Here is a 57,671-nt window from a genome sequence, read left to right on the forward strand (position 1 = left end):
CCAACCCGCCGTTCAAGGGCAGCCTGGATGAGACCAACACCAACCCGAATGTACTAAGTCTGGTAAAAACCAAGAAGACCGAACTGCTGTTTGTTGCCCACATTCTGCGTTCACTCAAGTTGGGTGGCCGTGCGGCTGTGATTGTGCCAGATGGGGTATTGTTCGGTTCTTCCAAAGCACACCAACAGTTGCGACAGGAGCTTATCGAGAACAACCAGCTGGAAGGTGTCGTCAGCCTGCCCAGTGGTGTGTTTAAACCCTATGCTGGAGTTAGCACTGCAATCCTGATCTTTACCAAAGGTGGTGCCACTGAGCGGGTCTGGTTCTATGACCTGCACGCTGATGGACTCAGCTTGGATGACAAACGCACGCCACTAAAAGGTGAGGGCAGCAACGACCTACCGGATGCCATCGCCCAGTGGAAGCAATACCGCCAACTGGTGGAAGCTAACGCCAGTGCGGAAGACTTTGAACAAGTCTTTGGCGACAAAATCCAAAAGGCTTTTGTGGTAAACGCCTCCGACATTGTTAGCAACAAATACGACCTCTCGATCAACCGTTACAAGGAAGTGGTGTATGAGGAGGAGAAATACGAAGATCCGAAGGCGATTCTGAAGCGGCTTAAAGGGTTGGAGCAGGAGATTCTGGCTGATCTAAATAAGCTGGAGGGTATGCTGTGATGAATAACAGGGTTAAGTTGGGTGAACTTTGTCATTTGGTTACCAAAGGCACTACACCTACGTCGTTAGGCTATGACTTCTCCTCTAAGGGGATACCGTTTCTGCGCATTCAGAATTTGGGCAATAATACAGTCACGCTAAATGATGTTCTGTATATTGATAATAAAACACATAAAGCTTTAAAGCGTTCAAATATCAAGCCAGGTGACTTGTTGATAACTATTGCAGGAACAATTGGTAGAGTGGCAATCGTTCCTGAAAATTTTCCTGAATGTAACTGCAATCAAGCAGTAGCGATACTTCGATTTGATCATCAAAAGCTTCTTCCTAATTATTTATTATATTGGCTTTTGACAAATGATGCATTTAGACAAATTTCTGGAAAAAAAGTAACGGCAACTATTTCGAATTTGAGTTTAGGGCAGATTAAGGAGCTTGAAATCCCTCTCCTGCCTTTAGCCGAGCAAGAACGCATCGCCGCCATTCTCAATAAAGCTGAAGCCATCTGCCGCAAACGTAAGCAATCCATTCAATTTTTCGATGAACTCCTTCGGGCTGTGTTTTTGGAAATGTTCGGTGATCCAGTGACTAATCCGATGGGGTGGGATGAGTCAGTTCTGCAAGATGTCGCCCATGTCCGCTCCGGTGTGACAAAGGGTAAGAAGATAGACCCATCAAAGGCAGTGACCTTGCCGTATATGCGAGTAGCTAATGTTCAGGATGGTTACCTTTTGCTGGGTGATATTCAGGAAATAACTGTATCACCCTCGGATGCGGAGAAGTGTAAGTTAATGGCCGGTGATATTCTTCTTACCGAGGGTGGTGACCCAGATAAACTGGGGCGCGGTCACGTTTGGAATAATGAAATTAAAAATTGCATTCATCAAAACCACATTTTTTCGGTGAGAATCAAAGACCAGAGATTGATTCGTCCCGAGTTTTTAAGTGCCCAGATTGCATCTCAAAGAGGAAAGCGTTATTTCCTCAGAGTTGGAAAGCAAACGACCGGAATAGCCACCATAAATAAAACGGCACTAATTGGGTTTGAGCCCTTAGTTCCGCCTATTGAATTGCAAGATAGATACATTGAAATATCAAAAGCTGTTAGTTATTTAAAAGAAAAAGCACACGTAGGAAATGCTGACTTATTTTCCTCATTAAGCCAGAAAGCCTTTAACGGCGCACGCTAAGGAGGGGATATGATCGGCGAAATCAAAATAAACCCACCGGTAGCGACTTATTCGCATCCGGCAACGCTCGGCGACCTTCGGCGCATCAATTTTATCTTTGGGGCCAATGGCACCGGAAAAACCACTATCAGCCGTGTAATTGTACAATCAGACGGACACAGCCATTGCCAGCTTATATGGCAGGGCGGCGCCCCCCTGAATGTGATGGTGTACAACCGCGATTTCGTTGACAGAAACTTCAATCAGGATAGTCCGCTACAAGGCGTCTTTACCCTTGGCGAAAACCAGGTGGAGGCTGAGCGTGAAATTGCGCGCTTGCAGCCAGAAGTCGAGAAAGTTGATGCCCAAATAGCCAGCCTAAAAAATCAACTTGATGGTGACGGTGATCAGCCTGGTAAACGAAAAGAGGTTGCCGATCTCGAGCCTGAGTTCCGTGAAAAGTGCTTTGCGCAGAAGACACTTCATGATGACTATTTTGAAGAAGCGTATAGAGGTGTTCGCAACAATAAAGAAAAATTCAAAGAGAAGGTTTTGAGTGAAAGGTACTCGAACAATGCAGAACTGCTTTCATTGGACGAGTTGAAAGAAAAGGCCAGAACAGTTTTTTCAAAGGGGCTTGAAAAAGTATCGCCTCTTGTAGATCTGTCAGCCGACAATCTTATACGACTGGAGTCCCATCGGCTACTGCAAAAGGTCATTATAGGTAATCAGGACGTCGATATTGCTTTTTTAATTGATCGCCTTGGGAATAGCGATTGGGTGAAACAAGGTCTTAAGTACCATGAGCAAGACCCTGAAACCTGCCCGTTTTGCCAACAGTTAACGGATGATCAATTTGCCAATAGCCTGAACTCGTTTTTCAGCGACGCTTATGATGATGACATTCAAGCATTAAAGGCTCTTCAAAGTAATTACCAAAGAGCGGGCGAACAGTTACTGGCTACCATTCAGCGCAATGTTGAGCTAGACAACCCTTTCTTGGATTTGGAATTGTTCAATGCTGAAGCCCAGACTCTATCTGAACGGCTCAAGGGAAATCGGGCTCTGTTGGACAACAAGCTGGCCGAACCAAGCCGAAAAGTCTTACTTGAGCCTGTCGAGCCGTTGCTAGTGCGATTGCAAAAGATAGCGTGTGTTGCAAATGACGCGACGACTAGCCATAGCCAAACGGTGGCGAATATAGCGGCTGAGAAACAGACGTTGACTTCCCAAGTCTGGCGCTATGTTCTAAATGAGTTATCTGACGACTTGTCGCAATATCAGGAAAAAAAGGATCTGTTGAACCAGACAATTCAAGGGATGGATGGCAGCCTACTAGACAAACGGCAGAGGCATAGAGAACTGGAGGAGCAGATTGCAGAGCTGGAAAAACAAACTACGTCAATTCAGCCAACGATCACGGCGATCAATGAGTTATTGCAGAGGTTTGGTTTTCACTCGTTTCATCTTGGCGAGGCTGGTGGTGGCAGCCACTATCGAATTGTCCGCGATAATGGTGACGATGCCAGCCACTCGCTGAGTGAGGGTGAAAGGACCTTCATAACCTTCTTGTATTTCTATTACCTCATCAAAGGTGCTCAGTCCCCCTCAGGGATAACGACCAATCGGGTCGTGGTATTCGATGATCCTATATCCTCACTTGACAGCGATATCCTGTATATCGTCAGTAGCCTTATTAAGGGAGTTATGGGTGAAGTCAGGAGTCAGGCTGGCCAGATCAAACAGGTCTTTTTGCTCACGCACAACGTCTATTTTCACAAAGAGATTACTTTTCATACAAATAGGACGGCCGGTCACGTGTTTAATGATGAGAGTTTCTGGCTGGTAAAGAAGCTTGAGCATGGGTCGGTTGTTGAACGTTGTGAAACGAATCCAATTCGTTCTGCCTATGAGTTGCTGTGGGAAGACGTAAGATCCGCCAATCTATCAAGCATAACCCTTCAGAATACACTGCGCAGGATACTGGAGAATTATTTCACCATGTGGGGTGGGATGGGGAAAGACAAAATCTGTGCGCTTTTTGAGGGGCGAGACAAATTGATTTGTCAGTCCCTATTTTCTTGGGTCAATGATGGCTCCCACTCGATTCATGATGACCTTTATATCAATCATGGCGATCAAGCCAACAAATTTTATCTGCGCGTATTTCGGGATATTTTTGACAAAGCTGACCAGCTGGGTCACTACGAGATGATGGTAGGCGAACAGGCCGAGGAAGCGTAGATGGCAGTCCAACACGGCATCTGGAAGATCGGGGAAAAACCTCAAACGCTTCCAACGGTGAAGCTTGAGAGTGAGTCTCTACTTGAAGAGCAAATCACCAAGGACATCTCAATCCTTAGCGACCATTGGTTGTTAATCGGCCGCCAAGTGTATACCGACTTCGGAAAGTACATTGACCTGATGGCTATTGATGCCACTGGCTCCATCATTATTATCGAACTGAAGAAGCATAAAACGCCTCGGGATGTAGTTGCGCAAACGATTGATTACGCAGCCTGGGTCGAGAATCTGACTTCTGAAAAGTTCGTTCAGATATATACAGACTTTGCTGCGAAACATAGCCTGCCAGAAAAAACCTTCGACCAAGCGTTCAAATCAAAATTTGGCATGGCGCCTGTGGAAGAAGAAGTTAATAGTTCCCACCAGATGGTGATCGTTGCTGCAGAGCTTGATGCCAGCACCGAGCGGATTATCAATTACCTCAACGATAAAGCCAGTGTGGCGGTCAACGCCGTTTTCTTTTCTGTGTTTCGGGATGGCGAGAATCTTTATCTCAGTCGCTCCTGGATGATTGACCCGGTGGAAACCGAAGAACGTGCTGCTAACACTGGGCAACGAGGTGAGTGGAACGGCGAGTTCTATGCCAGCTTTGGAACCTCCCCAAGTGGGCGAAGTTGGCAGGATGCCATGGAGTGCGGATTTATCTCGGCAGGCGGTGGGCGTTGGTACAGTAAAACGCTGTTCATGCTGAAGCCGGGCGATCGTGTCTGGGTGAATATTCCAGGCACGGGTTACGTAGGTGTGGCAGAGGTAACTGGCTATCCGGTAATAGCCGACGAGTTCCTCACGGCTGATATGTTGACTGAGGGTCAGTACAACACCGCTGCAGAACATGGGGAAGATGAAGCCGAGTATTTTGTAGCGGTGAACTGGCTTCACAAAGTGCCAGCTTCAAAAGCAGTTAATGAGGTAGGGCTATTCGGTAACCAGAATTCAGTAGCTAGGCCACGGGCGCCGAAATGGGAGCACACAGTCGCTCGGCTGAAGGAGCTTTGGCACATCTTAGAATAACCATTTAGACAAAGAATATGCTGGTTATCCGCGAGTAAACTTTGTGGGTACGTTGACGACAGTTAAAGAATATGAGGGTGTATGAATCGCCCCAGGTTTCGTAGACACCTCCAAGCCTTATACTAAAGGTACCTAGGAGGATCCATGAGCCGTCCCCGTTACACTGAAGAATTCAAAATCGAAGCCGTTAAACAGGTGGTAGAGCGTGGCCATCGAGTTGCCGAGGTCGCTGAGCGTTTGGGCGTGTCAGGCCACAGCTTGTACCACTGGATCAAGCGCTACGATAAGCCGGTAGAACAACGGCAAGAAGACGATGATCTCCAAGCTGAAAACCGTCGTTTAAAGGCTGAATTAAAACGCGTGTCAGAAGAGCGAGATATATTAAAAAACCGTTATGGGTTGGCACCCGCTTGTAGGTACAGAAACCCGGCGGCGCCCTATACTCAGCTTGGGTGCCAGGGGCGCAGCCGTTGGCTTTTTGGTGGTCGACCCCGTTAAAAAACGTGGCTCGGGTGGCGTTCTGGACTTGAAAGTGGTGACACCGTTTGAGGTGATCCCGGTTAGGAAGGTAGATGTCATCAACGCCACCTCCTCTGGCCCTTCCGTCATTTACGGTTGCTGAGGAGATGTTGTCATGGCTCGTCAATCCTCCCGTTCCACGCGTCAACGGGACAAGCTACAAGTCGTCCACCCTAATGCCGCAGCGATAGATATTGGTTCACGTTTTCATGTTGTAGCGATTCCCCCTGATCGAGATCCGCAACCGGTACGACGTTTTGATACCTTTACGGGCGATTTGCGTCGCCTAGCTGATTGGTTAGCGGAAAAGAACATCGTGACCATCGCAATGGAATCGACAGGGGTGTACTGGATCCCCGTTTACGAACTCTTGGAAGAACGCGGTTTTGACGTGACTCTGGTCAATGCCCGTGAGGCCAAGAATGTCCCAGGGCGCAAGACGGATATCAACGATGCTCAGTGGCTGCAACGCTTGCATTCCTATGGCCTGCTGCGTGGCAGCTTTCGTCCGACTCAAGAGCTTGCCAGTCTACGAGCGTTACTACGCCAGCGGGAACGGTTACTGGAATATTGTGCCTCTCATATTCAGCATATGCAGAAAGCATTGATGGAGATGAACTTGCAACTTCATCACGTTGTGTCTGATATCACCGGTAAAACAGGGATGCGGATTCTGCGCGCTATTGCCCAGGGGCAGCATGACTCCGTTGTGCTAGCCTCCTTTCGTGATCCGCGCTGTAAAGCCAGCGAGGAAACAATTCGTCAAAGCTTGGAGGGCCACTACCGCGAGGAACATCTACTCGCACTGCGTCAGTCTCTCTCCTTGTACGACACCTACCATGAGCATGTCGCCGAATGCGATCAGTTTATTGAAGCGACTCTCAAACGGCTTTCACTTGCAACGCCAATGCCGGAAAGCTCGCTGCCTGCCGCTCGGCATCGGGATGCCAACCCTAATGCACCAGCATTCGATGTACGCAGTGCTCTATTTCAGGTGCTGGGCATTGACCTAACCCAGATTCATGGTCTTGGACCCTACTTGGTACTCAAGCTAATTAGCGAGTGTGGCACCGATATGAGTCGCTGGCCCACGGTCAAGCACTTTACCTCTTGGCTAGCGTTGTCACCGGGAAGCAAGATTTCTGGTGGCAAAGTGCTATCGTCAAGAACCCGACGAACCAAGAATCGAGCAGCTGCCTTGCTGCGTCTGGCGGCTACCACGATTGGGCGCTCTCAAACAGGCCTTGGTGCTTTTTACCGCCGATTGGCGAGTCGCCTAGGCAAGGCCAAAGCTGTCACTGCGACAGCAAGGAAAATTGCCGTTTTATTCTACAACGTCCTGCGCTACGGCTGGGTTTATCAAGACCCTGGTGCTGACTACTATGAGGAACGCTACCATCAACGTATTGTTCGCAACTTACAACGCCGTGCGCAATCATTAGGCTTTGAATTGTCCCCAATATCAGACCCCGGTCAACGGGTTTCTTAGGAAGGCCACCGCGTACTTCGCCAGAGAGTCCGACTGAGGTACGCGTTTATTCAAAAGCATGCGAGTCAATATCCGGTACGGCGCTTGTGCCGCATGATGGCCGTGCATCCTAGTGGCTACTATGCATGGTGTAAAAAAGCACTGTCTAATCGAGACCGGGATGATCAGCGTCTATTGGGATTGATCAAGCATGCGTGGCTTGAAAGTGGCGGTGTATATGGCTATCGCAAGGTCTATCAGGATTTGCGTGAGGCTGGCGAAGCCTGCGGTAAGCACCGAGTGGCCCGCCTGATGCGTAGGGAAGGTTTACGCTCTCAGACGGGCTATCGACGACGCCCTGGCTGCTATGGCGGCGGAAAACCGGCTGTTGTATCACCCAACCATTTAGACCGTCAGTTTGAAGTAACAGCGCCCAATGTTGCTTGGGTGACAGATATTACGTACATCCGAACGTACGAAGGCTGGCTTTACTTAGCGGTGGTGATCGACCTGTTTTCCCGTCAAGTGGTTGGCTGGTCGATGAAGTCTCGTATGACGACGGAGTTAGTGCTGGATGCTTTGTTATCGGCAGTCTGGCGACGCAAGCCACAAGAAACTGTGATGGTGCATTCAGATAGGAAGCCAATTCAGCAGCGGAGATTGGCAAAGCTTTCTGAAAGCCAATCACTTGGTGGGCAGCATGAGTCGGCGTGGTAACTGTCATGATAACGCCGTTGCTGAGAGCTTTTTTCAACTCCTCAAGCGAGAGCGGATCAAGCGACAGATTTATTCGACACGGGAAGCGGCTAGACGCGACGTGTTCAATTATATCGAAATGTTTTACAACCCAAAGCGCCGACACGGCACAAGTGATAACTTGTCACCGGTTGAGTATGAAAGGCGTTACTTTAAGAGCCTAACGGGTGTCTAGAATATCCGGGGCGATTCAGTAATAAAAATTATTTTCGCGTAAATAATTTTATCTTTAGCCTCATGTCATTTATGTTTATTTTTCTCAAAATATTGAAATATAAAGATTTTAATTTTCTGGCATGTTTATCGCTATATAAGGTTAGAAGCAGTTATTAATTATTCAAGGAGAGTAACAGATGTCAGAGCTCAAAAAATTCCAGGTACAAACCGCTCGTCCCCTTCCAGTAATCGTGTTGGCGGATACCAGCGGCAGTATGTCGGTTGATGGAAAAATTGAGGCATTGAATCGAGGCCTGAAAGATATGGTCGCGAGCTTTGCTACTGAAAGTCGTCTAAGAGCAGAGATAGAAATATCTGTCATAGCATTCGGTGGTGATAGCGCTGAGATGATTCTACCGCTCACCCCTGCTCATCAAATAGGTGGCATTACCCAGCTTGAAGCCACTGGTATGACGCCTCTCGGTGGTGCGCTTACGATTGCGAATGCATTGATCGAAAATAAAGAAAGCATACCCTCGCGAGCGTATAAGCCGGTTGTAGTTCTCGTCTCTGATGGCTATCCGAATGATGATTGGGCAGGGCCCTTCGGACGCTTTGTTAATGGTGAACGAACGGCCAAGGCAACCCGGTTTGCCATGGCGATTGGGTCAGATGCCGATGAAACCATGTTGAGTGATTTTGCCAATGACCCTGAAGCGCCGCTGTTCCGTGCTGAGAACGCCCGTGACATTCATCGTTTTTTCCGAGCGGTCACTATGAGCGTCAATGCCCGAAGCCAGTCTGCCAAGCCCAATCAGGCAACGCCATTGCAGATTCCCGCTGACAGTGATGAGGACTGGGAATTTTGATGAGGCTGTTAGCTGCCGGTGCTTCGGTAAGGGGGCCAGCCCATGAACAGGACGACACTCCGAATCAAGACGCCATCACTGTACGAAGTTCAGGTAAAGGCTGCTTTGCATCTATCGCTGATGGACTAGGTAGCCGACGTTACAGCCATATTGGTTCACGAAGGGCAGTCGAGCTTGCACATCAGGTCGTTATTGGTGGGAGTTCGGTTGCAAGTGCCGATGTACCCGCTCTTTTGGGTCGAGCTTGGCGGACTGCATTCGCTGATCAATATGATCAATACGAGACCACCTGCCTCTGGGCATGGATTGATGGCGATGGGGAGGGGGGCGTTGGGCAGGTTGGGGATGGGCTGGTGTTAATCCGAAGCCAGGGCAGGTTTCGAATTTTAACAGAACAGAACTACGGATTTGGAAATCAGACAATAACTTTAGCTCAGGCGGAGTCCATGGGTGCCAGTAGTTCAGATATTTTGCTGACATCTCCCGGAGATGGAGTGCTGCTAATGACAGACGGTATTTCGGATGACTTGATCCCGGAGCAGTTGGAGCCTTTTTTTGACGCGATTTATCGGCGTCAACAACGCTGTAGCAAGCGGCGATTGAAACGCTGGCTTGAGGCTGAGTTACAGCAGTGGTCCACGCCACGTCACGGCGATGACAAAACCATCGCAAGCATTTTCAGAATGGATTAAGCATATGAGTACGGCAGCCAAACAAAAAGCGTCTCGCGTTGTTCAGGATACTAAGGGAGCTAGTTATCAGCTGGTTCAGAAAATGAGCCAGGGCGGGCAGGGCGTTGTCTATCGCACCAACCATCCTCAGGTTCTGGTGAAAGGCTTCACCAATAAAGATGAACGGGTAATTGAACAATGGCGCAGGCACATCGAGTGGTTGGTTCGACAAGATCTTGGCGTGCTCAAACTTTCCAAGCCGCTCGTCTTACTGGCACCGCCTCGGAATGGCTACGTTATGGAGCTTATGGATGGTTTGGTGCCGTTGCAGAGTCTACTGGACAGCTTCATTGAGGCTGGAGAAGAAGCTTCTGAGGATTATCTCAAGCAGGGAGGGCTTCGCAGACGCGTGCGTATTCTTTGCCAGCTGGCGAGAACACTAAATCAAATCCATTCCAGAGGCATGCTTTACGGTGACCTATCTCCTTCCAATATTTTTGTTTCTGACGATCCCGAGCACGCCGAAACCTGGCTGATCGACTGTGACAATATCAGTTTGGAATCGCACAGCGGTCTGACGCTGCACACAGTCGATTACGGCGCTCCCGAGGTGGTTCGGGGTGAGTCATTGCTATCTAGTCTCACGGATTGCTGGAGTTTTGCAGTTATTGCCTATCAGTTGTTGACGCACAACCACCCGTTCAAGGGCGACATGATTAGTGATGGCGAACCCGAAGATGAAGAAGCTGCGATGCGCGGTGAGCATCCCTGGATAAACGATTCCGAGGATTTCGACAACGAGTGTTTAGCTAACCTTCCCATACAGCTTGTCGACCATAGCCGATTGCCAAATTTGTTCCGTCGTTGCTTTGAAAGTGGCCTTAACAATTCGGTGGAACGCCCCTCTATGGCGGAGTGGCTAGAAGCCTTGAGTGAGTGCGATGAGCGAATGATTCGTTGCCAGGGCTGTGGCGGCCATAACCTGTTGCCTGTCGAATTCTGTGTGGAAGCTGCCGCAGAGTGTTTCTTTTGCCCATCGGCAATTGATAAAGACTTGGTGTTGTTCGAGGAATTCATTGTTCCTGAAAATGAAGAGGACATGGCTCCAGCTATGGAAGATTGGCTAGCTACCGGTCGAACGGTTGTTCTGCAGTTTGGCGATAAACGCGAGCTCAAACGGCTGATGCCAACGTTCAGTTATGACCGCTGGCCTGAAGACCATTTGAACGTTGAATACACGAAGCATGGGCTTGGGATTCACCCACTATCTGAAGGAGTATTAAACCTACAACGGCAAGGTAAAACCAAGCTGTTAGACCGCTATCAGGGACTTAAAGAAGAGCTACGTGGTAAACACGATGCCCCCTACCGAATCCATGTCGGCGAGATGGATGAACAACATATTGTTTGGCAGTTCAGGTGGTGATGGTCCATGAATTTTAAAGATTTTCCTCTGTTTTCAGAAGATCTGCTCACGTTAACTAGCAAAGAAGACATGAGCCGTTTTCGACCTGGACACAAAATTCAGTTTCAGCCATACAGCGATAACTGGATGGCGGTTCAGGGAGATGCACGTGTAATTGTTAACTGCAGCCCAGTTGACCGGATTCTATTTGAACGACTTGCTCAGCGATATCAAGTGCATTGGTTGTTAACGACAACGCGTAAAGGGCAATTGCTAGTTCAGTATTGCGCTCCAGTAGAAGTCTCACCAATGGAGCTGGAACTTGGCCTTGATGAGTTAATCGTTGAAGACCTGTATGGCAAGCGGGAGATTGGTGGCAACAATATTGAGCTCGCACGTCGTTGGTTTGAATCCCAGTTTGTGGTGGATGCGGAAGGCGAGCACTGGCTTACCATTGCGAAGTTTTCGAATCGAACTGCTAAAGGTCGTTTTCAGCTGTTGGGAAAAGGTTGGCGAGCAGATGTTGAGCGCAGAGATGACGGTGCCTTGCTGGTCAAGAAAGTTACTCGACACATCAAGAAAGACAGTGCGTTCTCCTTACTGGTTGGAGGCTTCAATTTTGTTGATGTATCTGTAGCAGCTGTGTTGAAAAGTGGCTCACAGAGAGCAATTCTGGATGCGGCCTTGCGCGATAACGAAAGTTACCTGGAGTTGTGGAATTTATACAACGACAAAGAGTGGCAGAACGCTCTGAAACAGGCGGAGACATTGCGATCCCTAAGATTTGTAGACTGGGAGGCCTTTGAAGATGGGCGCGAGAATGCCTGGCGTTTGATCCCTCGCACACCTGATGATTATCAAGAGTTTCGTGATCGTTGGTCTGGCCTTGATCTGCCATCGAACACCCAAGTGGATATCGGGCTTAACCCACCGGATTGGACAGAAGAGTTAACCACCGATGAAATCCAGGGCGCGAATGCAAATACGCCGCGAGGGACGATTGTGTTCAAACCTGACCATGTGGTTTTCAGGCCGGCCTCCAATCGAAAGGCCGTTCGGCCCCGGGAAAAGGAGGGGTGGCTGTATCTATCTTTGGCTGGTTACCGAACAGCAGGTAAGCGTCGACTAGCTGCCAAGCAATCAATTGATTCAGGGAAGCGCCTCCCACAGTTGAAGTGGCTTCTCGAAGGTGTCGCTGTGCCGGCCGCTCGCCGCAGAACAATTGAGGGGCTCACACCCTACGCCAAAGAGACATTTAAGGGTGGAAAGCCGACAGAGAGGCAGATCCAGGCTTTGCGTGCTGCATTGAACACTCCTGATTTGGCAATCGTTATTGGCCCTCCTGGTACTGGAAAAACCCAGGTGATTGCTGCCTTGCAAAGGCGTCTGGCAGAGGAATCCCAGGATCAGAATCTCTCAGGACAGGTTTTGATAAGCAGTTTTCAGCATGATGCTGTTGATAACGCTTTGGACCGAAGTGATGTCTTAGGGCTGCCCGCCACCAGGGTTGGGGGGAAGCGTGGTTCCGGTGAAGACGAAGCTTTGATTGACCCTTGGTTGGAGAGGCAAACGAGCTATCTCCAGGAGAAAGTTGCAGCGGAGTACGAAAAGTACCCTGAGCTTAAAAAGCTCAAAGAAATATCCGAGGCCCTGGCCTTCATCCGCGTGGCTGGATATGAGCCTTATCGCCTTGCTGAGGAGCTTGAGAAAATTCTGACTGGGGTGAAGGCACTTGAGGTCCACGGACTCATCATTCCCCCCAGCATAGCAGCGCAACTGGAAGACTATATAAATGAATTATGCGGCAGTCATCACAGTACACAGAACAAGGTAGAGCTGCCCCACTCTGTGCTACGTAAAATCAGGGCTCTGAGGGAGACTGAAACGTCGTTTCTGGACGATGGTCCAGACCGAGCCTGGGATTTGTTGAGCTGGCTGAAACGAAATGCTCCACGAGCTGACGGTGAACTTCTCTCATTTCTGGAGCAGATTGCTGACGCAGAGCAGGCGGATAAGTCAGTCTTGAAGCAATTGGTTGGTTGGAAGAATCAACTATTGGACCTTTACTTGCCGGACTACCGCCCGCCAGAGCTGAGATTCCGAATCAATGATAAAGGACTTGAGTTGCTGAATGATTTAGAGAGGCTTATTGAGAGTAAGGTCCAGAAGCGTAAGCAAGGTGTTGCCTGGGTGCTTGAGCAGCTCTCGGATAGTCTCAGCTTTGACCGACAGGCGGCTCAATCCGTTGTTGATGAGTATTCTATGGTGGTGGGTGCCACCTGTCAGCAGTCTGCTGGCCAGCAAATGGCTAATCTGAAAGCAGTGGCTGGGTTTGATAGTTCTGAAATCGAGTTTGAAACGGTGGTAGTAGATGAGGCAGCGCGTGCTAACCCCTTGGACTTGTTTGTCCCGATGGCGATGGCTAAGCGGCGAATTGTTTTGGTGGGCGATGATCGTCAGTTACCACATATGCTCGAGCCTAACATAGAGGGGCAGTTGCAGGAGGAGCATGACCTTACGGAACAACAGCTCGCAGCATTTCGATCAAGTTTGTTTGAGCGACTGAGAGTCAAACTTCAGGATCTTGAACAGCAGGACACTATACCGCGAGTTGTGATGCTTGATACCCAGTTTCGTATGCATCCTGTTCTGGGGGATTTCGTGAGCAAACATTTTTACGAGGCGGCAGGGCTTGGAAAGTTGCAGTCTGGCCGTAGTGCGGAAGATTTTGCTTTTTCGGAAACGTTCCTGAATGGCATGAAAGAGCTGCGCCAGCATTATCAGGGTCACGTATGCCAGTGGATTAACGTTCCACTGGCTGAGGGCAAAGCTGTCAAGAAAGGAACCAGTCGCGTTAGGGAAGTAGAGGCTGAGCATGTCGTGGAAGAAGTTCGGCGGGTAATGGAGGTCGGAGGAGAATCTGTTTCTGTTGGTGTTATTACGTTCTATGCCGCTCAGCGGGATTTCATCATGGAAAAAATGGCGCAAACGAAAATTGACGGAAAACCTCTTATGGTTAAGCAAGAGAGCGGGTACGAACCTCACGATGACTTCAAGTGGACGAAGAAACAGAACGCAGATGGCTCTTACAGTCAGGAAGAGCGGCTGAGGGTGGGATCAGTGGATGCCTTTCAGGGGAAAGAGTTTGATGTGGTGCTATTGTCCTGCGTTAGAACCTACCAACCAACGCAGCCTGCAAAGATTCCGTGGGATGATGACGCTGCCAGGGAAGAGCAACTGAACCGTCAGTTTGGATTTTTACGGTTACCAAATCGAATGAACGTGGCAATGAGTCGTCAGCGACAAATGTTGGTTTGCGTTGGTGATGCCAACCTCGCTACTAATCCTGTTGCCAAAGAAGCTGTTCCCGCGCTGGCCGCCTTCTACGAGCTTTGCGGAGGTGATCATGGCAGCCTTCGTTGAAACGGGGACCTACCTAAAATTCAGTGACCGACCCAGGTCAAAATCAAGGCCGGTTCTTTGGCCGGTCTTGGTTCATCGTGTTCTTTATCCTGAGCCAAGACAGCCCGAGTTGAACTTGTTTCAGCGAGCGGTTCTGGGGTTAGTCAGGGCCAAGCGCGTCAAACAGGATGATATTGCTGTTTTGACCGGCTTACACCCTGAACTGATCGCTCTGATCGTTGCACAAGGGGTCAGTAATGGTTGGCTAACCTCTGACGCAAATGGCCTGACTGAAAAAGGACATAGGTTGCTGGATGATGAAGAGGACGAGTCGACGAGTCTCAAGGCTGGTTTCCTCATTCAGGATGCGATAACCGGCTATTTCTGGCCACGAATGGTGACCAAGCTTGAACAGATTGAGCCTGTGGATCCGCAAGCCAAGTTTCCGGAGTTTTCTGTCAATAGGCGGACAGGTCATACCTTCCGGCCTTATCTAGCTAGAGCCAAGAAGCAAAGTCTTCCTGACTTGGACAACGAGTTGCTGGCCCGAGCCTACCGTGACTATCGGAAAGATTATCGAGCAAGTCAGCAACTAGGGGGAGTGCATTCATCATCTGAGTTTTTTCGTTTGCAAGGCGTACAGCGTCTGGATGCTTCTCCTGAGGCTGCCAGGATCGTTGTTTGGGTGACGGGTGATGACGAAGGAGATGAACTCTGGTCGGTCAAGGATCCACTCGGGCTTAGGGCGGGCGCATGGTGGCTTGAGGAGCCTGTCAAACAGTTGCTGGGCTCTGACACAAAACTTCGGAATTTCTTAGCACCGCTGATTGGTATTCCTGATGCAGGGGTGCTGACAAATGATGAGTGGCTGAGAGAGCTTCAAAAGAGAACCGAGCTGGATATTTTGATTGAGTTCCCTTGGATAGAGGCTCAGCCTGATATCAGGCGGTATTTCGCAAGGTTATTGAAGTGGCGACGCAAAATTGAATCGGGTTCGACTTGGGATTCTGACTTGGAGGCCGCCCTGGGGGACTGTCAGAAGCTCCTAGAGGTTGTTATGCAGTGGATGATCAAAACGTATCCGGCAAATGGTGGGCAGATACCTCCAGCTAAAAAACTGGATTGGAAGTTGAATGAGCGGCTGCTTGGTGCACTTGGTATTCCATCTTTTACTGAAGATGTCGTTCGAACACTGGCGCGGCAGGATTTGCGCCAGGTTATACGTGCATGCCAGAACCCTTCAAGCTCTCTCAAAGCACTGCTTTTCGCGGCGGGAATGGGGGCACTCACTGACGATCAGCACCCGCTAAAAGTTTTGCAGGATGAGAACTTACAAATATTGCAGTTGTTAGATCTGGCAGACCTTCGCAACCAAAGTAGCCACGGCCAAAGTAGCTTTAAAAAAGGCAAGGTCGAAAAGATCACTCAGGATGTCGTGTTAGAACACATTGAGTATGCACTGAGCTTCACGGAATGTTTTAAGGACTGGATGTAATGGCTAAAAAGAACGGAAACAAGCGTAATCCCTCACAGGTGGCACCGGGAGCTCCGGCCGCAATTTCTCGTCAGGCCGCGTCACTGGAAAAGCTTGGGCCGATCTGGTCAGCTTCGTTTGAGAATGCATCAAAAATTTATCAAGCCACTGGTTCAAACATTGATATTGACGTTGATAAAGAGTCGGTCGATAAGGTCCTTGATTCGCTTCGGAAGATTGAAGAGTCAGACACTGTCGCGCGATGGATTGAGCGATTCGCAGAGGTGTGCAAAGAGCTCAGCAAGTACCAGGACAAGCTCAATGAGGAATATCTCCAACGCTGGGATCAGGCCAGTAAGCTCGGTGAAGAAAATGATGCTGAAAACAAACGACTGCAAGACGAAGCTGAACGCATCGAAGCGGACAGGGCTGCCCTGGAGCAACGAATCAATGATGTAGACAATGTGGCGCTTGAGCTAGCCAACAAGAAAAATGAGTTGCTGATCATGGAACGGTCCCTCAAGCAGAGAGAGGCGAATGCTGAGGCAGGGTTTGCAGAGGAGAATGAGAAAGCACTGAGGCAATTGGAAGGGCAACAGCGGCAACTGACTATCCAGAGAGAATCTGATCTTGAGGATTTGCAGAATCGGAAGAAAGCTTTAGCGGAAGAAATCAGGCAGGCCGAGCGGCAGCTAAACGGAATCAAGCATAGCTGCTCTGAAGCAGAGGCCGAACGGATTAAGTTACTTGATGAGAAAGAGGGCGAACTCCGACAAGAGAAGGCAAGGCTCAGTCGCGATAGAACCAGGCTAGATCGGGGGTGGTCAGAACTAAAAACAGAGCAAGCCGAGCTAGAAGAGCGCGTAACTGAGGAAGTGGAAGCCGAGCGCAGCGGATTTGCTCTTGAGTTGGCGAAGGTATCTGGACAAAGGGAGAAAGCGTGGGAAAAAGTTCAGGAACTACAAGAACGGCTGTATGAGCTTCAGGAGTTGGGTGCCGCACTGGGCAATCGTTCTCCAGTAGAACTACTTGAAAATTTAGAGAAATTTTCGGCTGAAAATCGCGATCTAAAAAGACAGTTGGAAGTTTCAGACACAGCTGAGTTGCAGCGAGTCAATCAATATTTACGAGACAAAGCCTCAGACCTGGAGCGAGACATTGCCGCTCTGCGCCCGGAACTTGACGAGGCGCGCAGGGAGTTGAGTGTGAAGCGCGTAGCTGCAACGGAGCTTGAGGCTATCGCTCGTGAGAAACGGGTTCTCGAGTCTCACAAAAACACGCTGACTGTCCACATTGATGATCTCGAAACTCGCATTGATCAGTTGACGAATGCACAGAAGGCCAAGACGTCGTTCCCAGCAATGTCGAATATGGATACTGACAAAGATTTCCAGGCGAGCATTGAACTGGAACATGTACCTGATTTGAAGGTCTTTGCGGAAGAGCTTCAGCACCGCATTGCGCAAGCTGAGAAAAATGTGGAGTTGTTTTATCCCATTGAGGATATCCGGCTTCTTCTCGGTGGATTGGCAATGAGTCAATTGCATGTCTTCCAAGGCATCAGTGGTACGGGTAAAACTAGCCTTGCGAAGGCTTTTGCTAAGGCAATGGGAGGGTTTTGTCAAGACATAGCTGTGCAAGCGGGCTGGAGAGATCGAGATGATTTGCTGGGCCATTTCAATGCATTTGAGCGTCGTTTCTACGAGAAAGACTGCTTGCAGGCCCTGTACAAAGCACAGACACCTCACTGGCAAGATACCTGTAATGTCATCCTTCTTGATGAGATGAACCTCTCTCGACCAGAACAATATTTTGCAGAGTTTCTATCCGCTCTTGAAAAGAATAACCCTGACGAGCGATTGATCAGTCTTTCAGAAACAGCGTTACCCGGGGCACCAAGGATGCTGAGAGATGGACGTCAGATTCTTGTTCCGAACAATGTTTGGTTTATCGGTACGGCTAACCACGACGAGACGACCAATGAGCTAGCAGATAAGACTTATGATCGGTCTCATGTGATGACGCTACCGAAGCAAGACCACAGTTTTCAAATAAAGGATTATCAGCCAGCGAGCTATTCATTCAGATCTTTACAAAATGCTTTTGATAACGCTTGTAGGGAGCATGCCACTTCTGTCAAAAATTTGCTCGGTCAGCTGACCGGTAATGAATTTACGAGACAGCTTGAGAATGACTTTGGCTTGGGTTGGGGTAACCGCTTTGAGAAGCAGGCGCTTCGGTTTGTCCCAGTGATGATGGCATCAGGCGCCACTAGAGGAGAGGCCTTGGATCACCTGCTCGCAAGCAGAATAATGCGGCAGGGTAAGGTGACTGGTCGTTTTGATGTTAACGCAGACTCTGTCCACAAACTCATGGCTTCTTTGGAAGCGTTCTGGAATCACTCGAACCTGGAAAGCATTCCGGTGGTCTCACTTGAGCTCCTGGAGAAAGACATCAAGCGCAAGGAAGGTGGTTTTTAATGTGGGTGGATCGACTGACAGGACAACGTATCGGGCATTTGCCCGAAGTTATTGAATCTGGCCGTTATCTAGCCGAAACAGTGGCCGGTTATCAACCCACTGTGAACCTGGGAGCGAGCGATCTCTTAGTCGACGACGGGAGCGAAATCGCTCTGGTTGATGGCCAGCGAAAATCCACCCGGCTGCCGGCCAAGGCTCTAGCCCAGAAGGTGGAGTTATTCGAGCGCATCCTGGAAACGATTGATTCAAGCATCGAGAATGAGATTGAGCTGGTATCTCCGTTGATGCCTGAAGGTGTGGTTGATGATGATAGCCATTTGAACTCATTTGACTCGAAACTGCTCACGATCATTAAGGCAGGGCACCTTCATCAAATATCGATGAGACCAAGACTGGATCTGCACTATGAAGAAGAGGTCACCGATGTTGCGAGGGCGAAGAAATTAGCCAGGGGAGCCTTGGTTCATCTGGCCTCCCATTCTGAATGCTGGCAGCGTCAGACCTTGTCTGGAGTGATACCCAAAAGAGTGAAGGCCCGATTCAGCGATGACGATTTTAATATTTACGAGAATCGTGTGTACGCAAGGTTACTCGACAAGATAGATCAGTATTTGAGTAAGCGAGTCGACACGCTCAGGCAAATTCAGTTGGCTGTCAGTGAGGCGTTAAAGTTTTACGGAACTAATGATCTGCATCATCGCCTGGCAGAGGAAATATGTAGGCTTTGGGGAAAAGCCTTTACGCAGGATTCAACCAGCAAAGCGTCCGAACAGCTCACGAAGACGCTTGATCAGCTTGAGAATGCACTCGGAATAATTCGGGGTCTTAAGCAGAGAGGCCTCTACCTACTGGTGGGTCGCTCCGCACAGATTGGAGATGGACTCCACCTTACAAACATTCTGCTTCATGATCAGCACTATCGCCATTTGCCTATCCTTTGGAACGAATTGAGAAATATCGTCGGTGGCAAACGGATAACACCTGATGAACGAAGATTGCGAAATGAGGAGCTGAATCGAGCTTACTCAAAGTATGCAGGGCTTGTACTTCGCCATGCTTTGTCTCCTTACCTTGGAGTAAAGCTTTCATCAACTTGGGCAGGCATGAATCTTGAGCTTAGGCAGGTAGGACTCAACTGGCAGCTTCTTGTATTGTCAGCTGATACTCTCAGAAAAAAGCGAGTTTTGCTTGAGGTTATTCCTTGGATGGGGTTTGTCGACCGTCCAGATGGCTTCTATCCCTTGCAAAACGATAATCAGAATCATCAACCATTACGGGTGTTAGCCTGGCCCAACCTGCGTGAAGATAGTTTGTATTCTAACCAATCCGCTGCTGAGGGTGTCTGGATACAACTTTCGCCATTTGATTTATACGGTGTAGAGAGATACGGATATATAGTGGATCAGCTTTTACAGCGAGAGCTGGTGTCAGAATACGGATGTGCGCTTATCAAGATTCCTGCTAGGACAATGGAGTTGGCTGGGCAGGTTTCAGGGTTGGAGGTGAGTGCAGAGCAAAATGAAATAAAAGTACTTGAAGCCCTTTCATCTGAGAATTTAGAAAAGATAGAGCGTTCTTTAATTAGTGAAAATGCTTTCGAGCAAGCCAAACTGCTTAAAAAGAGGCATGAAGAAATAATAAAATTACAGACATGTCCAGTATGCTCAGAATTCGTTAAGCTGAAGAACCAACAGCCTGTTGGATTTTCCTTAGATTGCGCTACCTGTAAGACAAAAAGATATTTACGTATTAATGGTGAAAGGCAAGAATACGAGCAAAGCCTTGGAGGGTATTTCGAGTTTAAGCGGGCTGGGAGGCTTAGCTTTTTATTTCGAATTTGAATAGTTTTAAATGTTTCTCTGGCCAGTAAGCCCGTGTTTAACATTTTGACGCCTCGAAGCATGAGAAAAATTATACAGACGCTGTGGGCTGAGATGGTCGGGGGACACAAGGCTATATCGCTTATACTAACAGAAGGGCTGCTCACTCAGGCGGATAGATCTGGTTTTTTAACTTTTCCGGGCTATCTAGACACTGGGATACGCTGAATACCCGCCAGCCTTGTTCACGCGCCAGTTTGGAATTTTCGGGGCAAATCGCGACCCCTATATGTCTTGCAGGCCATGCCAGTTCAAGCTTGGCGACAATAGCGTCATGTTCATTCTGAATGTTCAGACCTACCTCCGGCAATGGCACTTTGAACGTCTTGAGATGGTGAAGTAGGCCATTGAGGCCGGGATCGGCCAAGGCGAAAACTTCTTGCCAGTTGGCTGTATCCGCGCACTTTTGCTCGCGGCGGAGATGGGCGATGGTGTGGCGGTCATGAAGGGTAACCACCATGTGATCATGTCCCGGCTGCTTGCTGTGGCAATCAGCACACAGCGCTCTAAGGTTATTGTCGGCGTTATCATGACGAACTTTGTTGACGTGGTGAGTATGCAACAGGTGGCGGTGGTGATTGAGTGATACGGCACAGCTTTCACATGTGTAGTGTTTTGAAGCCCTGTAAACTCGCGAGACCTCTGGCCAGTCTGGGGTATAGCCCTTTTTTTCATGAGTTCGTGGTTCTTGGGCTGGATGTTCGGTGAAGAAAGACTCGTAGTGCTGAAAGAATTCTCGAAAGGAAAAGTTGGAAAACACTTCTTTATTGCCGGGTTTACTATACCCCTTGTAGTTGAGCTTGCTAAGACAAAGCATGCAGACATGAAGGGGCACTTTTACTTCATACGACGGCTTTTGGCGAGAGTAGATACGAAACTCACCGTCTTGGTCCTGAGTGGCAATATAGCGGTCAAATTGACCCCTCTGTTTCATCTCTTCCAGTTTACGGCAGAAGGCAATATGTACACGGTTTCCATGCTTAGGATCAACCCGTGCTTCTTCGAAGCGGTTCTGAGGGTGACCTGGCATGTACAATAGAATCTGCTGACCCTTGTATTCAAGCAGATTGCCCGGTTTTGTGACCTCGTTGAACTCTTCCCACGTAATCTCTCTACCTCCCTCGTCTATTACAGCAGGGGAGCCGAGAGTAGATTTCCCAGAATTGGGGGGTGGTAATGAACTTTCAAGATTCAAATCGATAGGTAGCGGTGGCCCCAAACGGTTGACTGCAACACGCAAGGCGCTTAAGTCAATTTCAAACTTCATGAATCCGTCTCGGAGAGAATTTCGCGAATTAGGCTTTCAGCATTGGTTAGGATGCGAAAACTGACCCGGCGCGAGCGTTCATGGTCTTCTTGATCGGCGTCGTTCAACACCAGGTGTGAGGAAGAGAAACCAACGGCAGCAGTGGTCTGCTTTATCCATTGTTTCTGAGACTGGGTTTCCGGCATGCGATAAAGATAGCTTAGAACCGAGCGAGTTCGATCCTGAGAAAGCTGCATGTTAAGGAAATAGGCCTCGTCCTCTCCCACACTTATGTTCCAGCGACTGGAAGTGTGGCCCTCGATACGAACCTCGTTAATGGATTCCTGATAGGGCGTTAATACCCCGAGATAACGGGGATAAAAGTCGTTAAGAATGCTCTCGAAACGTGAGCGTAGAAGAGCCGAACCACTGGCAAACAGCACCTCAGGTGAGTTGAAGGTCAGTGCCAGAGTATCGGGATTAATTTCAGCCTGCCAAGTTACGAGGTCATCGGCGAACTCATCCATCAGTGCCTGATAAATCGCGACCTGAGTTTCCTGATAGGCTTCCGCTACCTGAGTAACACGGTCACGCTCCTCAAGGGCATGACGCATCAAGGCAATTGAGATCAATAGAAATACCATCATTAGTCCGGCCATCAGGTCGGAGACACTAAGCCAATGGTGCTCTTCTTCGTTACCAGACGAGCTTCCACGACCAAAAATAGTGTTCAGTCGGCTCATTAGTTCGATCCACTATTTGCGGACTGCACTACCTTATGCATCTCGTTGGTGAGCTGCTGGTAGTCCTGGGTAAAGCGTCCGGTAATCTGGGCCAACTGGTTGCCCATCTGCGTAAGGGCGCGGGAGAGCTCTTCCTGCATGCTTTGGTCAAGGGCACTGACCTGGTCGCCTACAGATTGACTGGTATTCTGCACTACTTCTTTGAGCACTCCATTGAGCTGTTGCTGGGCTGCGCTAAGTTCACGCTGGTACTGCTCACTAGCGATTTCCAGCGCCTGACGGTGCTGGTTATGTACATCCTGCAGCAGGTCTCGGGACTGACCATGGGCTTGACGAAGTTGATTTTGGGTCTCCTCGCTGGCTTCGCTCAGGATTCGAGTGAGCTGCTCACTATTACTGGTGAGATGAGTGGTCATGTCCAAGATGCGGGCATTGAGATCCTTATAGGCATCCTCGAGACTCTGTGCGATCAGCTCTGACTGGGTTGATAGCTGATCCGAAGTGCCCTGCAAGGATTCATGTACGCGGTTGTATCGGTCATTAAGCCCGGTGGCGCCTTCGATCATTTCCTGGTTGATGAGCGCACTACCCTGTAGGAGTTCATCCTTCATAGTGGTACTGCCTGTCATCAGTTCTTGAGCAGCACGTTGTGCAGCCTGATTGATCTCGGTGACGGTCTCCTCGACCTGGCGTCGAATCTCAGGTACGGCTTCAACGGCGCGGTCGCGCATGTCCTTGAAGGCGCCCAAATGCGACTCGAGGTCATCCAGTTGCCGCTGGGTGGCGGTGAGCAGGGTTTCGAGCCCACTCATTGTCTCTGGGATCGTCGTAGCCTTATCGCTGATGGCAGCCACGCTGGCCTCTGTCTGAATAATGGCAGTGACGCCTTGGGCATACTGGTCTCGCATCTCGCCAAGCTGTTGGCGGTAGTTCTCCTGCCACTCGACCAGCGATTTTACTGAGGCGTCCAGTGCCTTGAAGTTCTCGCCGAACTGTTCGGTTAATTGGTTATTGAAGTCTTGGATGACTTCCTTGAGGGCATTGATTACCTGTTCAGTAGCAGACTTCGACATCATCTCAGCGAAATCTTGCAACTGTTTTGAGAGCTCGCGTGCGAAGGTGTCGAAGCGCTCGCGCTGGCTCTCGGCGTGATGACCAAGCGCCTCGGCGGCATCGGTTTGGCGACTAGCTTCTTTAGCTAGCGCCTTGTAGTTGTCGTCTTGATGCTGTCGCAGCAAACGAATCTGTCCTGTTAAAGTATCGCTATCATCACCAGCTATCGCCTGATGCAAACTAGTGAGATGATCGTTCTGCTCACGAAGCAACTGATGAATGTGCTCCGGGCCTATCTCGTTCGGGCCGCTGGCTACATCTGCCTTTGGCTGAAGCCAGGGAAGGCCAGTAATGATCTTGTAGACTATTGTCATAGCCATGCCGAAAAGGCTGGTCATGAAAGCGGTCTGTAGGCCGCTGAGCAGCAGGCTGATGCTCCCGTCGATATTTTCTGGGTCGAAGTGTAACAGGCCGATGACGATGCCAATAAAGGTACCCAACATACCCAGAGAAGTGAGCAGGTTGGGTGTGTAGTGTGTCAGACTTCTGAGCTTATCTAGCTTGTAGCAGACCAGAGCGATGATGAAAAAAAACGCGATGAGGCTGTAAAAAACGTTAGTGACCGCCCCGGCATTCGCGGCAGCCAGGTAGTTTTCTAAGCCGCTCGGACCGCGTAAGAGTGCAGTGAAAAAATCCATGCTTTAGTTCCCTTTTGGCCCCATAGGCCATTTCCCGTACTGCATCGTTTTTTATAAAATCTTTAGCGCAAGGCTTTCTATTTCAGGCTGAAATAATTGTCAAGTTCGCCGAGTTGCAGGTTAGGCGTGAAGTTTTTCATGAAGCCTGCCTATGTGTCATGTACTTAACAAGCTCATTGAAAAAGCTCGTGTGGATTTTTACGGTTTCTGTCATATCATTGAACTGGTCTTTTTGTAAGCCCGGCTTTCTTGCCCTATACAGGCTTACCCACACATTTTTTCGCACCCCCGCCTTTATTAAAAAAGAAGCTCTGCTAATTTTGTTATCTTTCATTTTTCCTCTGCAAACAAAGCTTCCATCCCAAAGCCAAATGTCGACATATCCCATTTTGTTTTTAAGTACGAATTCCATGATTTTTATGCCGTTCCTGGCAAAAATGGAATGAGAGAAGGAGCCATTTTTCGGTTGATTAGTTATTTCAGAAAGAAGCGTACCATCATTTCTCCAGTATCTTGATGTGTCGCTTAATACACCGTGCGAGAATGAAATTTCTTTTTCCTTTAAGCCACCCTCATACCAGTATTCAGTTAGGCCATGGTATTTTCCATCATAAAGCTTACTCTTGGATTTCATATTTCCAGAGGGGTATGTGCTGAAGGTTTCTTCGTGTCTTTTTTCCTGGAGGTCAGCTATCAGTATTGTATTATGTTTAAGTTTACCCAGTGCTTTTTGGTGGATAACTTCATGTTGGCCTGTTTTAGTTAATCTTAGTAAGTGCTCAAGGTCTGCTTGTATGTTTTCAAGCTTGTGTATTTCAGTTATTGCCAATTTGAAATTCTGATTTGAAAGTACCTGTTCCTTGGTTTCTACTCTTTGTTTTATTTCAATGATCTTGGAAATTATGATCTCGTTTTCAAGTGATTTATTTTTTCTTACGTATTCTTCTCGTTCAGAGCCTAATGTTTCCTGTATTATTTCATTGTATTTCTCTGCTAGAGCCTGCCTTTTTTCGCTTATTTCTTGTGGGTCAGCAGAGTTGTTGACCAGGTGATTTATGTCGTTATCCATTTTTGACGCTTTAGTTTTTAAGAGGAGTAATTCTGAGCTTTTGTGTACCCCCTCTGCAAGTTCATTTAGGAGCTCAGCGCCATTACTGATGGCTTTGGCTGTCGATGTCGTTATTCTCTTAATATTGCCAAAAAATGACATTTGATTTTCCTTGAAAGTGGCTTTGTGGCGAAGAATAAAAGGAATAATTCATTTAGAGAGCGCACCGTTTTAAACCTAGATTCTGCCGAGCCCTTCATCGCATTTGATGACAATGCTCAAATCCTTTGCATTGTATCGCCTTTTACGTGTTAAGTACCTGATCTAAAGTTTTCGTGTAATATCCATGCCAGGATTTCTGACACGGACAGAACCATGGAAAAACGCTTCGTTGCCCCTCTCACTGAACCTGAACAACAGACGCTGACCTCCGCCTATCACCATGGCGAGAAGCGCGCTCTCCGTCGTCGGGCGCATGCCATTCTACTGAGTGACCAAGGCCATACTATTACCCAAATCAGTGAGATACTTCAGGTTCGCCGCGATGCCGTATCACGATGGTTCAAGCAATGGGAAGTGTCCGGTTTTGATGGTCTCACCGACAAACCGCGTAGTGGACGAACACCCGCCCTCGATGAACACGATCACAAGCGACTGCAAGCGTTGGTAGCCGAGCATCCCCATCAGATTCGCGCCTTACAGGCTCGCTTTCAAGAAGAGACTGGCAAGTCTGTCGCCACGGTGACACTGCGCCGGGCGTTGAAAAAAAAATGGCCATAGCTTCAAGCGCATTCGGCATTCACTCAAGACCCAGCGTGACGAAACGGACTTTCGCAAAACGCAAGGCTTGATGAAAGCGCTTCACGAGCGAGAGGACCAAGGCGAGCACGAGCTCTATTACTTTGATGAATCAGGTTTTTCACAAGCGTCGTCGGTGCCGTATGCGTGGAGCCCTATCGGCAAGCCCTGGGAAGTCACTGCCTACTCCCGCAGCCGAAGGCTAAACGTGCTGGGCTTCCTAAGCCGAGCCGGAAAACTGGTCTATCACACGACAACCGAGACAGTGACCACGGAAACGGTCATAGAAGCGTTTGACCAGTTTGTGATCCAGAAGGATCCAGACACCTTCGCCGTTGTGGTGCTCGACAATGCCAGCATGCATCGCTCCAAGGCCTTTAGGCGCAAGAGGGTGGAGTGGATGTCGCAACGTGTGCATCTGATCTATCTGTCTGCCTACTCACCAGAGCTGAATCTGATAGAGATTCTGTGGCGGCAGATGAAGTACACCTGGCTGCCCTTGAGTGCCTATCTCTCGTTTGAACGTCTACATGAAGAGGTACACCGCTTACTCGGTGGTTACGGAACTGATCACGCGATTAATTTTGAATAGGCACTTAGGCGATGTGCTTTGGCGCTTGTCAAAGAAGCGTGCGTGTCCGGTTGGCGCTAGGTGGTAGTTTCCCCTCTGGGCAGTTTGCAAGATCACTACATTCTTAACTTTTTCGTTCATACTATAATTAAATTTATGTAAGCGGCAACTATTTAACGGTAGTATCCAGCATTGAACAATTATTAGCATTCGGAAGGAAACGTCTCATCTTTGATAGCTTTCAGGGCGCTGAGTTAACGATAATTAAACGAAAGGGGTGGTTGAATGGGGCCGGTTTATGAGCTACGTAAACAACTAAAGGGTTGGATTTCTTCATATCTGAGTAGAAAAGGCCTCGCCGTCCCAAATGGTTTACCTCTATATAGTTATGCCACGACTGATAGTGAACTTCAGTTCCTCGGCGCTTTGTTAGCTGTAAACGATGAGGAACGCCATAGCCCCATATCTAGAGTCTATTGGGCGGCAGGTTACTGCCTTTTTGTATCGGAAAAATACCGCAGAGAGTATGAAGCTAGTTGGTCTTGGCAAGCATTTGATGCTGAATTGGATATTAAGCTTCAGCCTAGCGAGCATACGGAGTTGGTTAAGCTTGGATTAGGCTTTTGGGATCGGCCTATTCGCTATCGTACTCATGGCGCAGATTATCTGGGGTCACTCTTTGCCGAAGGAGGGTTGCCATGGCGTTTGCTACAAAATGAACAGCATGGTTTTGGCCGTGCGATTAAGGCAGGTCTCAAGCATTACCATGAATGCAAGCGAGATGGCCGGGATCTTGTCCAGGTCATCCGTGAATACGGCCAGTTTTTTCCACAATCCTTTCAGAATGATGAAAAATATCAATTGCTCGCCAGCATTGCGGAAACCCTTATGCTGCTTGCAGAAAAGTATGGGCTTGACCAGCAGGATGACCCTGCGTCTATTCTAAATCGTCAAGCGCCTCAATGGCGGGATGAATTTCCGTTACCGTTGGAAGAAGAGAATGGCTTTGCTCTGGTAAATGAGTGGCTTAGGGATGCAGGTAGCCGACTTGAAGAGCGTAAACGTACCGAAGAAATGGCTCGTCAGTTTACTTGTGAGCATCAACTTGACGGCCCGATGGAGTCGGCGCGTTTACAAGCGAAGGTTTGGCTGAGCCGTTCTCTTCAAATAAAACTGGGAACGCGCAAGATTATTACCAGCCGTGTTGAGTTAGCGCTTTATGAGGGCGATCGCTTAGCCCTTAAGCTGGGTGTTGCCTATGGGCGATTGGAAGGCGATGTATTGACTATCAAAATGCCATCAGAGGTAGCAAAGTTTCGTCGCCAGTCTCCTGAAAAGCCTCTTTTTGTAGTGTCTTCCTGTGCAGGGGAACGGTTGGATACTCATGCAATCCAGTCCAGTGAAGTCGATTGGAATCAATTACCCACTGTTTTTGTTGAGGAGGATGAAGTCACGCGCCTGGTAGGTATTGCGTCGGTTAAGTGCAAGGCACCTGAGGTGCTTTTACGTATACCTGCCTGCATAAATAGCCAAGGTGGTGAGCTTTTGATAAACGATGTCGAGGGAGGGGCTTGGCACCGTATTAACGAGCAACTAACTATCTCTAATTCTGGCTCCCGCTATATGATTGAACCCGGTAATTCGTCCGGGGTTGAGCGGGTCGAGTTGCAAGGTGTTATTTCATCTTACGATACCTTACCCGTTACTACTTGGTTGGGCTGGCCTCGGTGTTTACTGATTAACTCTGTTGATGAGAGGTATAAACCGGATGCCTTTAGAGTTGATGACCAATTAGTTAAAGACTTGAGTGCATCATCCCGAGTGGGTAGTTTCAGGGTAGATATTCTAGGGGCGGATCAGCGGGTCATTGCTCGACGCAAGCTGGGCGTATTGCCAAGGGATTTTTCGGTAGCCGCCATGCCGGCCTCATCTCAGGTTCCAGCGCGTATCCTAGTTAGTACAGACAAATTATTGAATGTACGTGTGCTAAATGATGGTCTGCGCTCGAATATACAGAAAGTAGGCCGCGCGATTACGGTGCAGTTAATGCCGGGTAATCAAACACCTGATAGAGTGCTGCTAGAAATTACAGATGCTCGCATCTCTGCTGGGGGTGTGGTCATTCGTCTTCCTTACCCTGAAGAAGGGGTGCAGTTATTAGAATCTGACGGACAACAGTTCCTGGGGCGTGGGCTTACGCTTGAGCGCACATTGGGGATGACATTGGCCTTTACACCTCCTCCCGATAGAGCAAAAACGTTTTACCTTTCATTGGAGCTGATGGGGCAGGTAACGAAGCTGGAAAAGCAATACAGCTACCATGTTGACAATACTACGGCACAAGTAAACTTGTATTCACTTTACGACGATATCCTTTCATTGCTCAGTTGTAGTGCAGAGCAAGATGCAACTATTCGTTGCCGAATTGAAACCTCACAAATGCTCAGGCAATTCTATATTCACCGTTACGATGCAACCATTAAATTTACCAACGAGTTTCATCAGTTTTTTGAGCTTCTGGATTACAGTTCGCAGCCATTAATGTATCGCTCAGAGGGTACAACTGTTATGGCGATGCAAGTGCATGCCCCCGAGAATCAGCCTATAGCTATGCAACCTCAGTCACCGAATAGCATTATCACTGGCTTTTATGCACTGCCGGATAAGCTTCAAAAGGATGGTCCCTGGCTGTTGTACCCCGAAGAGAGTTCTCCTATCGCATTCCGTCCAGCTATTCATGTGCCTGGCTTTTCAGATTGTGATCTCGAAGACATTCAGAATATTAAAACCCTCCATTCAGCTGCGCGTTACTATCATCCCCAACATCGCCCTGATGTCTTCGATGTTGTCCTTGACGACATGGCGGGGCACTTCTTACACAATAGCTGGCTTTATCTGATTGAGCTGAAACAGCATTATCAAAATATCCCCTTGTCTGCGTTTGAAAGTTGGAAGCATTTGGCGCGTCACCCACACGCAATGGCTCTGGCTGTTTTTCGGCTTGAAATAAATTCAGTGTTTGCCGATCGCCTAAAGCGAGAGCTAGCGGTTATTTGGGAGGCAATTACCGTAGAGCAGTGGCGAAAAGCTGTGCAGTTGTATGTGAAGGGGGTCTCCCAACAGTTTGATATTCCAGTGCAGATGCTCCAGAGCAAGGTACGCGAACGCATGGAATTATTAGCGGTTCAGGTGCCTGTATTCAAAGACCTAGCAAGTGCGTTATGCGATGACAATTCAGCAACTGTCAGCGTACTGCCTTTACAGACAATTTTACCTATTTGGTTGGGTGAACTGCGCTCCCGCAATAAAGATGCTAAATGGCCAACCAACCTGAGTGAACCGCTTGGAAATTGGATTCGGCAGCAGGAGGGTTATGCTTGGCTAAAGGAACTGCCGATGCCAGGCTATATGCACTCAGTTTGTTTTATGCCGGTGTTCGCTGCTTTTCTGACCGCGGGTGTGGCTGATCTAAATGAGTTGTCGGCGGATGACGCCGTTCTACGTTTTAGTTTTCGGATGTTATCTGATTTTGACAGGAACGGATGGTACGAGCCGGTGTATTCGGCCACTTTATCCGGTTTACTTCACGCCAAAGGGAAAGAGCTATGAGTGGTAACTTCAAAGAATTGATCAATCAGTCGTTGAATCGTTCACGTGAAGCTACGCTCTCCATTCTGGGTATTAATGACACTGGCCTCAGAACCCATCTTGCCGAACAGATGCATGATCGTATGGGCGAGGAAGGCTGTTTTCTGGCGCCGCCGGTGTTTGAACATACCTTTGGCTGGCGGCCAGGCGATGTCACTCTGGCTGATTTGCAGGGAAGCCTGCTGGCTGAATCGGTTGTCAGTGCATTGACGGCGGATACTGGGCACGGATTTGACGCGGATATGAATCCCTACCAACACCAGCTGGAAAGCTGGCAGACGCTGTTGGCCGATAAACCTATGTCAGCGGTGATCACGACCGGCACAGGGTCAGGCAAGACGGAATGTTTCATGGTGCCCATCCTACAGGATCTGGTGCGTGAATATGAAAATAGCGGCACCCCCTTGGTGGGTGTAAGGGCACTGTTTCTGTATCCGTTGAATGCATTGATCAACTCTCAGCGAGAGCGCCTCAATGCCTGGACATCACCCTTTCAGAATGGCATTCGGTTCTGCCTTTATAATGGCAATACAGAGGAAAAAGAGTCCAGTATTCGCAAGAAGCAGAAAATAAGTGTCAACGAGATTCTTTCCCGCGAAGAACTGCGTAAACAGCCCGCTCCCATTCTGATGACCAATGCCACCATGTTGGAATATATGCTGGTCCGGCAGGTGGATGATCCGATTTTACGGATCTCACGAGAGCAGCAGTCGTTGCGCTGGATTGTTCTGGATGAGGCGCACACCTATATAGGCTCACAGGCAGCTGAGCTATCACTGTTGCTGCGCCGAGTTGTGGAGGCTTTCGGGAAGCAGGCCAGTGATATTCGGTTTGTGGCGACCTCCGCGACCATTGCAGGTGAAAACGCTGCGCAACGGCTGCAGACTTACTTGGCATCGCTAGCAGGGGTGCCGGATGATCAGGTGGTAGTGATCGGTGGTTCACGCCAGGTGCCTGTTGCGACGCCACAGGCACCAATGAATTGTAGCTTTGAGGAAATTTTCCAGATTGAGCTGGGAAGATCGGTGTCTGCTGAACGCTATGCCGCCCTGGTCAATCATCCGCTGGCCTACCGCATACGCCAAACGGTGGTGAACAATGAAAAGCCTCTGGATCTGAATGAGCTGGTTGAGGCCGTTCAGTCAATGCTGAAAAGCGGGCAAACAGCCGCGCGTCAGCAGGAAATGTTGCAATGGCTTGATCTGATGGCGGGGACTTCGCCTGCAGAGGATGCGCCACCTTTTCTCAAACTGCGTTGCCACCTGTTCCAGCGAATGTTGCACGGGCTGTGGAGCTGTATCGATCCAAAGTGTAATGCTAAATCACCGCATCTCAGGCAATGGCCGTTTGGCAAGGTATATGTCACCCAGCGGCCCCGTTGTGAATGCTCAGCGCCGGTTTACGAAGTGGCTTTCTGTAATGAGTGTAAAACCCCACACCTGGTGGCTGAAGATAATGGCGGTATTCTGAAGCAGGCAAGCCCCTTTGCTGGCGATGAGTTCTCTCTTCAGGATGACAAGGATGAGGAGGTGCCGGAGCAGGAAAATACCCAATACAGTCACCAGCAGGCGGTCGTCCTGGCGGCCGCGCCAGCCGATGGTTATGAAGCCATACCGCTGGATCTTGAATCTGCCGAGCTTGGTGTGTTGAACGGGTTGTCAGTGATAACGGTCAGTCAGGCCGCAGAAGCAGGGTCAGCATGTGCTCAGTGTGGTGAGTCAGGACACCGTTTTAGCTTTTTGCGGAAATGCTATCTGGGCGCACCTTTTTATGTGAGTAATGCAGTACCAACAGTATTGGAATTCTGCCCCGACCCCGAGGGAGTTGCACCAGAAAGTCTCCCTGGGCGAGGCCGCAAGCTGATTACCTTTACCGATAGCCGCCAAGGAACAGCACGCATGGCGGTGCGTATGCAGCAGGAGGCGGAAAGGTCGCGACTCAGAGGGTTAGTGTTTGAAGTGCTGCGTAACCGGCAGGCTTCAGTCAATATTACGGCGGGCACCAGCGAGTTGAGCATTGAAGATAAAATGCTCCTTGATGCCGCTGACAGGCTTGAAAAGGTCGGAATGCTTGAGGATGCCAAGTCATTTCGAGATCAGGTGCAGCAAAGGCAGGATAAAATCAGTATTCCTCGCCAGATACAATTGAGCTGGCATGAGCTGGTCAATGAGCTGGCGGCGGCCAACGATATCAAACACTCGATTCTGGACTACAACCGCTATGCCAACCCTGAGTTCTTCAGCGGCAATCAAAACAGCCTGACATTGGCCGGTTTGCTGCTGCTCAGGGAGTTTGCTCGCAGACCGAAAAACCAGAACAGCACTGAAACCCTGGCGCTGGTTCAGGTGGGTTATCAGGGGCTGGATCAGGTTCAGACGGTACCGCGTCACTGGGCGGAAACTCAGGTGCCCAAGGCAGGTAATGCTCAGGAGAAAGAGGCGCTTTCTTTGCAGGACTGGAAGGACTTTCTCAAGGTGGCGTTGGACTTCCACGTTCGAGAAAACACCTACTTTGTCATCAACGACAATGAGCGCCAATGGCTAGGTGCGAAGTTTGCTCCCAAGCAATTAGTAGCACCAAACATAGATTACCAGGACACGCCACGCGTTAAATCGTGGCCACAGTTCAAACCGGGTAACAGGCCGCCATCGCGACTGATCAAGCTATTGTTACAAGGTGCTGCCCTTGATCCTGATTCCCCTATCAGCCGGGATAAAGTGAATGAGTGGTTAAAGGCGGCGTGGTCAGAGTTGACGCGTTTACAGATTCTACAAAGCCAGGGCGGCGGCTATACTCTTAACCGGAATATCATTACTTTTGCATTGCCACAAAAAGCCTGGGTGTGTCCTATCAGCTATCGGCTGTTGGATACGACCTTCAGGGAGCTAACGCCCTATATCCCCAGAAAAGCAGAGCGGGTACAGCTTGAATGCCTACCCGTCAGCCTACCTGATTTCACGTCGCTAGCACCTCAGGGAGAAACTGAAGGTGCCTTGCTGGCCATTCGAGAAAAAGTTGCTCGTAATGACGTTATTCAGAAGCTTCGCCAGCAAAACCTGTGGAGCGATATTTCTGATCGCACCGTCGAAGGCGGTTTTTATTACCGTACGGCAGAGCATTCTGCCCAGCAATCAGCTGAACGCCTGCAAACCTACGAGGGTTTATTCCATAGCGGCAAGATCAATGTTCTGAACTGCTCGACCACTATGGAGATGGGCGTCGATATTGGCGGAATCTCAGCAGTGGTGATGAATAACGTGCCGCCTCATCCTGCCAACTACCTGCAGCGAGCAGGGCGCGCGGGCCGTCGTAGCGAGTCCAGGGCTATTGCCTACACCTTGTGCAAGGCTGACCCGCACAATACACGCGTTTTCAACAATCCAAAGTGGGCATTTAATACCGCAATACCGGCACCGGTGATCACGCTGAATGCACAGCCCCTGGTGCAGCGTCATGTCAACTCGTACCTGCTGGCGGCCTTTCTGAAAACCTATTCGCCAGTGGAAGGTGATCGTACCCGGCTGATCGTTCAGTGGTTTTTCAATGTTGAAGAAGGCATGGTCGACCACTTTATTGACTGGTTGGGCAGTGATGCCAGCGCCTTTGAGCAAGGCGTCAAAAGTATTGTAAAGCGCACATCGCTGGAGTTGATCGGCATGGAGACCTTGCTCAATCATACGGCGAACGCCATTCGTCCAATAGCCGGCAACTGGCAGGCTGAATATCGGCAGATCAATCAACGGCTTGATAGGGCGGCCGACGAGCGCTATAAGCGGGCGCTAGAGCGTGAAAAAGCCCGTCATGAAGGCGAGTATCTACTCAAGGAGTTGGCAACCAAGGCCTTTCTACCGGGGTATGGATTCCCTACCAATGTGGTGGCACTGAATACGCACAATGCCGAGGATTTCAATAGTAGGCGTCAGCCTCGTCATAATCAGCCAGACCGGGAAGATAATATTTTTACCTACAAGGAGCAGCCATCCCGCGGGCTAGATATTGCTGTCAGGGAGTATGCACCCGGCGCCCAGATTGTCATTGATGGTCGTGTCTATCGTTCAGCGGGCATCAAGATGCAGTCCTATCAAGAAGGATCTGCTGGCAGCAACCAAAAGTTTGATGTTAGTTGGCAATGCGTGAACTGTGGCATGCCGGGTTACCAGGCTTATGCATACTCTCACTCGGATGATTTGCACTGCTCGCAATGTGAAGCAACCATTCCGAATACGCAGGTCAAGAGAGTGCTTCGGCCTATGGGGTTTGTCACCGATTTCTATGAGCCGACCACCAATGATGTATCGACCCAAAAGTTCATACCGGTAGAGCGGCCTCTGGTGTATGTCGATGGGGCCGTAATTGCACTGCCTGACCCTGCTTGTGGCTATGTACGTTTCGGTGAGGACGGGCAGATTGTGGTGCGTTCTGGGGGCGAAAATGGCAACGGCTTTGCGGTATGTATGTGCTGTGGACGAGCGGAGTCAATGACGTCGAAGGGTGAACTGCCAGCGGGGATGCAGCCTGATCAGTTCCATCGTCCTGTGGGAGGTGCCGTGGGTAGTAAACCTAAAAAAGAATGTTCAGGTGAAGCGGTGTTGCCTGATATTCACCTAGGCTATCAGGCAAGAACGCATGTAGTGGAGTGGGTGCTGAAAAACCCGTTAATAGGGGCCTGGATTCCTGATAGCGAACAAGGACGTATCATTGCCATGACGCTGGCGGTTGCGCTTCGCGATGCGGTAGCCGATCAATTGGGCATCGCCAGCAGTGAAATGGGGTTTGGCGTTCGACTTGATCGCAGCCTAGAAACAGGTGAGAAACGCTATATCGTCCAAATTTACGATAACGTTTCCGGTGGCGCGGGCTTTGTGCTGTCAGCCCTGCACAAGATGATAGGACTATTGCAAGCGGCGTTCGGAAAGCTCACGTGTTCGACAGACTGTGAAACCGCTTGCTCATCATGCCTTGCCAGCAAGGATAGTCGTGTGGAGTTTGAACAGCTAAACCGGCAACTAGCAATTAAATGGCTGGAGGAAGGGCAGTTTAGCCAGCACCTTGCATTGCCGGAACAGTTCAGCGCTCTGGACGGAGCAAGCTACTGGCCCTATGGCCCTGGGCGCTTTATACGTTACTGGATCAACCGGTCTGCCAGGGAAGTTTCTGTACGATTAGCAGGTGACCCGGAACAGTGGGACCTGGGGGCGCCTGAGTTTCGCCGTCAGTTGATGGCCTGGAAAGTGGTTGACGGTTGTAAGGTTAATATTGTGCTTGAAACGCAGGATCTGCCCGCTGTTATCAAGGAAGAGCTGGCGCTCTTTGCGCGCTTTGGTATTCAAGTTTTGCAACAGGCCAGGGATAACCATATTGGTGGTGTTTCAGCCCTGGTTCAGCTAACCACTCAAGAGGGTGGTATGGTGACCCTGTTTACGGATAGTCAGCTAGCAGTTATTCCCGATACAAACTGGCTGGAAGCCCATGATGCAAGTACCTGGGTGGCGTCAGAGCAGTTGCCTGCCTGGAAATGCTCATTGGTTAATACTGAGGATTGGCTGGGTATATATGGTAGCGCCACTGTGCTTGAAGTGACCAAGGAGCTTAATGGCCCTACTGCCGAATTACCTAAACGCTGCAAAGCACTGCTGACGGAAAAAGCACCCGGATTTATGGCGCGACTGCAAAGTGAAAAAGTAGTTTCTATACGTTATGAAGACCGTTATCTCCGTTCCCCCTGGACAATCATGTTGCTAGTGGGTTTTATGCAGATAATTCCGAGTGATGCTGTCAACTCTGTAACTGTCGACGTCGTAGCGGCTCCTGACAACTCCTCTGGTTCACGCCTGTGGGATAACTGGACTAATCAGCAGGATATGAAGCAAGTGCTGACGCAATGGCTATCGGCCATTTTGGGGACTGTGCCACAGGTTAATATCTGTAACTCCCTGGCCGATGTCAGCCATCGACGTGTACTGACGCTGACGCTTGAATCGGGTAAACAGCTGAAACTGGCTTTTGATCAGGGCATGGGTTATTGGCAATGTCACTCAGAGACCTATGGATTAAAGCGCTTTGATTTCAATCAGTCGATTGAAGGCCAGGTCAGGCAAATGCTGGATAGTTGGAAGGGCGTGTCACTTTTAAATATTGGTGATTGGCCGACTGATATCGCGCTGTATGAGTCGACTCCCTAGATGTTGCTGATAAATATAAGCCGCCACGCGTTGGCGTTGGCGGCATAAAAGTAATGCCACATGTAGCACTATTGAGGCTGTAAAGCGGGTATCTCAGGCCGCCAAAAAACATTTTGACCAATACGACTGAAGCCCCAGTGGTTTTTGGAGCGAAACGCTCGTATTTGATTATCGGCCATTGCACTTTGCCCGTCGGCATCACGGATATAACGAGCGAGTGTTATGGCTGCTTTCTGGCCGTAGCGTGCACCCGGTGAAGCACATGTCCAAACATGCCGTAGCATGATAGCTAGGTCAGGCGCATGCTTATCCAAATACGCCAGCCCATAGGCGCAGGCTTCTAATGTAAAGGCATCATGACTACAGAGCTTCCAGGCGGCATTCGGCTTGCCTTTAGAGTCGTAGGTATAGCCTGAATCCGTGAAGCCGGCGCCGACACTTTCCCTATCACCGCCAGCGAGCACTTTTTGATCATTCGCCCGTGCAAGTTGGCTTTCGCAAGCCCGTTATTGCCAAAACCCACCGTGCTGATCGGTGCTGACGGCCCGTTTTGTCATGCCTTTCCACCCGCCAGGCACGACATATCTGGCGATCGCGTGTCGCTTGGAACTGCTTGTGGATAGAGTGTCGCCGATTGACGGTCAGCATGGCGTTCCTCGTGGATAACGCAGTCGGCTCCGCAGCGTCTTGAGCACCGTCATGCGCCCGATATCCTGCCCGAAGTCGAGGATGATCTGCCGAGCCTTGTGAATCACGAGAGCCGCACGGTGCACCAACTCTTGTAGCACGGTGCGCAGCCGGCGCCGCTTGGCCGGGTGGCGAACCGGGCTCAGCTCGCCGGTCATGCCCAGCTGTCCCATCAGGCGCAGGATGTTGTAGGCCAACTGGGCGAGATGCAGGATCAGATCGTTGGTGGCGAACTTGCCGGACGGCAAGCGCTCCAGGTCGAGATCGGTCTTGATCTCGCTGTGAAACTGCTCATGGGTGGCATGCGCCTGGTAGCGTTTGATCACCGCCTCCGGCGCCTCGTCCAGGCTGGTCCACCAGCCTTCCAACTCATAGTCCGGTTCGAGCAGCAACTGGCCATCGCGATCGGCGGTGCGCTCGACCAGGCGCATCACGCGTTGGACGACGTATTCGGTCTTGTTGTCGTCGTGGATCGAGACGGTCTGCGTCCACAGCGCCTGGCGCTTGCCAGGACGCAGCTCTTCCCAGTAGTCCGCCGCCACAGCCAACCAGGTATCCTGATCGGCCGTGGCCGAGCCGCGCGGGTTCCATTTGACGACATAGTCGAGCCGGCGCCCCTCGTCGGCAAAGACCTGGCGCTGCTGTTCGAGAAGCGCCAGGTGCGCCTGGCTGTCGAAGCCGCTGTCCTCGCGTAACAGGATCGGTTGCTCGGTCAGGCCTTGGGCGCGAGGCAGTACCCGCTCCAGGAAGGCGTTGCTCTCCTTCATGGTGTGCTGCTTGCCAGGCCGCAGTTCCAGACCCAGGCACCACCCTTCGTTGCCCAGATAGGCGGCGATCGGGGTGTAGCCATCGACCTTCTGGTAGGTCCGCGAGACGCCTTCCTTCTTCGAGTTGCTGTTGTCCATGACGAAGGTGTCGATGTCCAGGCAGACGTGCGTCGTCTCGGCGGTGATCGGTGCTTCGATCAGTGACAGCAGGGTCGTGGACCAGGTGGCGGTGCGCGCCTGCAGGTCGTTGGCGGCAAGTTTCTCCAGCCGCTGTCGCAGCGTCGCCGCGCTCGGCACCTTCTGCAGGGTCAGCAGTTGTTGGAAGGGCTTGTCGCGGCGGAAGTTCTCGACAGCGTCATAGTCGCTCATGCCCAGACACAGCAGGCCCAGGTAGCTCTTGATCACGTCACTGGTGCGCATGCCCAGCGTGGTGGGGAAGCGGCTGTCGATGCTGTCGACGCCAGCGATCTCGAAGCATTGCCCGATGATGGACAGCCCGGCGTGGCTGGTGAGGGTGCGGCGACTGGCGCGGAACTTGACGTTGGGCATGGCACTGTCTGGGTGAATGGCGATATCCGCTATATTGCCATGCGGACCAGTAGGTTAGAAGCGTTTCAGGGATCCGGTCTCACGGATTCAGGTATAGGTCTTCCCAATATCATGCAATAACCCCGCGACAAAACACGTTTCCTGCATCAGGCGCGACATAGAGGGCTCGTTAAGACGTAGCATTGCTACGGCGTTATTAGCGACGTTCAACGAATGCTCTAGCAAGCCGCCCGGGTAGGCATGATGATAATTGACGCTGGCGGGTGCATTCAAAAAAGCTTCAAGACGATCCTTGCGTTCCAGTACCCGCGTCAAAAAAGCTCGAAGGCATTCTGATTGAAGCGACTGTACAGTCGTAACTAACTTATCGAATACCTCTGGCATCGGGGAGTACACCCGTGGCAACGATTGCAGGGTATCCATACAGGTCACTTCATCCCGGGACGCCCTGCGGAACTCATCAAGAATGAATTGGCCTGACAAACACTTCACTCCGGAAGCGGTAACAAAGTCCAGATGGCCGATGCGCTCAGGTACCGTTGTTTTGCTCAAGTTGAGCATCGCGATTTGATCCCCCACGCAATCGCTCAGCCGCAGCTTTAAGAAGGGCGTTTTCGCGTTATCAAACTCCACCACACGTCCGGTAAGGCGGTAAGTGCCCGTGAAGGTGCGAGATAGGTGAGTAGGGACGTTATCAAGCCGTTTCATGACGCTGCTCCTTCTGGGGCTTAGTGGGCGTGGTGTTGCCTAATAAACGCTCAAAGGCAGAGCCATCCATACGGGTGGCATTGGGGACGTAACGGGAATAGACCTTGAACAGCATCTCGGTTGAACTGTGGCCTAGCATTCGCGCCACCCATTCTGGATTTTCGCCAGAAGCCAAAAAGAGTGTCGCGGCAGTATGGCGTGTTTGATAAGGGCGGCGTTTGGTCAGCCCAAGAGACTTGAGCAAGGGATACCACACACGTTTCGTCACGTTATTGTGATCAAGCGGCTGCCCCAACTGATTGCAGAACACATACTTACTCATATGCCCAGTGGCGGCGTACTGCGTTTTTAGCGCGTCATACACTTGACCAAACATGGGGATTTCCCGTTGTGACCCATCAGTCTTGGTGTATTCCGTTTCGCCATTAATCAGTGTTTCGCGTACCAAGATTTCCCGCTTAGCAAAATCAATGTTTTTCCACTTCAACCCATCGACTTCACCGGTGCGCATGCCGGTAAAAAAGCGCACCGTGTAATAGTTGCTATAGTCTGGGCGGACGTTATCGATGATGCGTTGCACCTCGTGTAGCGAAAACGGCTCGATGTGCGTCTTCTGTAGCTTTAACGGCTTGATATTTTTGTACGGCGTCTCGAAATCGAAACGCTCGGCCGCCTCATCGAGCACCATACGCAAAATGGACATATGGCTGTTGATCGTCTTTGGCGATACCAGCCCCGTAGCACCGCGACCCTTGCGCTTAGCTAGCTTAGAGCGGAACGCCATGATGTCGGACTTGGTGATGTCTCCGATGGTTTTTTTACCAAAAGCAGGCTTAAGTGAGCTATCCAGGATCGAACTCACATTGCGCACGTGGGAAGCACGCCACTGGATTTTGCTTTCGTCGAACCACTGATCAGAAAAATCATTGAAGAGCGGTGTTTCCACAGCCGGTTGAGTGTTCTCGATCTGTGCAGGTTGAAGAGATTGATTTTTAGCGGCGTTATTTAACCCCAGCTTCTGCAAATTTTTACTGCCAGGGAAAAACTCTGCATAGTCGAGATCATCTAGCAAAATCTTTGCTTCTACTTTTGCGAGTAACTGCTCCACTTTTTTTCTGTTAGTAGGCGTGTCTTTCAGTGCAGTTTGCTCACGTAACCGCAGGCCTTGATAGAAAAAATCCAGATAGAGCTTACCCGTCTCTTTTCGTTGGCGAACCTTACCCATGGCTATAGCCTCCATTTGCCATCGGAATGGAAATGTTGCCATGAGCGGCTTTAAGCATTTCTTTTTCAACGGCTTCCCACAAGAACAAAATTTTCCGTCGGCCAAATGGCTTGATGTAGTGGGTGCCCTCGATAAGGACGCTGTCTTTTAGCTGCTGTCGGATAGTACGGCAGTCGTACTTGATGCGCTGGGCAAGCTCTTCGGTCGTGAGATAGGTATAAGATGATTCCATCGAAAACCTCCATAAGGAGTGGTATTCTGCGTGACTAAAAGACATTCCAAATATCAGAATGTCATCCTAAATGACATTTTAGACAGCAAAAAACCATTTGCAAGCGTTTTTTGCCATTCAGGATGACAAAAAGCATTTTCAGGAGGTTTTGATGGTTCGTTGTCATCTCGCGCGTTTGATGGGCGAGCACAAAATGAAGATCGTGGATGTTGCGCGTGAAACGGGACTTAACCGCAATACTGTTACGCTTCTTTATAAAGAAACTGCTCAGCGAATCGAGCTGGATGCATTGGATAAGCTATGCAAGCTTTTCAGTTGTGAGGTGGGGGATTTGCTAGAAATTCAAAAAAATCATGAGAAAAATGAGAGGTGAGTAATACTGCCAGTCGTTGACTTAAGGTCGTAAGAATAAATTACTGACGCAAGCAACGGAGCGAATGTGTCACATATGCGTCACAGATGTGTCACAGGAAGTTTGCAGACGAACAAAAACAAAAAAGGCAGATCAGTAAGTAACTGATCTGCCTCTCAAAATATTGGTAGCGGGGACCGGATTTGAACCGATGACCTTCGGGTTATGAGCCCGACGAGCTACCAGACTGCTCCACCCCGCATCAACGTGTGGCGTATTCTACAGAGATTTCGCATGAAGTCAATAGGGGTATTAACACGTTCGGCTTATGGCAGTAGCGAGCATCCTGCTGCAACATGAGAGAAGTGCAGCTATGCTTTAGATAGCCATAACAAAAAGCTTACGTTGGTGCATTGCTCAAGCCAGTAATGCGCTAGGGTAATACAGGCGCAACCGCGCTTATTCACAATGGCTTGTGACACAACCTATATGCTTTTAGACCCAAGCCATTTGTCATTTCAGGGAGGTAGTCAATGACCAATCAAGCCCCCGTCGCCTGGGTAACTGGTGGAACTGGTGGTATCGGTACGGCAATTTGTCGTTCGTTGGCAGATGCGGGATATTTGGTTGTTGCGGGTTACCGCAACCCCGATAAGGCCAAAACCTGGCTAGAAACGCAGCGTGCTGACGGCTATAACAATATCGAATTGTCTGGCGTCGACCTTTCTGACCATAATGCTTGCCTAGAAGGTGCCCGTGAAATTCATGATAAGTACGGCCCCATCAGTGTGCTAGTGAACTGTGCGGGTATTACCCGTGATGGCACCCTGAAGAAAATGTCTTACGAGCAGTGGTACGAAGTGCTCGATACCAACCTCAACAGTGTTTTTAATACCTGCCGTAGTGTTATTGAGATGATGCTTGAGAATGGCTATGGCCGGATCATCAATATTTCATCCATCAATGGCCGTAAGGGGCAGTTTGGTCAGGTGAACTACGCGGCAGCGAAAGCCGGCATGCACGGCTTGACCATGTCGCTGGCACAGGAAACGGCGACCAAGGGGATTACGGTTAATACTGTATCGCCTGGTTATATCGCTACCGATATGATCATGAATATTCCAGAAAAAGTGCGCGAAGCCATTCGGGAAACAATCCCAGTGAAGCGCTATGGCAAGCCAGAAGAGATTGGCCGCTTGGTCACTTTCTTAGCCGACAAGGAATCAGGATTTATTACCGGTGCTAACATTGATATCAACGGTGGTCAGTTTATGGGCTAGTGGTTCGCTACTGGCTGATAAACACTAGCTCCTTGACTCAGAGGAGAACGCAAACGGGAGGCGCTCAGCCTCCCGTTGTTATTGATGTGTTCGTCATTTGTTAAGGCAGGGGAACTCTTGCCAAGCGGCTTAGCAGGTTATCCAACTCTTCTACTTCTTCAGCCCATAGTGCGGCAGGCATCGGTCCCAGTGCCAAAAGCGCGGCTAGAATGTCGGTGACTTCTTCATCACGACTGCGCTCCTGGCTGAAAGCCTCGTTCAAGCGTTCTACCTGGATGGCTAGCCGCAGCGGCTCATCGCTTTGCCGCACGCTACCAATAGCCAGCATAGAGAGATGTACTCTCAAGCGGGCGAGAGACTCCGCCAGCTTGGCATAGTCATTATCAGATAACGGCACTGCTACACGATGGCGCTGCTGATTGCGGGTGGCGTGTGCCTCTTTAAAGGCTGCCGGAAGGGGGGCGCTGAGTAACTCTTGCGCATCTACCTCGTTGGGAGTTCCCTCACTCAGGTAATTCTGGTCGGCGGTCAAGTGAGCATTCACTAGCGGCATAATGGTGTGCCACTGCTGAACCGTATTGACGACGGCGAGCCGATTTAAGCGTTCGCGACGTGCCCGCACAATGCCGCTCATGCGTCGCTGCATGCCTTCGCTGCGACGATTGCGTGGCAGCGGTTCGAGCTGGTTGGCCTGGTTTAGAAAGTTATCCAATGTGGCGGCTTCGCTGGCCTCAATGGGCTGCCAGCTATCCATTTGATCGATGAGCGTTTGCATCTCATCAAGCTGCTGTTGTTGGCGTGCCGCTTGCTCATTTTTATGCGCATCGCGCTGGGCAAAAAGCTGGTCGCACTCATGCCGAAAGGTTTGCCACAACGTTTGCTCTTCGCCTTTTGGGGCTCGCCCGAGCGCTCGCCACTGATGTTGTAGCTGTTTGGTGTGGTGAATACGTTGCGCCAACGGCTGGCTGTCATCACTGCGCAGTGCGGTCACCTGACTGATCAGCTCCCGTTTCTGTGAGGCAATTGTGTCGGCACGCTGATCAATTAGCGCCTGTAGCTGATGACGAATAGTGCCAAAGCGGCGACCAACGGCTTCTGAGCGGTCACGGGGTACCGGGCTGTAGTGACGCCATTGGTGGCGTGCCTTGTCGCGAATTTGCCGAAGGACATCGGGGTCGGCGTTTTCAGCCGGCTGGGCCAGCAAGCTCTCAAGTTGATCGCACAGCGCTTCGCGGGCTTGAAGGTTGGTCTCACGCTCTTTGCTAAGCTGATCCCGCCAAGGAGCGAGACGCTCATGAATACGGTCCGAGGCGCTGCGAAAACGAGCGGACTGTTCGCGGTTGGCCGCTGCATCACCTAGTGATTTCCACTCTTTAACCAACTGACGATGGTGACGGTCAAGCGCTTCTTCTGCCATGTGAAGGTCGTTGGCTAACGCTTCAATGCTGGCACATAGCTGCTCACGCTTTGGTCCGGCGACAAAGCCACGCCAATCGCGTAACTCCGCTAGCCGTGCTGCTAAGTGCTTCAAGCGAGTTTTGAGCGGTTGAGCGGCAGCGCTTTCTAGCCCTTCAATACGAGGTTTAAGCCGCTGGTGTAGGCGGCTGGCGCTTTTGAAGGCGCCACGCTCTAGCAAGCGCTCAAAGGAATCGAGTTCGCCCGCATAGGTCGTGAGTGTGGCTTGATCTTCCGCCGGAGGCGATGGGGCGGTAGTTTCGTCGCTAAGTACCGCATGGGCACGGCCCAGTAGCGCGGGAGGCGTTAACGTGTCGGGCCATTGGCACTCGCTAACCTGTGCCGCCAAGGTGGCGTGGTCACCATTAGCCAGCGCCGTTTCGATATTGGCGCTAACCGTGCACCAGCGTTGCCAAGCTTCCAGACATTGGTCGTAGTGTTGAATCGCTACCGTGTAACGCTGGCGTATGGTGTCGCTCGGCGGATGCATGTCGGAAAGCGCTTGCCAGCGCTGGCCGAGTAGCTGGCGCTGAGCGCGCAGGCTGTCTATATCCTGTACGGTCATGGCAGACGCGTGACGTAGGCCGTCGAGGGTTTCTTCAATCCCTTCCAGTAACTGTTCGCGCGTGTTTTCGGCTTCGTCGCGGCGCTCTGCGCTTTGTTGGCGAGCCTGCTCTTGTGTCTCATGATCGTGCAGTGTTTTGCGGCAATTGAGCAGCGCTTGGTGAAAACGCTGCTCCTGCTCAACGCTTGGCGGTTGAGTGAGTTGTTCCCATTGCCGTTCAAGATGCCGGAAACGGCCGCCGTAAAGCGGCTCCCACGGTGCGCGGGCATGCTGTTCCAGTTGGCTAAGCAGGGTTTCACGCTGCTGTGCTTCAGCTTCTAGCCACTGCGCATCGCTACGTAAGCGGTTAAGGCGTTCCCGCGCTAAACGAACCACTTGGCGGTCACGGCGTGCTTCTTTCAATAAGCGTTTGAGTCCCTCTTCATCCTCAATGCGCTCAGCAGCCTGGTGACGAACCGCGGCCACGCCGTTATGGCAGGCCTGATGTATCAGGTCGTTCTCATCAGTAAGCTTGCTCAATGCCATTAAGCGTAATGTTAGATTGTCGGCCTGTAAGGCCACCGCGTTTAACGCTCGCGGCTCTTCAACAAGCTCAACCAGCGCTTGACGCTGCTGCAGGTCGGTATGGCCTTCACGCCCGCTTAGCCGTTGGCAAACCGCATTGAACCAGGCTTCATTTTGCTGATGATGCGGATAAGCATCGACTAAGCCTGCGCAGTCATCCAACGCCAGCAGCGCAGCAAGGCGTATCTGGCTATCGGGATCTTGAGAGAGCGACTGCAGCGTCTGGCGCTGTTCTGATTGTTCAGGGTCGAGTCGCTGGAGGGCCTGACGACGTACTTCGGGGTCGGGATGCTGCCACCGAGGTGCGAACAGGCGTCTTAACAGTCCGTGCATGGATCATCCTGCTGGTGCGTAGCGTGAAAAAAATCGTTAGTCAGCAATACGGCGGTTGCAGTCGCCGACGCTGTCGCTTAGCTTGGCCTTACTATTTTGTAATAAGCATGGTGTGGTAAGCGACTATTTTCTAGACCACAATGCGTGATAGTACGCTACCTTTATCTTATCTGAACATGACAGGGAGTTCGGCCATGAGCCTTAACGTGGATAGTGCCGCAGTGGCCTTTACCTTTAAAGGCGGCATGCTGCCGATGACCGTCATGGAACTAAGTAGCGCTGACCCGGAACGAATCCGGCAGCAGTTGGCTGGCAAACTTTCCCAATCGCCTGCTTTCTTTCAGCATACACCGGTTGTGCTCAGCGTGGAAAAGCTAGATGAACCGCACTTAGCTCTTGAGCGTATTTGTGCCGTGTGCCGCGACCATAAGCTGCTGCCGGTAGCGGTGCGCGGTGGCGCTGAGCCTGTGCGCCAGTCGGCCTGGGCGCTGGGGCTGGGTTGGTTCCCGCCGGTTGAAGAGGGGCGCCCGCGGGTACTCGAAAGCGTTAACAGTTCCGCTGAGCAGGAAGTCAGCCGTGAAGAGGCTCCCATAAGCGACGTGGACGCTCCGGCACTTGCCACTCGCTTATACCGTGGCACCGTTCGCTCGGGGCAGCAGGTTAGTGCTTCTGAGGGGGATTTGGTCGTGATTGGTGCGGTAAATGCGGGGGCGGAAGTATTAGCGGCTGGCAGTATTCATGTGTACGGTGCGCTGCGTGGCCGTGCTCTAGCGGGTATCCATGGCAATACCAAAGCGGGTATTTACTGCCGTGAGTTGGAAGCCGAGTTGCTGTCAGTGGCAGGCAATTACAAACGTTCCGAAGATATTGATGCACAGCTTCTGGGCCGTCCCACAGAAGTTCACTTTACAAAAGAACAGCTTGAAATTAAGCCATTAGGCTAATGTATTGGTATGAGGCTGCGTTGGTGTTTCATGACTAGCGACGCCGAAGACGCTATCCGTTACAGTATGGCTTGTTGATGACATTGACGTTCCCGTTATGCGCAGAGCGGCAAATGACTCGCGCTCGCGAAGAACGACTTCAAGAAGGAAGTGACTCTTGGCCAAGATAATTGTAGTGACCTCTGGTAAAGGAGGGGTCGGCAAAACCACCAGTGCGGCGGCAATTTCCACAGGGCTTGCGCTGCGCGGTAAAAAAACCGTCGTCATCGATTTTGATGTAGGTCTGCGTAATCTTGATCTCATCATGGGCTGTGAACGGCGTGTGGTATATGACTTAGTCAACGTGATTCAAGGCGAAGCGGGGCTTAATCAAGCGCTGATTCGTGATAAACGCGTCGAAAATTTGTTTATTTTGCCGGCTTCTCAAACCCGCGATAAAGATGCCCTGACCCAGGAAGGCGTCGCGGAAATTCTCGAGAAGTTGAAAGAAGACTTCGATTACATTCTTTGTGATTCACCTGCCGGTATTGAGCGTGGTGCTCAGTTGGCGATGTATTTTGCCGATGAAGCCATTGTGGTGACCAACCCTGAAGTATCGTCAGTGCGCGATTCTGATCGTATTTTAGGGTTGCTTGCCTCTAAAACCCGGCGTGCGGAGCAGGGCGAAGACCCTATCAAGGAGCACCTGCTGGTCACCCGTTATAACCCGGAACGCGTCACCTCCGGCGATATGCTGACGCTGGACGATATCCGCGAAATTCTGGCGATCAACCTGCTGGGTTTGATTCCTGAGTCAGAAGCCGTATTGCGTGCTTCCAACCAGGGCGTGCCAGTGACTCACGATATCGCGAGTGACGCGGGCCAAGCCTATAGCGACACCGTATCTCGCCTGCTCGGTGAAGACATGCCGCTGCGTTTCCACGAAATGCAACGTAAAAGCCTGCTGAGCCGCATGTTCGGGGGAGGTCGTCGATGAAACTGCTGGAGTTCTTGAAGCGTGAGCGCAGGAAATCCGCCTCGGTAGCCAAAGAACGTTTGCAAATTATTGTGGCGCATCAGCGTAGCCAGCGCGGTCAGCCAGACTATATGCCGCTGCTTGAGCGCGAACTGCTTGAAGTAATTCGCCGTTACGTGCATGTAGATGACGATGCCATTCAGATTTCATTGGATAGCGAAGACAACTGCTCCGTGCTGGAGCTAAACGTTACGCTTCCCAAGAGCGGATCTTGACTTGAGAGCGAGTATTAAGCGCTAGATCAAAGCGCGTAAGACGCGGCGAAAGGGGTGGCGGGTGTGCTACGCTTGGGCTTTTCATTGCCCAGCGGAGTGTTTGTTCATGGCGCCACCCAATGCTGCCCCTGCCAGTTTTCTCTGGCATGATTATGAAACCTTCGGGGCTGACCCGCGTCGCGATCGCCCAGCCCAGTTCGCAGCCCTGCGCACTGATGCCGAATTGAACGAGATCGGCGACCCGATTGAGCTCTACTGCAAACCGGCCGATGACTATTTACCACACCCCGCTGCCTGTTTAATCACCGGTATCACTCCTCAAAAAGCCCAACGCCATGGCTTGCCTGAAGCAGAGTTCGCGGGCGAAATTCAGCGCCATATGAGCGAGCCAGGCACCTGCGTAGTCGGCTACAACAGCCTGCGCTTTGATGACGAAGTGTCCCGCCACCTGTTTTATCGCAACCTGCTCGACCCTTATTCCCGTGAGTGGCAAAACGGCAATTCCCGCTGGGATTTGATTGATGTGGTTCGCGCTTTTTATGCGTTGCGGCCTACCGGCATCGAGTGGCCACTGCGCGAAGATGGCGCGCCCAGCTTTAAGCTTGAGCACTTAACGGCAGCGAACGGTATTGCCCATGAAGGGGCTCATGACGCAGTGGCCGATGTGCGCGCAACAATCGCCTTGGCGCGTCTTCTCAAGGAGCGCAATGCAAAGCTGTTTGATTACTTGCTCGGCCTGCGCGGTAAGCGTGCGGTGGCTAAACAGCTCGACTTGCCCAATGCCAAACCGCTACTGCATATTTCCCGCCGTTATCCCGCTAGCCGTGGCTGCAGCGCCCTGGTGATGCCGTTGGCTGAACACCCGACCAACCCCAACGGGGTCATCGTTTACGATTTAAGCATTGATCCCAGCGATATGCTTAGTATGTCGGTGGAACAGATTCGTGACCGTGTGTTTGTTAGTCAGCAAGATTTGGCCGAAGGCGATGTACGCATTCCGCTGAAAGTGATTCATATCAACCGCTGCCCGGTGGTCTTTCCTGCCAGTGCCTTAAAAGATGTCGATGGGCCACAAAAGGGTGAGTATGGCTCTATCGTTGAACGTTTAGGCTTGGATGTGACGGCCTGTCGGCAGCATTGGAAAACCCTGCGTGATGCCAGCGGTGTGGCTGAGAAGGTCGCAGAGGTATTTAGCGCAGGCTATGAAGATGCGCCGCAAGACCCTGATCTAATGCTCTATTCAGGCAGCTTCTTTTCCGCCGCCGACCGCCAGCAGATGGAGCGTGTGCGTGAAATGGAGCCGTGGGACTTAGTGGGGCAGCGTTTTGCGTTCCAAGATCCACGCTTGGAAGAGATGTTGTTTCGCTTTCGTGCGCGTAGCTACCCCGACACCTTGGAAGGCGAAGAGCGTGAGCAGTGGGAGGCGTATCGCTGGATGCGCATTAATGACTCTGCGCTAGCGGGCTTTACGTTAAAGGCATTTGCGCGGGAGATCGCTCAGTACAATCAGCAAACGCTTACTGATCGCGAGCGGCAGATTCTGGAAGAGCTGGTCATGTTCGTCGAAGCCATGATGCCAGCTCAGGCGTTTGACGCCTGAGCTGCTATCAATAACGAGTCGTTACGATTAAGTGTTACGGGGTGGCTTGCTGTTCATGCACGCTGGGCAGTGGTGAGCGGGCCTCCCGATAATCGCTGACATCGCTGGGTTCATCGCCTGGATTAAAACGCACCTCTAGCATGTGTTCGCGTAGCGATGGCCACAGGGTCTTGATGTCATCAAGGCTAACGTTAAGGACTAATTCCGCCAGTTGTTCACGGCGGTCAAAGCGCACGTCTTCCAGGGCCGTTGCCTGCCAGTAGCGGTTGGCCATTCCAGATAAGCTGGTGTCGCGCTGGCGCAGCTGGTCGTGAACTGCTTGGCGGTGGGGCGCTAACGCTTCGTCGCTTAACTGATCGAGTCGCTGGCCAGCGTCCTCAAGAAACGCATCCATCCGCTCGGCAATCGTATCGCTGTCGGCATCTGGCGATTGAACCACTAACGCAATGCCTGGTGCTTCTAGAAGGGGCGAATAGCGAGCGTTAACGATGTAGCCGAGTTGCTGTTCAGTACGCAGCTGCTGGTAGAACGGCGTATCCAACCACTGGGCAATCACGCTGGTCGTTGCTTGCTCTTCAGGGGTTTGATCACGAGCTTGCAGGTAGCGCAGCACCAACGATTCATCTCGCGAGCTATGTGGGTGCAGTACGGCGTGCTCTTCATTTACCGCCAGCGGGGTTAGGCTGGGTATCTCCTCGCGGGTTAAGCGTGGACGTAGCTCGGCGCGTATCAGCTCTGCTTGTTCGCGAGCCAGCTCGGCATCAAGATTGCCGACTGCCATGGCATCGACATAGAGATCATCCAGAAAACGTTGGCGAAAATCCTCTAGATGGTGACGGTCAAAGCGTTCACTGGCGGCGAGCAGTTCAGCAGTCGACCACTGCGGTGTGAGCAAGGCTTCGCCCAGTGTACGGCTGGCTTGGCCATATAACGACGCCTGGGGCGCGTTGCGCCATTCACGCTGCAGCTGGTAACGCACGCGCTCAAAAGCGCCGTCGTCAATCTCTGCATTTTTAAGCTGCTCAATCGCCTGCTCGATTAGGGGTGTTTGCCCATCCCGCCAGCCTGAAAATGAGAGCGTCATGCCACGGGAATGAGGGTAAGCGCTAAACGATTGGCCTGCCAGCCACGCCGGGTAGAGAGATTCATTCAGGCTGTCGTTAAGCCAACTGGCGAGCAGCCGAGTAAGCACTGCCTCTTGTGCGGAGTAGCTGGCGGTTGGATTTTGCAAGCTGACACGCCACTCGACGCTGGGGGTATTAAAGCGCGCAGCCTGCATATGCCAGGCGGTAAACGATGGTGTATCGACCAGCAGGCTGGGTTGCTCATCCTGCCCTTCCAGCAAGGTTAAGTCATTGGCGATAAAGGGGTTGGGGCCGGGCAGCGCTAAGCCGCTTAAGGCTTGACCCGGCTGGTCGGGTGTTTGCTCGCGCCACTCAGTGTTGAACCAGGGGGATACGGTGTCGCTCTCCACGTCCGGCGCTGAGTAGAAGCGCAGCATATTATCCGCCGTTAGTGCGTCCAGGTACTCTTGTTGACGCTCGGCATTAGGGCCATCCATGCGGTAAGCCGCGTACTGCACATCTTCTACCGGGTAGCGCGATAGGTTCATGGAGAGGCGCGTCGCTTCCTGCTGAGGTGCACCATGCTGTTGGAAACGAAACCCCTGCTCGTTAAGGTTTGCCTGTTCCTCGTAGCGCCACTCGGCGAGGCCGTCGTTACGCAGTTGCTCAATGGCTGCCAACAGGGTGGCTTCAATATCATCCAGGCGCTCGGCGCCCGCCGGGGTCAGGCTGATGGAAATAGTGAACAGTGCCTCGTTTCCGTCGCCCCGGCCAACGCCAGCGGAAAGACCGTCGGCAAGCCCTGCATCGCGCAGTACCGCCAGCAGACTGCCATCGCCTTCATCGCCGAGTAAATGGGCGATCAGTTGTGTTGGTTTTGTGCGGTAGTCGTCGGTTGGGTCGGGCACTGGGAAGTAGAAGCGTAGCTGGCGCCGGTTTTGCAGCGATTGGCGTTCGATATAGCGGGGGAGGGTATCCGACTCCACTAACGGCGCTTCTATACTCGGCACGTTCAAATCGTTGTCGGGAATAGCGGCAAAGCGTTCGGCGACCCACTCTTCCAACTGGTCCAGTGGCTGGGGCGCGACAATGGCCAGGTTCATGACATTGGCGTCGTAATGCCGGTGATAAAAATCAATCACTCGCTCGCGCAGAGGTGTTTCGCCCTCAGGTGGGCTGGCTAATGTCTCGCGGCTACCGACGGCAAAGCCAGTGGTGGGGTTATCAGGGTTGAGTAGCTGGTTCAGGACATCGTTTTCACGCCGTGATTCGTCACGGATTCGCGCCATATACTCCGAGTGAACAATATTGCGCTCGCTTTCCAGGTGGTCCGCATTGAACAGCGGCGAAAGGAAAAACTCGCTGAAGCGGTCAAGCGCGCCCTGAAGTGCCGATGGCTCGATATCAAAGAAGTAGTTGGTGTCCTGCTGTGCGGTAAAAGCGTTATGAGAACCGGCGTTATTGGAGATGTAGCGCTGGTACCCGTCGGATTCTGGATACGGTTCGGTGCCTAAAAACAGCATGTGCTCCAGAAAGTGGGCCAAGCCCTGAAGATCATCAGGATCTTGCGCGCTGCCCACGCGGACGTTCATTGACGCTGCTGCTTTATCTGCCTCGGGGTCGCTGACTAGTAGCACATTAAGCCCATTTTCAAGCGTCAAAACGCGGTAGTCGCGGCTGTCATAAGGACTGGTGATTGGGGTGACTGTTTCTTTAACAGCGTCCACTGCGTCCGTGTCGGCAACGGCCTCATTGTCGGCGGCTAACGCGAGCGGCGCTACCCAAAGGCTTATGATGACACCGAGCAGTGCATGCTGGGGCAGGTGATGCCAGTGCTTGAAACAAGGGGATCGCAACATTACAGCTCCTGAGACACAGCCCAGCGCAGCATCGACCCGGTAGGGTGGGCACAAGCCGATGACTGATAGGCGGGATTATTGACATATTTAGATACCGGAAAAGCGCCCAACAGTTCCAAAGGGGCAGGCGCTAGTAGTGAATTAAGCGTTTCAGTATCGGTATCGGGGTTGAGCCAAGTGGATAGCGCATGATTGGGAATGACCACCGGCAGGCGATCCGTTAGGGGTGATAGCAGAATATTAGCGGGCACGGTAATCAAGGCAGAGGAGTCAGTGAACGCCGTTAATGTGGTGTGATAGCGGCACCACAAAGCGCCTAACAGTAGCGGTGCCCGGGACACCTGAGTCACTAAAAAAGGCTGTTTACTGCGTGGCTGGGTTTTCCATACATAAAAACCGCTCACCGGAATAACGCAGCGGCGTGCGCTGAAAGCATCGCGAAACATTGCACGTGATTCCAGGGTTTCAGAGCGGGCACAATGCGGTGCGTGATCCAGCACTTCCAGCCAAGGCGGCGTAAGGCCCCAGAAAACCGACGAGAGTCGATACTGGCCCTGCTCAAGGCGAATCGCCGAAATGGGCCGTCGAGGTGCTAGGTTCGGGGATTCAATCAGCGGATCCTGGAGTCCAAGCGATGGCAATAAACGGGTTAGCGGTAAGTTTTGCACATGCAGTCGTCCCGTCATGCCTATCTCCTTAAGCAAAATCGTCGTGGAAGTGGTCCTAGATGTGAGGGACTTCGCGCAATTAAGCACGAATTGTAGTGTTTTAGTGTCGAAAACAGTGTTCGATGTAAGGTATCCTATAGTAACCCTTACTCCCGCTAAAGTGCAGTGAGGCATTCCTCCTCGTTTGCCGTTGACCTTAAGAGATCGCCATGGCCCGTCCTAGACAGCATGCGCCCGATGCCCTCCATTCGCAGGTCATGCACGCTTGTGATGAGTGGTTGGCTGAGCAGCCAGTCCATGGTCTTTCACTGCGTGCCCTGGCCAGGGAAGTCGGCTGCGCCCCCAGCACGCTACTCAAACTATATGGCAGCTTCAATAACTTATTGCAGCACGTCAATGTGGAAACGCTGGCGCGCTTGCAGCACACCATTACTAGCTTAGTGGATGATGAGCCTGAGCCATGGTTACGTTCGCTAGCCCGTGCCTACTGGCTTTTCGCTGAACAAGACTGCTACCGCTGGCAGTTGCTTTTCGATTACCCGTTAGCGAAAGAGGGTGAGCTTGATCAGCGTCAGAGCGATTTGATTGAAGCGCTGTTTACGCAGGTGGAAGCATCGCTCAAATCCTATCAGCCTGCGTTGGATGACCTTGAGGCGCGTCGATTGGGGCGCACTCTGTGGGGCAGCGTACACGGACTCGTTCAGCTTGGCCTTAATGAGCGCTTGGGCTACTGGCAGGGGCAGCAGTTAAAAGTGGATGAGTTGCTCGACCAGCTGATGAGCACCATTCTGGCTGGCTTACGCCACCGTGAGGCGGCAACGTGACGGGGTGGGTCAATGTGACTCGCCAGGTGCTGCGCTGGCTGATTTTTATCTCCATGCGCCTTTGCTACCGGCTGCAGGTTCATGGGCGCCACCATATTCCCAAACACGGCGCGGCGCTGGTGGTGTGTAACCACGTAAGCTTTATGGATGCCTTAGTGCTCGGCGGTGCTAGCCCTCGGCCACTGCGCTTTGTTATGGATCAGCCGATTTTTGATTCCCCTTGGCTGAAGTGGTGGTTCCAGCTGGTTGGCGCTATTCCGATTGAGTCTGAGCGCCGCAGCCCCGGCGCGCTTAGGCGCGCTTTGGATGACGTGAGCGCAGCCCTTCGTCAGGGTCAGGTCGTGATGGTATTTCCTGAAGGTCGATTGACCCCCGATGGTGAGATTCACGCTTTTCGCCGTGGCTTGGAGACAATCCTGGCGCGGGACGATGTGCCGGTAATCCCTGCTGGATTGGCGGGTCTATGGGGTTCCTGGACGTCTCACCATGGTGGTAAGGCGCTGAAGAAATACCCCAAGCGGTTTCGTGCGCCGGTCAGCTTGCACTTTGGCCCACCGCTCAATCGCCTGGATGCTGATGATATGGCGCTGAGGCGGTTTCTAGAGGCAAGGGTAAGGGCGTTAAAAGCGGCAGCTGACCAGGATCTTGCCAACCGTCATTAACACTTGCTTGTAACTGGCTAGCGGCGTGGCAGGCGTATTTTTTGCCAGCAGCGTGCCGAGGTGATGAGATTGTCTCGGATCTCTAGAATCTCCATGCGCATATTGTCGATCTGCAGGCACGCCGGGCCTTCCGGAAAAGCTTCAAGGTGTTCAAGGATTAGCCCGTTAAGCGTCTTGGGGCCATCGGTAGGAAGCTGCCAGCCGAGCATCTTATTAATTTCGCGAATATTGGCGGTGCCTTCGATCACATGGCTGCCGTCGTCCTGCTGGTGAATCTCTTCATCTTCAGAGACATCGGTGGTGAATTCACCAACGATCTCTTCCAGAATATCTTCCAGCGTGACCAAGCCCTCAACATCGCCATACTCATCTACCACGATGCCAATACGCCGCTTCTGCTTTTGAAAGTTGAGCAATTGGGTATGGAGAGGTGTCGACTCGGGAATAAAATAGGGCTCGCGGGCTTCCTGAACAATGGATGCCTTGGTGACTTCATCCCGGGATAGAAAGCGTGCCGCATTACGCAAATGCAGCATGCCGATAATATTATTGATGTCGCCTTTATAGACCGGCAGCCGAGTGTGCTGGCTGGTACGAATCTGCGTCAAAATATCTTCCAGCGTGTCATCCAGGTCGATGCCCAGAACTTCATGGCGAGGCACCATAATGTCGTTGACGGTGACGTTCTCAAGGTCAAGAATCGACAGCAGCATGGCGCGGTGACGGTAGGGAATCAACGTGCCGGCTTCATGTACCACCGTGCGCAGTTCATCACGCGTTAGGCTGTCACCGCCGTTATCGACGCTTTTAACGCCCACTAGCCGGAGCAGGCCGTTAGACATCACGTTAACCAGCCATACCAGCGGGTAGAGCAGCTTCAGCAGCGGTTCAAGGGCATAGGACGTCGGGTAAGCAATCCGCTCGGGCTTAATTGCGGCGTAGGTCTTCGGCGTCACTTCGGCGAAAATCAAAATCGTGATGGTCAGCAGGGCGGTGGAGATAGCAGGCCCTGATACGTCACCAAAGAAGTGAATGGCAATAATGGTGGCGATCGACGCTGCCAAGTTATTGACGAAATTATTGCCGATCAGGATAACGCCGATCAGGCGGTCTGGGCGTGTGAGCAGGCGCATGACCCGTTTGGCTCTGCGATCCCCGCTATTAGCCTGATGGCTTAAGCGGTAGCGGTTAATCGACATCATGCCGGTTTCAGAGCTGGAGAAGAAAGCAGAAAGCACTATCAGTAAGGCTAGCAGGCCGAACAGTAACCCCAGGGGGAAGTCGTCGCTCAAGTCGAAAAGTCCTTTGTGGCGTATTAGGCTCGATTTGTAGAAGGTCGCGAGTTGTGTGTCAAGACAACCAAAGGCGTGGTTGCGCCCCGTTTGCGGTTGAGCAGTTATCGATTGAGTAAAACCTCAAGTACAAACTTGCTGCCGAAATAGGCCAGTACGAGTAGGCCGCAGCCGCCCAGTGTCCAGCGTACGGCACGCATGCCGCGCCATCCATAACGATAACGACCAATCAACAGTGTCGTGAAGATTACCCAAGCCAGCAGCGAAAGCACGGTTTTATGCGCCAAGTGTTGGGCAAAAAAGTTATCCAGGAAAATAAGGCCGCTCACGATGGAGAGCGTTAATAGAATGATGCCCGCCCAGATCAACTCAAAAAGCACGCGCTCCATGGTGGTCAGCGGCGGTAGCGACTGCACTATGCCGCGAATATGATGATGGCGTAGCGCCTGGTTTTGCAGGCCAACCAGCACGGCTTGTGCGGCGGCAATGGCCAATACGGCAAACGCTAGGGCAGAGCTCACTGCATGCAACAAAATGCCTGGCGTTAGTCCCGTATGGCCGCCTTGATTCGGTAGCCAAGTGGCAGCAATGAGCGCAATGCCTGCTAGCGGAAACAGCGCAATGCCTGCATTAAGCACCGGTTTAAACAGGCTGGCGACCAACACAACATTAACCGCCACCGCCATCAGTAGCGTGGCACTGGTGGTAAAGCCGGGCAGTAGCCCAGGGGATTGGCCGACTAATTTGACCACCACAGGAATATGCAACAGCAAGCCCAACACGGCGAGCAGGCGCACCATGCCCTGGCGGGGCGGCACGCGCCGGAAGAGCGTCATGCCCTGCCAAATGGCAGCGGCAACATAAAAAACAAAAGCAATCGTGGCGAAAGGGAGCGCCTGCATGATGCTAATCCGTGCGCCTTGCAGCGCGTTGCTGTTAATAAATAAACGTATTAAGCGTGATTATGACAAACATCTATCAACTACTATAACTAATCCAAGCGGCCTCGCCCAGCGGGGTAAACGCATGAAAATAAGGCGGGTGCTTATTACGCCCCATGGAGACTCACAGCTTGAGCGCGTATAATCTTTTTACTAAATAGTCCAGGGCGTACGCGCCAACGGCAGTGACGGAGGCAGAGAGGCCCCATGTTCCAGAATCTAAGTGAGCGTCTTTCCCAGACGTTAAAGTCGATTAAGGGTCAGGCTCGCCTGACCGACGACAATATTAAAGATACCCTGCGCGAAGTGCGCCGCGCGCTGCTTGAGGCCGACGTAGCACTGCCGGTCATCAAGGCGTTTATTGAGCGTGTACGCGAGCGGGCGGTAGGCCAAGAGGTCTCTAAAAGCCTTTCGCCAGGCCAGCAGTTCGTCAAAATCGTCCAGCAGGAGCTGGAAGCGATTATGGGCGAAGCCAACGACGGCTTTGTGCTTAAGGGCTCCCCTGCCGTTGTATTGATGGCCGGTCTGCAAGGTGCGGGTAAAACCACTTCTGTCGCCAAGCTGGCCCGCTACCTGCGCGAGCGCGAGAAAAAGAAAGTTTTGGTAGTGTCTGCCGATGTTTACCGCCCGGCGGCCATCGACCAGCTCGAAACCCTGGCTAAAGAGGTCGAGGTGGATTTCTTCCCCTCGCGCTCTGACCAGCAGCCGGTAGCGATTGCTGAAGCGGCTATCAAGCACGCCAAAATCCAGTTTCACGATGTGGTGCTGATCGATACCGCCGGTCGACTGGCGATTGATGAAGCCATGATGGCGGAGATCCAGGCGCTGCATAAAGCGGTCTCGCCTCAGGAAACGCTGTTTGTCGTCGACGCCATGACCGGCCAGGATGCTGCCAATACCGCCAAGGCGTTCAGCGAAGCGCTGCCGCTAACCGGTGTGATTCTGACCAAGGCGGACGGTGATGCCCGCGGTGGTGCGGCGCTATCAGTACGTCACATTACCGGCAAGCCGATCAAGTTTATGGGCGTCGGTGAAAAAGTCGACGCCCTGGAGCCATTCCACCCAGACCGTGTCGCCTCGCGCATCCTGGGGATGGGCGACATGCTGTCGCTGATCGAGGAGGCTGAGCGCACGGTTGATAAATCCAAAGCCGAGCAGTTGGCCAAAAAGGTCAAAAAAGGCGACGGCTTTGATTTGGAAGATTTCCGCGACCAGCTCCAGCAGCTTAAGAAAATGGGTGGCATGGGCGGCCTGCTGGGCAAGCTGCCCGGCATGGGCCAGATGGCCGAAATGGCCCAAGGCCCGGGCCCTGAGAAAGAGATGGGCAAGCTTGAAGCGCTGATCAACTCGATGACACCCAAAGAACGCCGCAAACCCGATATTATCAACGGCTCACGTAAGCGCCGCATTGCTGCCGGTGCAGGCCTGCAAGTGCCTGATCTGAATCGTCTACTCAAGCAGCATAAGCAGATGCAGAAGATGATGAAGAAAGCGGGCCAGAAGGGCGGCATGCAGAAAATGATGCGCGGCATGTCCGGCATGATGGGCGGCGGAGGCCCGGGTGGGCCTGGCGGAATGGGAGGCCCCGGTGGCATGGGCGGTATGGGTGGGCCAGGCGGATTGCCGCGGCGCTAATTAA

General features: G+C 51.5%; 37 protein-coding genes, 1 tRNA gene and 2 pseudogenes (1 of these 40 running past the window's edge). 26 read left to right on the top strand and 14 right to left on the bottom strand.

What is annotated here, in order from left to right; translation table 11 throughout:
* From ACWI0H_RS02170 to ACWI0H_RS02235, 14 genes and pseudogenes are all read left to right on the top strand, one after another.
* Positions 1 to 680, top strand: the 3' end of a protein-coding gene (locus ACWI0H_RS02170) for a type I restriction-modification system subunit M (RefSeq protein ID WP_485874674.1). It extends 922 nt beyond the left edge of the window; 680 of the gene's 1,602 nt are visible here — the last part of the coding sequence; its start codon lies off the left edge, out of view; its stop codon occupies positions 678 to 680.
* Complete coding sequence (locus ACWI0H_RS02175) at positions 680 to 1,870, top strand: restriction endonuclease subunit S (RefSeq protein ID WP_485874675.1); 1,191 nt, start codon at positions 680 to 682, stop codon at positions 1,868 to 1,870. Before ACWI0H_RS02170 ends, ACWI0H_RS02175 begins: the two co-directional genes overlap by 1 nt.
* Before the next feature lie 9 nt (positions 1,871 to 1,879).
* Positions 1,880 to 4,093, top strand: a complete 2,214-nt coding sequence (locus tag ACWI0H_RS02180; RefSeq protein WP_485874676.1) for an AAA family ATPase — start codon at positions 1,880 to 1,882, stop codon at positions 4,091 to 4,093.
* The gene (locus ACWI0H_RS02185) at positions 4,094 to 5,164 is read left to right on the top strand and encodes a hypothetical protein (RefSeq protein ID WP_485874677.1); all 1,071 of its coding nucleotides are present in this window, start codon (positions 4,094 to 4,096) and stop codon (positions 5,162 to 5,164) included.
* 144 nt (positions 5,165 to 5,308) lie between these two features.
* Positions 5,309 to 5,551: pseudogene (locus ACWI0H_RS02190) on the top strand (transposase); the annotation flags it as partial.
* Positions 5,552 to 5,798: 247 nt separating this feature from the next.
* Positions 5,799 to 7,172 carry an IS110 family RNA-guided transposase gene (locus tag ACWI0H_RS02195; RefSeq protein ID WP_485874678.1) on the top strand — a complete coding sequence of 458 codons (1,374 nt, stop codon included), beginning with the start codon at positions 5,799 to 5,801 and terminating at the stop codon, positions 7,170 to 7,172.
* Positions 7,173 to 8,082: pseudogene (locus ACWI0H_RS02200) on the top strand (IS3 family transposase); the annotation flags it as partial.
* A 178-nt stretch (positions 8,083 to 8,260) separates the two neighbouring features.
* Positions 8,261 to 8,932 (top strand): vWA domain-containing protein, encoded by a 672-nt coding sequence (locus tag ACWI0H_RS02205; RefSeq protein ID WP_485874679.1) that lies wholly within the window; start codon positions 8,261 to 8,263, stop codon positions 8,930 to 8,932.
* Positions 8,932 to 9,624, top strand: a complete 693-nt coding sequence (locus ACWI0H_RS02210) for a PP2C family serine/threonine-protein phosphatase (RefSeq protein WP_485874680.1) — start codon at positions 8,932 to 8,934, stop codon at positions 9,622 to 9,624. Before ACWI0H_RS02205 ends, ACWI0H_RS02210 begins: the two co-directional genes overlap by 1 nt.
* A gap of 4 nt (positions 9,625 to 9,628) precedes the next feature.
* Positions 9,629 to 11,029: a protein kinase domain-containing protein gene (locus tag ACWI0H_RS02215; RefSeq protein ID WP_485874681.1), complete on the top strand. Its 1,401-nt coding sequence runs from the start codon at positions 9,629 to 9,631 to the stop codon at positions 11,027 to 11,029.
* Between the two features lie 6 nt (positions 11,030 to 11,035).
* Positions 11,036 to 14,431 carry a DEAD/DEAH box helicase gene (locus tag ACWI0H_RS02220; protein ID WP_485874682.1) on the top strand — a complete coding sequence of 1,132 codons (3,396 nt, stop codon included), beginning with the start codon at positions 11,036 to 11,038 and terminating at the stop codon, positions 14,429 to 14,431.
* Complete coding sequence (locus ACWI0H_RS02225; protein ID WP_485874683.1) at positions 14,415 to 15,905, top strand: hypothetical protein; 1,491 nt, start codon at positions 14,415 to 14,417, stop codon at positions 15,903 to 15,905. The genes ACWI0H_RS02220 and ACWI0H_RS02225 overlap by 17 nt, the downstream gene beginning before the upstream one ends.
* Positions 15,905 to 18,364, top strand: coding sequence for an AAA family ATPase (locus ACWI0H_RS02230; protein ID WP_485874684.1), 2,460 nt, complete (start codon positions 15,905 to 15,907; stop codon positions 18,362 to 18,364). Before ACWI0H_RS02225 ends, ACWI0H_RS02230 begins: the two co-directional genes overlap by 1 nt.
* Positions 18,364 to 20,205, top strand: a complete 1,842-nt coding sequence (locus ACWI0H_RS02235; protein ID WP_485874685.1) for a hypothetical protein — start codon at positions 18,364 to 18,366, stop codon at positions 20,203 to 20,205. Before ACWI0H_RS02230 ends, ACWI0H_RS02235 begins: the two co-directional genes overlap by 1 nt.
* Positions 20,206 to 20,347: 142 nt before the next feature.
* Here ACWI0H_RS02235 and ACWI0H_RS02240 read toward each other — a convergent pair whose 3' ends face one another.
* From ACWI0H_RS02240 to ACWI0H_RS02255, 4 genes are all read right to left on the bottom strand, one after another.
* Positions 20,348 to 21,511 (bottom strand): hypothetical protein, encoded by a 1,164-nt coding sequence (locus ACWI0H_RS02240; protein ID WP_485874686.1) that lies wholly within the window; start codon positions 21,509 to 21,511, stop codon positions 20,348 to 20,350.
* Positions 21,508 to 22,233, bottom strand: coding sequence for an OmpA/MotB family protein (locus tag ACWI0H_RS02245; protein WP_485874687.1), 726 nt, complete (start codon positions 22,231 to 22,233; stop codon positions 21,508 to 21,510). The genes ACWI0H_RS02240 and ACWI0H_RS02245 overlap by 4 nt, the downstream gene beginning before the upstream one ends.
* A complete protein-coding gene (locus ACWI0H_RS02250) occupies positions 22,233 to 23,984 on the bottom strand; it encodes a hypothetical protein (RefSeq protein ID WP_485874688.1) in 1,752 nt (583 codons plus the stop codon). Before ACWI0H_RS02250 ends, ACWI0H_RS02245 begins: the two co-directional genes overlap by 1 nt.
* 136 nt (positions 23,985 to 24,120) lie before the next feature.
* Positions 24,121 to 25,194 (bottom strand): toxin-antitoxin system YwqK family antitoxin, encoded by a 1,074-nt coding sequence (locus tag ACWI0H_RS02255; protein WP_485874689.1) that lies wholly within the window; start codon positions 25,192 to 25,194, stop codon positions 24,121 to 24,123.
* A gap of 213 nt (positions 25,195 to 25,407) precedes the next feature.
* Here ACWI0H_RS02255 and ACWI0H_RS02260 point away from each other — a divergent pair.
* The 3 genes from ACWI0H_RS02260 to ACWI0H_RS02270 all read left to right on the top strand — a co-directional run bounded on the left by ACWI0H_RS02260 (position 25,408) and on the right by ACWI0H_RS02270 (position 36,231).
* Positions 25,408 to 26,422, top strand: a protein-coding gene (locus tag ACWI0H_RS02260; protein WP_101146788.1) for an IS630 family transposase whose coding sequence is annotated in 2 segments (ribosomal slippage) — positions 25,408 to 25,794 and positions 25,796 to 26,422 — 1,014 coding nt in all. Because the reading frame shifts where the segments join, the coding sequence is not laid out codon by codon here.
* A 264-nt stretch (positions 26,423 to 26,686) separates the two neighbouring features.
* Entirely contained in the window at positions 26,687 to 30,010 is a 3,324-nt protein-coding gene (locus ACWI0H_RS02265) for an STY4851/ECs_5259 family protein (RefSeq protein ID WP_485874690.1), read from the top strand.
* Positions 30,007 to 36,231 carry a DEAD/DEAH box helicase gene (locus ACWI0H_RS02270; RefSeq protein WP_485874691.1) on the top strand — a complete coding sequence of 2,075 codons (6,225 nt, stop codon included), beginning with the start codon at positions 30,007 to 30,009 and terminating at the stop codon, positions 36,229 to 36,231. The genes ACWI0H_RS02265 and ACWI0H_RS02270 overlap by 4 nt, the downstream gene beginning before the upstream one ends.
* Before the next feature lie 641 nt (positions 36,232 to 36,872).
* Here the strand turns inward: ACWI0H_RS02270 and ACWI0H_RS02275 are convergent.
* The 4 genes from ACWI0H_RS02275 to ACWI0H_RS02290 form a co-directional block, all read right to left on the bottom strand.
* Positions 36,873 to 38,234, bottom strand: a complete 1,362-nt coding sequence (locus ACWI0H_RS02275; RefSeq protein WP_485874500.1) for an IS1380 family transposase — start codon at positions 38,232 to 38,234, stop codon at positions 36,873 to 36,875.
* 87 nt (positions 38,235 to 38,321) lie between these two features.
* Positions 38,322 to 38,942 (bottom strand): TraI domain-containing protein, encoded by a 621-nt coding sequence (locus ACWI0H_RS02280; protein ID WP_485874692.1) that lies wholly within the window; start codon positions 38,940 to 38,942, stop codon positions 38,322 to 38,324.
* Positions 38,929 to 40,167, bottom strand: a complete 1,239-nt coding sequence (locus tag ACWI0H_RS02285; protein ID WP_485874693.1) for a tyrosine-type recombinase/integrase — start codon at positions 40,165 to 40,167, stop codon at positions 38,929 to 38,931. The genes ACWI0H_RS02280 and ACWI0H_RS02285 overlap by 14 nt, the downstream gene beginning before the upstream one ends.
* Entirely contained in the window at positions 40,160 to 40,399 is a 240-nt protein-coding gene (locus ACWI0H_RS02290; protein WP_342583623.1) for a hypothetical protein, read from the bottom strand. Before ACWI0H_RS02290 ends, ACWI0H_RS02285 begins: the two co-directional genes overlap by 8 nt.
* A 151-nt stretch (positions 40,400 to 40,550) precedes the next feature.
* Here ACWI0H_RS02290 and ACWI0H_RS02295 point away from each other — a divergent pair, with 151 nt between their 5' ends.
* Positions 40,551 to 40,772 (top strand): helix-turn-helix domain-containing protein, encoded by a 222-nt coding sequence (locus tag ACWI0H_RS02295; protein WP_485874694.1) that lies wholly within the window; start codon positions 40,551 to 40,553, stop codon positions 40,770 to 40,772.
* 164 nt (positions 40,773 to 40,936) lie between these two features.
* On the opposite strand, the gene ACWI0H_RS02300 is transcribed toward ACWI0H_RS02295, so the two are convergent.
* Positions 40,937 to 41,013, bottom strand: a tRNA-Met gene (locus ACWI0H_RS02300).
* Between the two features lie 271 nt (positions 41,014 to 41,284).
* Between ACWI0H_RS02300 and phbB the strand changes: the two genes are divergently transcribed.
* Entirely contained in the window at positions 41,285 to 42,031 is a 747-nt protein-coding gene (gene phbB / locus ACWI0H_RS02305) for an acetoacetyl-CoA reductase (RefSeq protein WP_336273608.1), read from the top strand.
* A gap of 100 nt (positions 42,032 to 42,131) precedes the next feature.
* Here phbB and ACWI0H_RS02310 read toward each other — a convergent pair whose 3' ends face one another.
* Positions 42,132 to 44,948, bottom strand: a complete 2,817-nt coding sequence (locus ACWI0H_RS02310) for a DUF349 domain-containing protein (protein WP_485874695.1) — start codon at positions 44,946 to 44,948, stop codon at positions 42,132 to 42,134.
* 194 nt (positions 44,949 to 45,142) lie between these two features.
* Here ACWI0H_RS02310 and minC point away from each other — a divergent pair, with 194 nt between their 5' ends.
* The 4 genes from minC to sbcB all read left to right on the top strand — a co-directional run bounded on the left by minC (position 45,143) and on the right by sbcB (position 48,722).
* Entirely contained in the window at positions 45,143 to 45,892 is a 750-nt protein-coding gene (gene minC, locus ACWI0H_RS02315) for a septum site-determining protein MinC (RefSeq protein WP_101147671.1), read from the top strand.
* Positions 45,893 to 46,049: 157 nt separating this feature from the next.
* Positions 46,050 to 46,868 (top strand): septum site-determining protein MinD, encoded by an 819-nt coding sequence (gene minD, locus ACWI0H_RS02320; RefSeq protein ID WP_008958738.1) that lies wholly within the window; start codon positions 46,050 to 46,052, stop codon positions 46,866 to 46,868.
* Complete coding sequence (gene minE / locus ACWI0H_RS02325; RefSeq protein WP_008958737.1) at positions 46,865 to 47,122, top strand: cell division topological specificity factor MinE; 258 nt, start codon at positions 46,865 to 46,867, stop codon at positions 47,120 to 47,122. The genes minD and minE overlap by 4 nt, the downstream gene beginning before the upstream one ends.
* A 106-nt stretch (positions 47,123 to 47,228) precedes the next feature.
* The gene (sbcB, locus tag ACWI0H_RS02330) at positions 47,229 to 48,722 is read left to right on the top strand and encodes an exodeoxyribonuclease I (RefSeq protein ID WP_485874696.1); all 1,494 of its coding nucleotides are present in this window, start codon (positions 47,229 to 47,231) and stop codon (positions 48,720 to 48,722) included.
* 34 nt (positions 48,723 to 48,756) lie between these two features.
* Here sbcB and ACWI0H_RS02335 read toward each other — a convergent pair whose 3' ends face one another.
* Positions 48,757 to 51,645 carry an insulinase family protein gene (locus ACWI0H_RS02335; protein ID WP_485874697.1) on the bottom strand — a complete coding sequence of 963 codons (2,889 nt, stop codon included), beginning with the start codon at positions 51,643 to 51,645 and terminating at the stop codon, positions 48,757 to 48,759.
* On the bottom strand, positions 51,645 to 52,331 hold the full coding sequence (locus ACWI0H_RS02340; protein WP_485874698.1) for an SOS response-associated peptidase: 687 nt from the start codon (positions 52,329 to 52,331) through the stop codon (positions 51,645 to 51,647). Before ACWI0H_RS02340 ends, ACWI0H_RS02335 begins: the two co-directional genes overlap by 1 nt.
* Before the next feature lie 191 nt (positions 52,332 to 52,522).
* Between ACWI0H_RS02340 and ACWI0H_RS02345 the strand changes: the two genes are divergently transcribed.
* Positions 52,523 to 53,137 (top strand): TetR/AcrR family transcriptional regulator, encoded by a 615-nt coding sequence (locus ACWI0H_RS02345; protein WP_101147675.1) that lies wholly within the window; start codon positions 52,523 to 52,525, stop codon positions 53,135 to 53,137.
* Positions 53,134 to 53,799 carry a 1-acyl-sn-glycerol-3-phosphate acyltransferase gene (locus ACWI0H_RS02350; RefSeq protein WP_008958732.1) on the top strand — a complete coding sequence of 222 codons (666 nt, stop codon included), beginning with the start codon at positions 53,134 to 53,136 and terminating at the stop codon, positions 53,797 to 53,799. The genes ACWI0H_RS02345 and ACWI0H_RS02350 overlap by 4 nt, the downstream gene beginning before the upstream one ends.
* Before the next feature lie 17 nt (positions 53,800 to 53,816).
* Here ACWI0H_RS02350 and ACWI0H_RS02355 read toward each other — a convergent pair whose 3' ends face one another.
* Positions 53,817 to 55,091 carry an HlyC/CorC family transporter gene (locus ACWI0H_RS02355; RefSeq protein ID WP_008958731.1) on the bottom strand — a complete coding sequence of 425 codons (1,275 nt, stop codon included), beginning with the start codon at positions 55,089 to 55,091 and terminating at the stop codon, positions 53,817 to 53,819.
* A gap of 104 nt (positions 55,092 to 55,195) precedes the next feature.
* Positions 55,196 to 55,993, bottom strand: coding sequence for a cytochrome C assembly family protein (locus tag ACWI0H_RS02360; protein WP_485874699.1), 798 nt, complete (start codon positions 55,991 to 55,993; stop codon positions 55,196 to 55,198).
* Between the two features lie 246 nt (positions 55,994 to 56,239).
* Between ACWI0H_RS02360 and ffh the strand changes: the two genes are divergently transcribed.
* On the top strand, positions 56,240 to 57,667 hold the full coding sequence (gene ffh, locus ACWI0H_RS02365; protein WP_485874700.1) for a signal recognition particle protein: 1,428 nt from the start codon (positions 56,240 to 56,242) through the stop codon (positions 57,665 to 57,667).
* The last annotated feature ends 4 nt before the right edge of the window (positions 57,668 to 57,671 follow it).

This window comes from Halomonas sp. NYA30 (assembly GCF_976980765.1).

What these genes read in the sequence shown, in the direction of transcription:
- ACWI0H_RS02175 (WP_485874675.1), top strand. Translation starts at nt 680, where the DNA reads ATGAATAACAGGGTTAAGTTGGGTGAACTTTGTCATTTGGTTACCAAA.
- ACWI0H_RS02180 (WP_485874676.1), top strand. Translation starts at nt 1,880, where the DNA reads ATGATCGGCGAAATCAAAATAAACCCACCGGTAGCGACTTATTCGCAT.
- ACWI0H_RS02185 (WP_485874677.1), top strand. Translation starts at nt 4,094, where the DNA reads ATGGCAGTCCAACACGGCATCTGGAAGATCGGGGAAAAACCTCAAACG.
- ACWI0H_RS02195 (WP_485874678.1), top strand. Translation starts at nt 5,799, where the DNA reads ATGGCTCGTCAATCCTCCCGTTCCACGCGTCAACGGGACAAGCTACAA.
- ACWI0H_RS02205 (WP_485874679.1), top strand. Translation starts at nt 8,261, where the DNA reads ATGTCAGAGCTCAAAAAATTCCAGGTACAAACCGCTCGTCCCCTTCCA.
- ACWI0H_RS02210 (WP_485874680.1), top strand. Translation starts at nt 8,932, where the DNA reads ATGAGGCTGTTAGCTGCCGGTGCTTCGGTAAGGGGGCCAGCCCATGAA.
- ACWI0H_RS02215 (WP_485874681.1), top strand. Translation starts at nt 9,629, where the DNA reads ATGAGTACGGCAGCCAAACAAAAAGCGTCTCGCGTTGTTCAGGATACT.
- ACWI0H_RS02220 (WP_485874682.1), top strand. Translation starts at nt 11,036, where the DNA reads ATGAATTTTAAAGATTTTCCTCTGTTTTCAGAAGATCTGCTCACGTTA.
- ACWI0H_RS02225 (WP_485874683.1), top strand. Translation starts at nt 14,415, where the DNA reads ATGGCAGCCTTCGTTGAAACGGGGACCTACCTAAAATTCAGTGACCGA.
- ACWI0H_RS02230 (WP_485874684.1), top strand. Translation starts at nt 15,905, where the DNA reads ATGGCTAAAAAGAACGGAAACAAGCGTAATCCCTCACAGGTGGCACCG.
- ACWI0H_RS02235 (WP_485874685.1), top strand. Translation starts at nt 18,364, where the DNA reads ATGTGGGTGGATCGACTGACAGGACAACGTATCGGGCATTTGCCCGAA.
- ACWI0H_RS02240 (WP_485874686.1), bottom strand. Translation starts at nt 21,511, where the DNA reads ATGAAGTTTGAAATTGACTTAAGCGCCTTGCGTGTTGCAGTCAACCGT.
- ACWI0H_RS02245 (WP_485874687.1), bottom strand. Translation starts at nt 22,233, where the DNA reads ATGAGCCGACTGAACACTATTTTTGGTCGTGGAAGCTCGTCTGGTAAC.
- ACWI0H_RS02250 (WP_485874688.1), bottom strand. Translation starts at nt 23,984, where the DNA reads ATGGATTTTTTCACTGCACTCTTACGCGGTCCGAGCGGCTTAGAAAAC.
- ACWI0H_RS02255 (WP_485874689.1), bottom strand. Translation starts at nt 25,194, where the DNA reads ATGTCATTTTTTGGCAATATTAAGAGAATAACGACATCGACAGCCAAA.
- ACWI0H_RS02265 (WP_485874690.1), top strand. Translation starts at nt 26,687, where the DNA reads ATGGGGCCGGTTTATGAGCTACGTAAACAACTAAAGGGTTGGATTTCT.
- ACWI0H_RS02270 (WP_485874691.1), top strand. Translation starts at nt 30,007, where the DNA reads ATGAGTGGTAACTTCAAAGAATTGATCAATCAGTCGTTGAATCGTTCA.
- ACWI0H_RS02275 (WP_485874500.1), bottom strand. Translation starts at nt 38,234, where the DNA reads ATGCCCAACGTCAAGTTCCGCGCCAGTCGCCGCACCCTCACCAGCCAC.
- ACWI0H_RS02280 (WP_485874692.1), bottom strand. Translation starts at nt 38,942, where the DNA reads ATGAAACGGCTTGATAACGTCCCTACTCACCTATCTCGCACCTTCACG.
- ACWI0H_RS02285 (WP_485874693.1), bottom strand. Translation starts at nt 40,167, where the DNA reads ATGGGTAAGGTTCGCCAACGAAAAGAGACGGGTAAGCTCTATCTGGAT.
- ACWI0H_RS02290 (WP_342583623.1), bottom strand. Translation starts at nt 40,399, where the DNA reads ATGGAATCATCTTATACCTATCTCACGACCGAAGAGCTTGCCCAGCGC.
- ACWI0H_RS02295 (WP_485874694.1), top strand. Translation starts at nt 40,551, where the DNA reads ATGGTTCGTTGTCATCTCGCGCGTTTGATGGGCGAGCACAAAATGAAG.
- phbB (WP_336273608.1), top strand. Translation starts at nt 41,285, where the DNA reads ATGACCAATCAAGCCCCCGTCGCCTGGGTAACTGGTGGAACTGGTGGT.
- ACWI0H_RS02310 (WP_485874695.1), bottom strand. Translation starts at nt 44,948, where the DNA reads ATGCACGGACTGTTAAGACGCCTGTTCGCACCTCGGTGGCAGCATCCC.
- minC (WP_101147671.1), top strand. Translation starts at nt 45,143, where the DNA reads ATGAGCCTTAACGTGGATAGTGCCGCAGTGGCCTTTACCTTTAAAGGC.
- minE (WP_008958737.1), top strand. Translation starts at nt 46,865, where the DNA reads ATGAAACTGCTGGAGTTCTTGAAGCGTGAGCGCAGGAAATCCGCCTCG.
- sbcB (WP_485874696.1), top strand. Translation starts at nt 47,229, where the DNA reads ATGGCGCCACCCAATGCTGCCCCTGCCAGTTTTCTCTGGCATGATTAT.
- ACWI0H_RS02335 (WP_485874697.1), bottom strand. Translation starts at nt 51,645, where the DNA reads ATGTTGCGATCCCCTTGTTTCAAGCACTGGCATCACCTGCCCCAGCAT.
- ACWI0H_RS02340 (WP_485874698.1), bottom strand. Translation starts at nt 52,331, where the DNA reads ATGACGGGACGACTGCATGTGCAAAACTTACCGCTAACCCGTTTATTG.
- ACWI0H_RS02345 (WP_101147675.1), top strand. Translation starts at nt 52,523, where the DNA reads ATGGCCCGTCCTAGACAGCATGCGCCCGATGCCCTCCATTCGCAGGTC.
- ACWI0H_RS02360 (WP_485874699.1), bottom strand. Translation starts at nt 55,993, where the DNA reads ATGCAGGCGCTCCCTTTCGCCACGATTGCTTTTGTTTTTTATGTTGCC.
- ffh (WP_485874700.1), top strand. Translation starts at nt 56,240, where the DNA reads ATGTTCCAGAATCTAAGTGAGCGTCTTTCCCAGACGTTAAAGTCGATT.